General features: G+C 70.7%; 44 protein-coding genes (1 of these 44 running past the window's edge). 29 read left to right on the plus strand and 15 right to left on the minus strand.

From position 1 onward, the window contains the following. Positions 1-52: 52 nt before the first annotated feature. Positions 53-694, minus strand: coding sequence for a C39 family peptidase (locus tag C1A38_RS10180; protein WP_102657595.1), 642 nt, complete (start codon positions 692-694; stop codon positions 53-55). A 430-nt stretch (positions 695-1,124) separates the two neighbouring features. Between C1A38_RS10180 and C1A38_RS10185 the strand changes: the two genes are divergently transcribed. Next, positions 1,125-2,798, plus strand: coding sequence for a right-handed parallel beta-helix repeat-containing protein (locus C1A38_RS10185; RefSeq protein WP_102657596.1), 1,674 nt, complete (start codon positions 1,125-1,127; stop codon positions 2,796-2,798). 19 nt (positions 2,799-2,817) lie between these two features. Here C1A38_RS10185 and C1A38_RS10190 read toward each other — a convergent pair whose 3' ends face one another. Then, positions 2,818-3,006, minus strand: coding sequence for a hypothetical protein (locus C1A38_RS10190; protein ID WP_199180164.1), 189 nt, complete (start codon positions 3,004-3,006; stop codon positions 2,818-2,820). 19 nt (positions 3,007-3,025) lie between these two features. Between C1A38_RS10190 and C1A38_RS10195 the strand changes: the two genes are divergently transcribed. The 5 genes from C1A38_RS10195 (at position 3,026) to pulA (ending at position 11,439) form a co-directional block, all read left to right on the plus strand. After that, entirely contained in the window at positions 3,026-3,700 is a 675-nt protein-coding gene (locus tag C1A38_RS10195; RefSeq protein ID WP_102657598.1) for a hypothetical protein, read from the plus strand. Positions 3,701-3,737: 37 nt separating this feature from the next. Continuing rightward, a complete protein-coding gene (locus C1A38_RS10200; protein ID WP_102657599.1) occupies positions 3,738-4,127 on the plus strand; it encodes a DUF6841 family protein in 390 nt (129 codons plus the stop codon). A gap of 122 nt (positions 4,128-4,249) precedes the next feature. Continuing rightward, a complete protein-coding gene (locus tag C1A38_RS10205) occupies positions 4,250-4,981 on the plus strand; it encodes a cellulose binding domain-containing protein (RefSeq protein ID WP_146017509.1) in 732 nt (243 codons plus the stop codon). A 91-nt stretch (positions 4,982-5,072) separates the two neighbouring features. Beyond that, the gene (locus tag C1A38_RS10210; protein ID WP_233196754.1) at positions 5,073-5,816 is read left to right on the plus strand and encodes a cellulose binding domain-containing protein; all 744 of its coding nucleotides are present in this window, start codon (positions 5,073-5,075) and stop codon (positions 5,814-5,816) included. Positions 5,817-5,952: 136 nt separating this feature from the next. Beyond that, positions 5,953-11,439: a pullulanase-type alpha-1,6-glucosidase gene (gene pulA, locus C1A38_RS10215; RefSeq protein WP_102657601.1), complete on the plus strand. Its 5,487-nt coding sequence runs from the start codon at positions 5,953-5,955 to the stop codon at positions 11,437-11,439. A 107-nt stretch (positions 11,440-11,546) separates the two neighbouring features. Here the strand turns inward: pulA and C1A38_RS10220 are convergent, their stop codons facing one another. From C1A38_RS10220 to C1A38_RS10230, 3 genes are all read right to left on the minus strand, one after another. Beyond that, positions 11,547-13,196: a right-handed parallel beta-helix repeat-containing protein gene (locus C1A38_RS10220; protein ID WP_102657602.1), complete on the minus strand. Its 1,650-nt coding sequence runs from the start codon at positions 13,194-13,196 to the stop codon at positions 11,547-11,549. Between the two features lie 377 nt (positions 13,197-13,573). Next, on the minus strand, positions 13,574-15,307 hold the full coding sequence (locus C1A38_RS10225) for a hypothetical protein (protein ID WP_102657603.1): 1,734 nt from the start codon (positions 15,305-15,307) through the stop codon (positions 13,574-13,576). A gap of 294 nt (positions 15,308-15,601) precedes the next feature. Further along, complete coding sequence (locus tag C1A38_RS10230; RefSeq protein ID WP_102657657.1) at positions 15,602-17,083, minus strand: aminopeptidase P family protein; 1,482 nt, start codon at positions 17,081-17,083, stop codon at positions 15,602-15,604. Between the two features lie 177 nt (positions 17,084-17,260). Between C1A38_RS10230 and asnB the strand changes: the two genes are divergently transcribed. The 4 genes from asnB (at position 17,261) to C1A38_RS10250 (ending at position 27,150) form a co-directional block, all read left to right on the plus strand. Further along, the gene (gene asnB, locus C1A38_RS10235) at positions 17,261-19,222 is read left to right on the plus strand and encodes an asparagine synthase (glutamine-hydrolyzing) (RefSeq protein WP_102657604.1); all 1,962 of its coding nucleotides are present in this window, start codon (positions 17,261-17,263) and stop codon (positions 19,220-19,222) included. A 234-nt stretch (positions 19,223-19,456) separates the two neighbouring features. Then, the gene (locus tag C1A38_RS10240) at positions 19,457-22,417 is read left to right on the plus strand and encodes a helix-turn-helix transcriptional regulator (protein WP_102657605.1); all 2,961 of its coding nucleotides are present in this window, start codon (positions 19,457-19,459) and stop codon (positions 22,415-22,417) included. A gap of 564 nt (positions 22,418-22,981) precedes the next feature. Then, positions 22,982-26,518, plus strand: a complete 3,537-nt coding sequence (locus tag C1A38_RS10245) for a S8 family peptidase (protein WP_158244882.1) — start codon at positions 22,982-22,984, stop codon at positions 26,516-26,518. Between the two features lie 29 nt (positions 26,519-26,547). Then, positions 26,548-27,150, plus strand: a complete 603-nt coding sequence (locus C1A38_RS10250; protein WP_102657607.1) for a hypothetical protein — start codon at positions 26,548-26,550, stop codon at positions 27,148-27,150. A gap of 168 nt (positions 27,151-27,318) precedes the next feature. Here the strand turns inward: C1A38_RS10250 and C1A38_RS10255 are convergent, their stop codons facing one another. After that, complete coding sequence (locus C1A38_RS10255; RefSeq protein WP_102657608.1) at positions 27,319-28,392, minus strand: lytic polysaccharide monooxygenase auxiliary activity family 9 protein; 1,074 nt, start codon at positions 28,390-28,392, stop codon at positions 27,319-27,321. Between the two features lie 400 nt (positions 28,393-28,792). Between C1A38_RS10255 and C1A38_RS10260 the strand changes: the two genes are divergently transcribed. Further along, positions 28,793-29,728, plus strand: a complete 936-nt coding sequence (locus C1A38_RS10260; RefSeq protein ID WP_102657609.1) for a PfkB family carbohydrate kinase — start codon at positions 28,793-28,795, stop codon at positions 29,726-29,728. 97 nt (positions 29,729-29,825) lie between these two features. On the opposite strand, the gene C1A38_RS10265 is transcribed toward C1A38_RS10260, so the two are convergent. The 5 genes from C1A38_RS10265 to C1A38_RS10285 form a co-directional block, all read right to left on the minus strand. Further along, complete coding sequence (locus tag C1A38_RS10265) at positions 29,826-30,656, minus strand: MBL fold metallo-hydrolase (RefSeq protein ID WP_102657610.1); 831 nt, start codon at positions 30,654-30,656, stop codon at positions 29,826-29,828. Continuing rightward, a complete protein-coding gene (locus tag C1A38_RS10270) occupies positions 30,653-31,057 on the minus strand; it encodes a thioesterase family protein (protein ID WP_102657658.1) in 405 nt (134 codons plus the stop codon). Before C1A38_RS10270 ends, C1A38_RS10265 begins: the two co-directional genes overlap by 4 nt. Before the next feature lie 109 nt (positions 31,058-31,166). Continuing rightward, positions 31,167-32,549 carry a PH domain-containing protein gene (locus C1A38_RS10275; RefSeq protein WP_102657611.1) on the minus strand — a complete coding sequence of 461 codons (1,383 nt, stop codon included), beginning with the start codon at positions 32,547-32,549 and terminating at the stop codon, positions 31,167-31,169. Between the two features lie 233 nt (positions 32,550-32,782). Continuing rightward, positions 32,783-33,322 (minus strand): PH domain-containing protein, encoded by a 540-nt coding sequence (locus tag C1A38_RS10280; protein WP_199180165.1) that lies wholly within the window; start codon positions 33,320-33,322, stop codon positions 32,783-32,785. Between the two features lie 52 nt (positions 33,323-33,374). After that, entirely contained in the window at positions 33,375-33,626 is a 252-nt protein-coding gene (locus C1A38_RS10285; protein ID WP_102657612.1) for a hypothetical protein, read from the minus strand. Positions 33,627-33,870: 244 nt separating this feature from the next. Here C1A38_RS10285 and C1A38_RS10290 point away from each other — a divergent pair, with 244 nt between their 5' ends. From C1A38_RS10290 to C1A38_RS10300, 3 genes are read left to right on the plus strand one after another with little or no spacing between them, the layout of a single operon-like run. Further along, positions 33,871-34,980 carry an AAA family ATPase gene (locus C1A38_RS10290; RefSeq protein WP_102657613.1) on the plus strand — a complete coding sequence of 370 codons (1,110 nt, stop codon included), beginning with the start codon at positions 33,871-33,873 and terminating at the stop codon, positions 34,978-34,980. Next, positions 34,959-35,981 carry a DUF58 domain-containing protein gene (locus C1A38_RS10295; protein WP_102657614.1) on the plus strand — a complete coding sequence of 341 codons (1,023 nt, stop codon included), beginning with the start codon at positions 34,959-34,961 and terminating at the stop codon, positions 35,979-35,981. The genes C1A38_RS10290 and C1A38_RS10295 overlap by 22 nt, the downstream gene beginning before the upstream one ends. Further along, positions 35,978-36,928 (plus strand): VWA domain-containing protein, encoded by a 951-nt coding sequence (locus C1A38_RS10300; protein ID WP_102657615.1) that lies wholly within the window; start codon positions 35,978-35,980, stop codon positions 36,926-36,928. The genes C1A38_RS10295 and C1A38_RS10300 overlap by 4 nt, the downstream gene beginning before the upstream one ends. 83 nt (positions 36,929-37,011) lie before the next feature. On the opposite strand, the gene C1A38_RS32185 is transcribed toward C1A38_RS10300, so the two are convergent. Beyond that, complete coding sequence (locus C1A38_RS32185) at positions 37,012-37,137, minus strand: hypothetical protein (RefSeq protein WP_275409918.1); 126 nt, start codon at positions 37,135-37,137, stop codon at positions 37,012-37,014. A 533-nt stretch (positions 37,138-37,670) separates the two neighbouring features. On the opposite strand from C1A38_RS32185, the gene fabG reads away from it, so the two are divergent. From fabG to C1A38_RS10320, 4 genes are all read left to right on the plus strand, one after another. After that, on the plus strand, positions 37,671-38,375 hold the full coding sequence (gene fabG, locus C1A38_RS10305; RefSeq protein ID WP_102657616.1) for a 3-oxoacyl-ACP reductase FabG: 705 nt from the start codon (positions 37,671-37,673) through the stop codon (positions 38,373-38,375). Between the two features lie 42 nt (positions 38,376-38,417). Further along, the gene (gene fabI, locus C1A38_RS10310; protein WP_102657617.1) at positions 38,418-39,185 is read left to right on the plus strand and encodes an enoyl-ACP reductase FabI; all 768 of its coding nucleotides are present in this window, start codon (positions 38,418-38,420) and stop codon (positions 39,183-39,185) included. Positions 39,186-39,297: 112 nt separating this feature from the next. Continuing rightward, positions 39,298-40,329, plus strand: coding sequence for a ferrochelatase (locus tag C1A38_RS10315; protein ID WP_102657618.1), 1,032 nt, complete (start codon positions 39,298-39,300; stop codon positions 40,327-40,329). Beyond that, entirely contained in the window at positions 40,278-41,153 is an 876-nt protein-coding gene (locus C1A38_RS10320; RefSeq protein ID WP_199180166.1) for an HAD-IIA family hydrolase, read from the plus strand. The genes C1A38_RS10315 and C1A38_RS10320 overlap by 52 nt, the downstream gene beginning before the upstream one ends. Positions 41,154-41,248: 95 nt before the next feature. Here C1A38_RS10320 and C1A38_RS10325 read toward each other — a convergent pair whose 3' ends face one another. Then, positions 41,249-42,043 carry an Rv1486c family protein gene (locus tag C1A38_RS10325; RefSeq protein WP_102657619.1) on the minus strand — a complete coding sequence of 265 codons (795 nt, stop codon included), beginning with the start codon at positions 42,041-42,043 and terminating at the stop codon, positions 41,249-41,251. Between the two features lie 256 nt (positions 42,044-42,299). On the opposite strand from C1A38_RS10325, the gene C1A38_RS10330 reads away from it, so the two are divergent. Next, positions 42,300-43,112 carry a DUF3097 domain-containing protein gene (locus C1A38_RS10330; RefSeq protein ID WP_102657661.1) on the plus strand — a complete coding sequence of 271 codons (813 nt, stop codon included), beginning with the start codon at positions 42,300-42,302 and terminating at the stop codon, positions 43,110-43,112. Between the two features lie 147 nt (positions 43,113-43,259). Continuing rightward, the gene (locus C1A38_RS10335; protein ID WP_199180167.1) at positions 43,260-44,540 is read left to right on the plus strand and encodes an AI-2E family transporter; all 1,281 of its coding nucleotides are present in this window, start codon (positions 43,260-43,262) and stop codon (positions 44,538-44,540) included. A gap of 97 nt (positions 44,541-44,637) precedes the next feature. Here the strand turns inward: C1A38_RS10335 and C1A38_RS10340 are convergent, their stop codons facing one another. After that, positions 44,638-45,957 (minus strand): serine hydrolase domain-containing protein, encoded by a 1,320-nt coding sequence (locus tag C1A38_RS10340; protein WP_102657621.1) that lies wholly within the window; start codon positions 45,955-45,957, stop codon positions 44,638-44,640. An 83-nt stretch (positions 45,958-46,040) separates the two neighbouring features. On the opposite strand from C1A38_RS10340, the gene C1A38_RS10345 reads away from it, so the two are divergent. From C1A38_RS10345 to C1A38_RS10360, 4 genes are all read left to right on the plus strand, one after another. Further along, positions 46,041-46,511 carry an NfeD family protein gene (locus C1A38_RS10345; protein ID WP_102657622.1) on the plus strand — a complete coding sequence of 157 codons (471 nt, stop codon included), beginning with the start codon at positions 46,041-46,043 and terminating at the stop codon, positions 46,509-46,511. 4 nt (positions 46,512-46,515) lie between these two features. Further along, entirely contained in the window at positions 46,516-47,625 is a 1,110-nt protein-coding gene (locus C1A38_RS10350; protein WP_013734868.1) for an SPFH domain-containing protein, read from the plus strand. A 175-nt stretch (positions 47,626-47,800) separates the two neighbouring features. After that, positions 47,801-48,610, plus strand: a complete 810-nt coding sequence (locus tag C1A38_RS10355) for a hypothetical protein (RefSeq protein ID WP_102657623.1) — start codon at positions 47,801-47,803, stop codon at positions 48,608-48,610. Positions 48,611-48,880: 270 nt separating this feature from the next. Continuing rightward, positions 48,881-51,073 carry a transglycosylase domain-containing protein gene (locus C1A38_RS10360; protein ID WP_102657662.1) on the plus strand — a complete coding sequence of 731 codons (2,193 nt, stop codon included), beginning with the start codon at positions 48,881-48,883 and terminating at the stop codon, positions 51,071-51,073. Between the two features lie 139 nt (positions 51,074-51,212). Here C1A38_RS10360 and C1A38_RS10365 read toward each other — a convergent pair whose 3' ends face one another. After that, positions 51,213-53,063, minus strand: a complete 1,851-nt coding sequence (locus C1A38_RS10365; RefSeq protein ID WP_233196755.1) for a thiamine pyrophosphate-requiring protein — start codon at positions 53,061-53,063, stop codon at positions 51,213-51,215. 423 nt (positions 53,064-53,486) lie between these two features. Here C1A38_RS10365 and C1A38_RS10375 point away from each other — a divergent pair, with 423 nt between their 5' ends. From C1A38_RS10375 to C1A38_RS10395, 5 genes are all read left to right on the plus strand, one after another. Then, positions 53,487-54,461 carry an ArsR/SmtB family transcription factor gene (locus tag C1A38_RS10375; RefSeq protein WP_102657624.1) on the plus strand — a complete coding sequence of 325 codons (975 nt, stop codon included), beginning with the start codon at positions 53,487-53,489 and terminating at the stop codon, positions 54,459-54,461. 37 nt (positions 54,462-54,498) lie between these two features. Next, on the plus strand, positions 54,499-55,443 hold the full coding sequence (locus tag C1A38_RS10380) for an RNA polymerase sigma-70 factor (protein ID WP_102657625.1): 945 nt from the start codon (positions 54,499-54,501) through the stop codon (positions 55,441-55,443). 115 nt (positions 55,444-55,558) lie between these two features. Continuing rightward, positions 55,559-56,776: an NAD(P)/FAD-dependent oxidoreductase gene (locus C1A38_RS10385; protein WP_102657626.1), complete on the plus strand. Its 1,218-nt coding sequence runs from the start codon at positions 55,559-55,561 to the stop codon at positions 56,774-56,776. Between the two features lie 9 nt (positions 56,777-56,785). Continuing rightward, positions 56,786-57,310 carry a hypothetical protein gene (locus C1A38_RS10390; protein ID WP_102657627.1) on the plus strand — a complete coding sequence of 175 codons (525 nt, stop codon included), beginning with the start codon at positions 56,786-56,788 and terminating at the stop codon, positions 57,308-57,310. 13 nt (positions 57,311-57,323) lie between these two features. Beyond that, positions 57,324-57,671, plus strand: the 5' portion of a protein-coding gene (locus tag C1A38_RS10395) for a dihydrofolate reductase family protein (RefSeq protein WP_102657628.1). It continues 201 nt past the right edge of the window; 348 of the gene's 549 nt are visible here — the first part of the coding sequence; it begins with the start codon at positions 57,324-57,326; its stop codon lies beyond the right edge, outside the window.

The following is a 57,671-nucleotide window of genomic DNA, read 5'->3' on the forward strand; positions in this document are numbered from 1 at the left end:
GGGGAAGGGCCGGCCCCTGGTGGGGGCCGGCCCTTTGGGTGTGTGGGTGGTGTCAGCTGGTGGCGCTGTAGCCGCGGGTGGCGATCCAGTCGGCGAGGTTGTCGGTGGTGAGCCAGTACTCGGCGGTGGCGGGGTTGGCGGAGTCGGCGATCTTGACCTGCTTGCCGGCGTCGCGGTAGCCGGTGACGCTGACGTAGTGGCCGCCTTCGAAGCTGTGGGTGGTGCCGGTGGTGTCAGTGGTGGTGCCGGCGATGTTGGCGACCACGGCACGGCCGTCATCGACAGTGCGCTTGACGTCCTCGCGCAGCTTGTCGGTCTGCTTGTCGTCGGCCTTGGTACCGGGGATCTCCACCGAGCGGTAGACGTCCTTACCGGTTTCCTTGTTCAGCACCGGGGTGATGTCGTTGATGGAGTCGGTGCCGTTCTCGGTGGTGCCCATGCGCTTGGCCATGTCGTGCTGGTCGATGTTCTTGCCCTGCACGGACAGGGCGTTGCGGGTGGCGGCGGGGCCGCAGTAGTAGAAGGTGTCCTGGGCTTCGTAGCGCACGTCGAGCTGTCGTTCGGTCTTGTGGTCGCGAGCAGCGGCGACGCCGGGGGTGGTCTGGGCGGCGATGGCGGGGGCGGCGATGCCACCGGCGGTGGCGGCGGCAGCGGCGATGGTCAGAGCGGTCTTACGCAGCATGGTGGTACGCATGATGGTGTTCCGCCTTTCGATCGGGGGTGCGCGCGGCCAGCGATGGGGTCGCGGGTGCCGCGCGAAAGGGGGAGATGGTGCGAAGTGGATCGGGCCGGCTCAGGCACCGGCCGGGGGCCGTTCGCGATGTCCGGGAGATGTGTAACGCCGGGTGGGGGGCGGCCATTCCGGCCCGGTCCCGGGGGCGTCGCCGAGGGGGCGTCGCGGTTACCCCCTGTACAACGCCCGGGCTGGGGGCATCATTCCGCCGCCACGGTGACCCGACGCACGCCCATCCGGGCACGAACCGGTCAGCCGTCACGATCGTCGGACTCACGCCAAGCCAGGGTGGGGTGTCGGGGCGGCGGGGGAAGTCGCGGTGGGGCGTTTTCGGACACCGGGAGCGGGAAAGCCGGGCCGGCAGGTAGCCGACACGATCGGGGGAGGGCCCGTGGTGCAGCAGGGCCGATCCGTGGCAATCCGTCAGCATCCGGCACCGGTGGCCGGGGCGCCGTTGTGGTGTGATGCGCGGGAGTACGGACTACAGGGCGACGGGACGACGAACGACCAGCCCGCGCTGGCGGCGCTGGTGGACCGCCTCGGCGAGGGGTACGCGGCCGACGGGCGGGCCCGGGTCATCTACTGCCCGCCCGGAATCTACTCGATCCGGGACGCGGGCACCGTGTGGCGCAGTGGGGTGTCCCTGATCGGCGCGGGTTCGGGCGCGACCCGGTTCCTGCTGAGCAACGAGGGTAACCGCGCCGAACCGACACCGTTGGCGTACTGGACGACCGTCCAGCACGGTGCGGACCGCGACCGGCACATCGCCGACTGCACCTTCGCCGACTTCGAGATCGACGGCTCCGGCGTGGCCATGACCCAGTACGACTATCTGGCGAAGGGACTGGGGCTTCAGTACGTGGTGCGAGGTGTGTTCCGCAATCTGTACATCCATCACACCGGGGCCACCGGGCTCGGATGCGACTTCCTCCAGGACTGCCTGATCGACGGGGTGGTCGCGGTGGGCTGCGGCCGGCTGGACAACGGCGAGCAGATGGGCGGCGCAGGGATCGGCGTCGGCATCGGCGGTTGGGGTGACGTGGAACGCTGCACCATCTCCAACTGCACCACCCTCGGCAACGGCACCAACGGCATCTTCCTGGAGTTGCAGAAGCCGTACTGGACGCCGCCGCGGGGGTATCGCATCATCGCCTGCCACAGCCAGGCCAACCGGTTCGGCATCTCCGACTGGGGTGCGGACGGGCTGATCGTGTCGGCCTGCACCATGACCGGCAACCTGGAGGCCGGCTTCGACGTGTCCGCCAACGGCACCGCCGGCATCGCCGGACGGGGCGGCATCCTCACCAGTTGCGTCATCGACCGCAACGTCGGCGACGGGATCAGTGTGGGCAACACCCCCGGGCCGTACACCATCGAGGGCAACCGGATCAGCGGCAACGGGCGTCACGGCTATCACCAGCATGACCTCGGCAATGGCTTCGAAGGCCCGGCCATGGACATCGTCATCGACGGCAACCAGTTCTGGGACAACGGCCTGGACGGAATCCGGATCGACCGACCGACGATCGACACGGTGGTGGTGGACAACCGGATCCGTAACAACGGGCGGCAGTGCGCCCTGGCCGCCACGGGCTCGGGCGAGTCGGTGCACTACGCACGCCGTGCCATGACGGACCGCTCCGCGCACTGGCCGGTCGACGGCCACCGGGGCAAGGTGCTGCGAGTCGGCACCCGTTACGCGGTGGTGGTCGCCAACACCGACACCGACCTGTCCCTGGCCGACCTGCGTCCCGATGCCGAGAACGCGTGGAACGAGGACGTGCCGCCGCCCGGCGCCGCCTACGAACTGCCCAGCTCGGTGCCGGTCCGCGCCGGCATCACCATCAACAGCGAACTGCGCTCGGCGACGGTGCGCGGAAACCGGATCTGGGACAACCGGGAGAACCCGACGCAGGGCTACGGCATGTGGATCACACCGCAGGGCAGCTGCGTGTCCTGCCGGGTCGAGGACAACGACCTGGCGGGCAACGCCGAGGGAGCGCTGCGGCTGGAGAACCTCCCCGAGGGCGGTCGCTGGGAACGCAACCACGTCGAGGTGGACTGAGCCTCCGGTCGGGCGGTGGTCAGTCCTGCTCGCCGGCCGGAAAGAAGGAGTTGGCCTCCGCGTGCCGGTTGCGCAGGCGATCCCGGATCTCCTCCGGGGAGTACGCGCGTCGCCGTCGCTCGGCTCGCGCGATGACCACACCGGACGCCGCCACACCGGCCAGACCAGCGAGACCGAGAACCTTCCACCACCGAACTCGTCGCCGCATCCGCCTAGGGTAGACCCTCATGAGTATCAGCCTGGACGAGGCGGTCGAACTGACCCGTACCGGCGATGTGTGGGTGTTCCGGGGACGCAGCGTGCCCGACCGGGCCATCCAGTGGACCACCAACAGCCCGGTCAACCACGTCGGCATGGCGGTCGTGCTTGACGACATGCCGCCGCTGATGTGGCACGCGGAGCTCGGCCGGTCGCTGCCAGACATGTGGACCGGCACCCACCAACGCGGCGTGCAACTGCACGACCTGCGCGACGCGGTCTGTGTCTGGGCCAACCGGTACGGGCAGCGCGCCTGGCTGCGCCAGCTGGAGCCACCGGCCGACCCGGAGATGGAACGGGCGGTGTTGCGGACCATCGCCCGGCTGGACGGCACCCCCTTCCCGTCCACCGCCCAGTTGGCGTGGCGGTGGCTGCGCGGGCGGGTGCCCACGCCGCAGCTGCCCACGCCGCGCCTGCCCAGGCGGGCCGCCCGGCAGCGTCCCGCACCCTCCGGTGAGTCGACCCTGGAGACCGCGTACTGCGCGGAGGTCGTCGCGGTCACCTACGAGGCAATGGGATTGCTGCCCGCCGGCCGGCGTCCGAACTGGTACGACCCGGGTCGTTTCTGGAGCGGCGACGACCTCGGTCTGCAGGCCGGTGCCCGGCTCGGCAGCGAGATCGAGGTACGGATGCCGGCCCGCTGAGGTTTGCTCGGCCGGCTGACCGGCAACTTCCTGCGGTGTGACTGCCTCCACCGATCTCGATGCCCTGACCGACTTCTTCGACCGGTACGGCGTGGCCCTGACCTCCGGCGATCTGCCGGCGATCGCCGGCTGCTACACCCTGCCGGGGCTGGTGGTCGCCGACACCTACAGCTTCTCGTTCACCTCGACCGCGGCGGTGGCACTGTCCTTCGTGGGGGCCGCGCCGGATTACACCGAGCGGGAACTGGTCGCCGCGCATGCCGACATCGAACAGATTCAGCCCATCTCGGCTCTGCTCACCCTGGTGGCGGTCCGCTGGGAGTTCCTGGACAGCCAGGGGCGGCAGGTGCCGGGCGAGCGGTACCGCTATCTGCTGCGGACGACCGATGACGGGCCGGTGATCTGCACCGTCATGCGGACCGGCTGAGGCCGCCGGCAAGGGCATGACCCAGGCCGGTACGCCGAGCGTCTGGTCCCGCCGCCCCGGTGGTTTTGTCCCCGGTTTCCACGTGGCTAGGCTGTCGCATCGGTGACCGTGAGGGGGCCTGGATGGCAGTGCGTCCGGTGGGCGACGACAGCGGCGAACCGAGCGGCCGGCGGATCGTACCCAACGTGATCGCCTCGGCCCCGTGGGTGGCGACCCTGGTCGGTGTCGCGGTGCTTGCCCTGCTGCTGGTGGTGGCGATGCTGTCGTTCCGCGAGCCGGAGCAGCCGACGGCCTGGTCTCCCGGCCCGCCGCTGGCCCTGCCGGAGCCGGAGTCCACACCCACCACCACGCCTTCCCGTGGCTCCGGTCCGACCGCTACGCCGACGACAGCACCGACCCGCTCGGCACCCACCCGCAGCGCCACGTCGAGCCCATCCGTTCCGTCGTCGCCGAACGCCTCGTCGGCACGGGCGGCCGACGAGCCGTCCGCATCGGCCACCCCGACTGTGAAACCGTCGACGTTCCTCGACCTCGGCGGGGTGGAAGCCACGTACCGGGTGATGAGCAGCGACCCGGGTTCCTTCCAGGCGGAGCTGGTGATCAGCAATGACACCGCCGGGGCGGTGGGTTGGGTGGTGGACCTGCGCTTCACCAGCGAGGTCACCGGCGTCCGCGCTTCCAGCGGCCCGGGCGTCTCGGTGGGCATCAAGGGCGTCGGCTGGTACGTGCTCAGTGGTACCGGTCAGCTTGCCGCCGAGGCACAGCAGACGGTACGGCTACGGGTCAGCCGTACCGGGGGTGGTGAATACCCGGCACAATGCACTGTCAACGGCTCGGTGTGCGCGCTGTCCTGACCGTCCTGTCGGGTCGCTGAGAAGGCGGTCGGGTACTTTCCGAGATCACTAATGATCGTTACCCTTGCCGGGCTGCCCGCTGAGGAGAGACATGTCCGGTATGCGTCGCGCTCCGCGTCCGATGCCGCCCCGTGGTGCCGCCGCCGTGGCGTCCTCCCCCTGGATCCTGGTGTCGATCGGGCTGGGCGCGATGGTGGTTCTGCTCGTCATCGCGGTGGGCGCGTACCGGGGGCCCGGTCCGGACTTCGACCCGGCCCCGCCGTTGGGTGCCGTGCCGGTGCCGGAGCGCGCGACATCGGCCGGACGGGGGGCGTCGGCGCTGCCGTCGCAGGTGGTGCCCGGGCTCACCCCGCGCCGCACCAACCCACCCCGGCCAACCGGTACGACGCTGGACTCACCCAGGCCGTCGGCCTCGGCCGTACGGTCGTCGCAGCCGTCGCGTCCGGCGACGCCGACCGGTAGCGCGCCGACCGGTAGCGCGCCGACCAGTAGCGCGCCGACCCGCGCTCCCGCCGCACCGTCCCCGTTCGAGGCGCGCTACCGGGTGACCGACTCCTTCTCCGGCGGCTTCATCGCCGAGGTGTGGATCCGCAACACCTCTCGCCGTGACCGCGAATGGGTGGCCCGGATCGAGTACCCGGGTGGACGGGTGGTCACGGCCTGGTTGGAGGGGGTGCCACAGGGGACGTTCCGGGGTGCCGGCGGCACGCTCACCTATCGCAGTGGCCCGGATCTACCGGCGGGATCGGCCGTCGCCCTGCGCTTTCACATCGAGTTCGCCTCGCCGCGCCCGGCGAGTTGCACGGTCTCCGGGCGGGCCTGCACCGGCCTCTGAGGACGCATCGGCTCCGCACCCGCTTTCAAGCTTGCGCAAACTGTCGGCAATGTTGCCGGCTGATTTGCAAGGTATTGCAGAATGTTTCGGCAAGGGCTAGCGTGCGGGCCAATCAGCGACCAGAGGAAGGCCGTCGATGAAACCCCCGCCGAAACCGCGCAGCGCCCTGCTCGCCCCCGTCTTCCTGCTCATCCTCACCCTGCTCGGCGCGCCGGTGGTGGTGCACCAGAGCCCCGCCGTGGCCGCGAGCAGCACCGGCCCGCAGAGCCCCACCGGGGCCGCGACCTGGCAGTCCCCGCCCAGCGCCAAGGCTCTGCTCGACGCCGGCAGCAGTCGGGCCCGTGCCGAGCAGTTCTACTTCGTACTGCCCGACCGGTTCGCCAACGGCGACCCGCGCAACGACCGGGGCGGCCTGAGCGGCGACCGGCTGCGCACCGGCTACGATCCCACCGACAAGGGGTTCTACCAGGGCGGCGACCTCAAAGGGCTGATCGACCGACTGGACTACATCCAGGGGCTCGGCACGACCGCGATCTGGCTCGCGCCGGTGTTCAAGAACCGGCCCGTGCAGGGCAAGGGCGACGACGTCTCGGCCGGCTACCACGGCTACTGGATCACCGACTTCACCCAGGTCGACCCGCACTTCGGCAGCGCCGCCGACCTGAAGAAGCTGGTCGCCTCGGCGCACAAGCGCGGCATCAAGGTCTACCTCGACGTGATCGTCAACCACACCGCCGACGTGATCACCTACGCCGAGGACAGGTACAGCTACATCGACAAGACCACCGCGCCGTACCGCGACGCGCAGGGCCGGCCCTTCGAGGACCGCAACTACGCCGACGGCAGCCGTACCTTCCCGCAGGTCGACAACCGGTCCTTCCCGTACACCCCGACCTTCGCGAGCCCGGCGGACGCGAAGGTCAAGGTGCCGGGCTGGCTGAACGACCCGACCATGTACCACAACCGGGGTGACTCGACGTTCGTCGGGGAGAACAGCGAGTACGGCGACTTCTTCGGCCTGGACGACCTGTGGACCGAGCGTCCCGAGGTGGTCCGGGGCATGACGAAGATCTACGCCGACTGGGTGCGGGACACCGGTGTGGACGGGTTCCGCCTGGACACCGTCAAGCACGTCAACATGGACTTCTGGCCGCAGTTCAGCCAGGGCATCGAGCAGGCCGCCGCCCGCGCCGGCAAGAAGGACTTCTTCATGTTCGGCGAGGTCTACAGCGCCGACCAGGAGATCACCTCCAGCTACGTACGCGAAGGCGCTCTGCCCGCCACCCTGGACTTCGCCTTCCAGGAGGCGGCCCGCGGCTACACCGCCAACGACGGCTCCGCCAAGGCGCTGGCCGACGTGTACGCCCGCGACGACCTGTACGCCGCCCGGGACACCCACGCCGGTCGACTGCCGACCTTCCTGGGCAACCACGACATGGGTCGGATCGGCTCCTTCATCGCCACCGGCCCCACCGATCCGGCCACCCACCTGCGCCGCGACCAGTTGGCCCACGAGCTGATGTTCCTCACCCGGGGGCAGCCGGTGGTCTACTCCGGTGACGAGCAGGGCTTCACCGGCGCGGGCGGCGACAAGGACGCCCGACAGCCGATGTTCGCCTCGCAGACCGCCGACTACCTCGACGACGACCTGCTCGGCACCGACCGCACCCACGCCCAGGACCAGTTCGACCGCAGCCACCCGCTGTACCGCACCATCGCCGGGCTGGGCAAGCTGCGCCAGGCACATCCGGCGCTGCGCGACGGGGTGCAGGTGACCCGGCACGCGGACGACGGGCCGGGCGTCTTCGCCTTCTCCCGGTTCGACCCCGACAACCGCACCGAGTACGTGGTGGCGGTCAACAACGCGGCGACCGCGCAGACTGTCACCGTGGACACCTGGTCGGCCGGCGCCACCTTCGCCGGCATCTACGGCACCACCGGCCGGCCCACCGCTGCCGGCGACGGCAAGCTGACCATGACCGTGCCGCCGCTGTCCGCCGTGGTGCACCGGGCCGGCAAGCCCGTCGCGCTGCCCACCGCCAAGCCGGGCCTCACCATCACCGCCCCCGACGCGCCGGCCACCCGGGCCGAGATCACCGCGGAGGTCACCGGGGATCCGCTGGCCACCGTCACGATGGCCGCCCGGGTCGCCGACGGCCGGTGGACGCTGCTCGGCACCGCCCACCGGGCGCCGTACACCGTGCACCACGACCTGACCGGGCTGGCCGCCGGCACGAAGGTCGAGTACCTCGCGGCGGTCCGCGACGGCCGGGGCCGCACCGCCACCACCCGCGCGGCCACCACCGTCGGCACCCCGGAACAGACCGGCTCGTCCCGTGACTGGTTGGTGGTGCACTACCAGCGGCCCGACGGCGACTACACCGACTGGGGCCTCTACACCTGGGGCGACATCGACCCCGAGTACGCCACGGACTGGCCGGAGGGGCAGCCGTTCGCCGGCACCGACGCGTACGGGCGGTTCGCCTGGGTGAAGCTCAAGCCGGGCGCGAAATCGGTCGGTTTCCTGGTGGTCGACGCCGACGGCACCAAGGACGTCGAAAACGACCGGACCGTGGACGTGACCCAGTCCGGCGAGGTCTGGGTCAAGCAGGGCGACCCGGCGACGTACCCGAGCCGGGAGGAGGCGGCCGGTGAGCCGGCGCCGCCGGTCGAGGACGGCACCGCGGTGATCCACTACCGGCGACCCGACGGCAACTACGACGGGTGGGGCCTGCACCTGTGGGACGGCGCCGCCAACCCCACCGACTGGGCGCGGCCGATGCCGCCGACCCGGATCGACTCGTACGGCGCGGAGTTCCGGGTGCCGTTGTCCGAGGGCGCGACCGGGCTGAGCTACATCATCCACCGGGGCGACGAGAAGGATCTGCCGCAGGACCAGCGGCTCGACTTCGCCGACGCCGGACGCGAGGTGTGGCTGCTGGCCGCCACGCCGGGCCGGCTGCTGCCCACCACTGCCACCGGCACCGGTACGGACACCGACATCGGTAAGCAGAAGGCACACTGGATCGACAGGGCCACCGTGGCCTGGCGCACCGGCGCAGGCGATGGGAAGGCGTACGCCCTGGTGACCGCGCCGGCCGGCGGGGTGCGGGTGGTCGACGGCGAGTTGGTCGGGGCGTACACCTCGCTGCCGTTGACCTCGCAGCGCAACGGGCTCACCGAGGCCCAGCGGGCGGCCTTCCCGCACCTGTGGGACCGCCGGACCTTCAGCCTGGACCGGAAGGATCTGTCGAAGGTGCCGGCCGCGCTGCGCGGGCAGGTGCTGGTCACCGAACGGGCCGCCGACGGCACCCTGCTCGGTGCCACCGGCGTGCAGATCCCGGGCGTCCTCGATGACGTGTACGCCCCGGCGACGGCCGCCCGACTGGGCGCCACCTTCACCGGTGGCGTACCGACGCTGGCGGTGTGGGCTCCGACGGCCCGCAACGTGTCGCTGGAGCTGTTCGACTCGCCCACCGCCACACCGCGCCTGGTCGAGATGCGCCGTGACGACCGCACCGGAGTCTGGTCGGTACGCGGGGCCCGGGACTGGACCGGCCGGTACTACCGGTACCGGGTGCAGGCCTGGCAACCGGCGACGCAGCAGGTGGTGACCGCCTCGGTGACCGACCCGTACTCGGTGGCGCTGGCGGCGGACTCCACGCACAGCCAGATCGTCGACCTGGCCGACCCGAAGCTGACCCCGGCCGGCTGGGCGAAGCTGCGCAAACCGGCCGCCCCACCGGCCGCCAAGGTGCAGATCTCCGAACTGTCGGTACGCGACTTCTCCATCGCCGACAGCACCGTTCCGGCCGACCGGCGGGGCACCTACCTGGCCTTCACCGACCCGACCACCGCCGGGATGACGCATCTGCGGGCGATCAGCGACGCGGGCGTCAACCACCTGCACCTGCTGCCCGCCTTCGACTTCGCCACCATCCCGGAGCGGCGCGCCGACCAGCGGCAGCCCGACTGCGACCTGGCCACCCTGCCGTCGGACTCGGAGCGCCAGCAGGAGTGCATCGCCGCGGTCCGCGACACCGACGGCTACAACTGGGGGTACGACCCGCTGCACTACACCGTCCCGGAGGGCGGGTACGCCGTCGACCCGAACGGTGCCCGCCGCACCACCGAGTTCCGGCAGATGGTCGCCGGGATCAACGGTGCCGGTCTGCGGGTGGTGCTCGACGTGGTCTACAACCACACCTCGGCCGCCGGCTCCGATCCCAAGTCGGTGCTCGACCAGATCGTGCCCGGCTACTACCACCGGCTGCTCGACGACGGGACGGTGGCCACCTCCACCTGCTGCGCCAACACCGCCCCCGAACACGCGATGATGGGCAAGCTGGTGGTCGACTCGATGGTCACCTGGGCCACGGCGTACAAGGTCGACGGGTTCCGGTTCGACCTGATGGGTCACCACCCGAAGGCGAACATCCTGGCCGTACGCGCCGCGCTGGACAAGCTGACAGTGGCCCGCGACGGGGTGGACGGTAAGAAGATCCTGCTCTACGGCGAGGGCTGGAACTTCGGCGAGGTCGCCGACGACGCCCGGTTCGTGCAGGCCACCCAGGCCAACATGGCCGGCACCGGCGTCGGCACCTTCAACGACCGGCTGCGCGACGCGGTGCGCGGCGGTGGGCCCTTCGACGACAACCCGCGTCAGCAGGGCTTCGCCTCCGGGCTGTTCAGCGACCCCAACGGTGACCCGGTCAACGGCACCACCGCCGAGCAGCGGGCCCGGCTGCTGCACCAGCATGACCTGATCAAGGTCGGGTTGGTCGGCAACCTGCGCGGCTACCGGTTCACCGACTCGGCGGGCCGGACGGTCACCGGCGACCAGGTCGACTACAACGGCTCACCCGCCGGCTACAACGACGCCCCGGGCGAGGCGATCACCTACGTCGACGCGCACGACAACGAGATCCTGTACGACGCGTTGGCGTACAAGCTGCCGCAGGCCACCTCGGCCACCGACCGGGCCCGGATGCAGGTGCTCGCGTTGAGCACTGTGGTGCTGGGCCAGGGGGCCGGGTTCGTCACCACCGGCACCGAGCGGCTGCGGTCGAAGTCGCTCGATCGAAACTCGTACAATTCGGGTGATTGGTTCAACCAGATCCGTTGGGACTGCGCCCAGGGCAACGGGTTCGGCGCCGGTCTGCCGCCCGCCGAGGACAACCGGGACAAGTGGCCGTACGCGAAGCCGCTGCTGGCCGACCCGAAGCTGGTGCCGGACTGCGGTGCGATCGAGTTGACCGACGCCCGCTATGCCGAGCTGCTGCGGATCCGTAACTCCTCCCCGGTGTTCGGGCTGTCCACGGCCCAGGAGGTGCAGCGGCGGGTCAGCTTCCCGCGCTCCGGTACGGGCGAGACGCCGGGGGTGCTCACCATGACCCTGGACGCGCGGGGTCTCGGCGGGCAGTGGAAGTCGGTGACAGTGGTCTTCAACAGCACGCCTCAGACGGCGACCCAACGGGTCACCGGGCTGCGGGGCGCGGACGTGGCGCTGCACCCGGTGCTGCGTTCCTCGGCCGACCCGGTGCTGCGGACCGCCGGCTTCGCCGCGTCGACCGGCACGTTCACCGTGCCGGCGCGCAGCGTGGCCGTCTTCGTCCAGCGCTGACCCCGCTCCTACGACGCGAACCGGTCGTGAACAGGGACCGGCCCCCTCCCGCTTGCGCGAGAGGGGGCCGGTCACCTGTGTGGCCGTGTTGGCCACGGTGGAGACGATCAGCCGAAGCAGCGGGGGACCGGAGTGAAGGTGCCCTCGCAGTTGGTCGGCTTGTTGGCCGTGATGGCCGACTTGTCGTCGACGTTCACCTCGCCGAGGAAGTTGAACACGCCGCCCGGACGGAAGGTCGCGAAGTTGTGCGCGACCTTCGTCTTGTCCAGGTCGGTCCTGGCGAAGATGTTGAAGATGCCGCCGCCGACGCCCAGCGGGCCAACGGCCCGGTTGCCGCTGATCTCGCTGTTGCGGAAGGTCGACTCGCTGAAGACGGTGAACACGCCGCCGCCGAAGAAGCCGGCCTTGTTGGACACGACCTTGCTCTCCTCGACGGCGGCGATCGCGCCCAGCGCCAGGGCGATGCCGCCACCCACGCCAGCGGTGCTGTTGTTGGCGACCTCGACGTGCCGCAACTCGATGCTGCCCTCACCCGCGGCGGTCACACCGCCACCGGCAAGTACCGCCGTGTTGTCGGTGATCTTCGAGTACTTGATGGTGCTGTTGCCCTCGATGTCGAGGTAGCCACCACCGAAGCCGAGCACCTCGTTGCTGGTGATCTCGGTCTTCTCGATGTGCGTCGTACCACCGTCGATGTCCCGACGGAAGATGAACGCCGCGCCGTTGGAGATGCCTCCACCGCCGATGATGGCGTCGTTGTTGACGACCCGCGACTCGCGGACCTGCAGGACGCCGGCGTTGAAGATACCGCCACCGTAGAAGAAGGCGGTGTTGTCGGCGACCGTGGTGTGGTAGAGGCTGGCCTTACCGAAGTTGGCCAGACCGCCACCGACGCCACCGGCCTGGTTCGCCACGATGTGGGTCTCCTCGAACTGCGCCGTGCCACCGGGCTGGACCAGGACGCCGGCGCCGTCGTTCGGCTCCGGCTGAGCCAGCACCGACACCTCACCCTTGGACTGCGCGGCCTTGAGCGCGGCGCCCTTGGGCTTGGCCTGGAGCAGCGGCAGGTAGTCCTTGCCGGCCTGGGCGGCCTTGGTCGCCTCGACCGAGTTGGAGAACCGCGACCACACCGCTTCCGGGGTGTCGCCGTTCGCCTCGAGTGCCAGGGTCTGGCCACCCTTGATGGTCAGGCCCTTCACGGTCAGGTGCCCGCCCCGGCCGACGTTGAGGATCCGGAAGTAGTCGGCGGTGGCGTCCCGAACGATCTTGGTGTCGTGCCCCTTGAGCACGACGTTCTCCTCGATCACCGGCAGGCCGTTGCCGTACTCGTCGGACCGGGTCAGCTTGTAGGTGCACCCCTTGGCCAGGTTCAGCACTCCGCCGTGGTTCTCGTTGGCGAAGATGATCGACTGGATCAGCTTGTCGGAGTCGCAGGGCACCTCCTTGCCGCGATCCTTGTCGTGACCGCGGTCTTCCTTCTTGCCCTTGTGCCCCTCACGGCCCTCGGCGCCGTCCTTGCCGTCCTTGTGCCCCTCGCGCCCTTCGGCGCCCTGGTCCCCGTCCTTGCTGACCTGCTGGGCGGTGGACCAGCGCAGACCCTCGGAGCTGACCGCGCCGGCGCCGGTGGCAACACCGACGGCGGCCATGCTGACCACGCCGGTGAGCCCGGCGACGCCGCTGACGAGCCAGAGCTTGCGGCGCCGCTTGGGCGCCGCCCCCGACTCGGCGGCGTTGTTCTTAGCTAGAAAGTTGGACATCGGAGCTCTCTGCCCTCTCGTCGTACCAGACAGGGTCGTCGCATCACTGACGCGCGTCCCCTGCTACAAATCGGTTGTAGCTCCCACAAGCACCGTATGAGAAGGTTCTTCGCCTCGGGCGCATATCCGAAACAACCCCACATTCGGTGTGGGGTGGGCGGAGCGCCGCGAGCGGCGCAACCGGGCGCGTGGCACCCGAGCAGGCCGGAGATGGCCACAAGAACGCCTTACCGGACGTCCGCGCCCTCGCTCTGGGTCGGGCCGGCGCCGGGCGTACGCCGCCAACGTGCGGGCACGATCGGGGCTCCTCCGCAGCGCGGAGGAGCCCCTGGTTATGTGGTCGTGCTCTGGGATGTCATGTCCAGGTTTCGACGTGCTCAGCCGAAGCAGCGATCCGGTATGACCGGGCTGCCCACGCAGTTGGTCGGTCGGTTGCCGGTGACGGCCGAGTCCCGGCTGATCGTCACGTCGTCGTTGTTGGTGTAGATGCCGCCGGGTGGCCGGTTGGAGAAGTTGTACGCCACCTTCGACCGCTCCAGCCGCACCTGACCGTCGACGTTGTAGAGGCCGCCGGCCACGGAGTTCAGCGCCACCGCGCGGTTGGCGACGATCTCGCTGTCGCGCAGCACGACCGTGGCACCGAAGACGGACAGCCCGCCGCCGTACTGCTCGGCGACGTTCTCCTTGATGGTGCTCTGCTCGATCACCGCGGTGCTGTCGGCGGCGACCGCCAGGCCGCCGGAGCTGTCGTCGGCGGCGTTGCGGGCCACCAGGACCTTCTCCAGCGCCAGTTGGCTCTCGGAGTAGGCGGCCAGGCCCCCGCCGTCGTTGCCGGCGTGGTTGTCGACGACCTCGCTCTGCGAGAGCGTGCTGGTGCCCCCGTAGTCGAGCAGGCCGCCGCCCCAGCTCAGCGCGCGGTTGCGGTTGATTGTGGACTTCCAGACCCAGACCGTGCCGCCCGACAACGCGTCAGTCATGGCAGGAGCGCCGTTGCCGATGCCGCCACCGTTGTTGGCGCCGTTCGCGGTGATCTTGGAGTTCTCCACCCGGAGCACCCCGACGTTGAACACTCCACCGCCGGTGCCGGCCGAGTTGCTCGCCTCGACCAGGCTGTCCGCGAGCCGGGTGGTTCCGTAGTTCGCGATCGCGCCACCGTTGCCACCGGCGTTGTGCAGGATGAACCGGCTGTGCTCGAGGTCGGCCTGCCCGCCACGGTCGACGAGCAGTCCGGCGCCGTCACCGGGGCCCGGCTGCACCAGCGGTGCCACCTCTGCCACGGTCTTGGCCGCCTTCGGCTTGGCCGCCTTCGGCTTGGCGGCCTTCGCCTCCGGCTTCGCGGGCTTGGCCGCCGCGGCCTTCGTGGGCTTGGCCGCCGTGGTTTCCGGCTTCGCGGCCTTCGGCTTGGCGGCCTTCGGGTTGGCGGCCTTCGGCTGGGCCTTCGTGGTCGCCTGCCCGGTCGGCGAGAGCGCTGGGGCTGGCGGCATGGCCGGCAGCGTGGCCGGTGGACCGCCGACCAGGTCGGGTACGGTCTGTCCACCCTTGATCGTCACGTTCTTGAGGGTGAGGTGACCGTCGCGAGCCACCGCGAGGATCCGGAAGGGATCCGCGTTGGCCGCCCGGGCGATCGTGGTGTCGTGGCCGCGCAACGCGATCGCCTGCCGGATCACCGGTAGGCCGTTGCCGCCGTCGGAGCGGGTCAGCTCGTAGGTGCAGTTGCGGGCCAGGTCGAGTGCGCCGCCGTGATTGGCGTTGGCGTACGTGATGGCCTGGATGAGCTTGTCGGTGTCGCAGGGCACCTGCCGGGCCGACTCCTTGCCGCCCCGCTCGTCGCGCGCCCCGCTCCATTCGCCGCCACGATCACCGGCGTCCTCGCCACCCTTGTCGGCCGGAGCGCCCCCGTCCTGCCGAGGCGCGGCCGCCGGTTGGGTGTCCGAGGTGCGTTCCTGACCGCCGGACTTCTGGTCCCGGGAGGCGACCCCACCCAGTGCGGCCAGGCCGACCACCCCGGTCAGGCCGGCCACACCGGCGGCCACCCAGAGTTTGCGTCGTCGTCGTCGTTCCGGTGGGACCGGAGGCGGCCCACCGTAGGAAGTGGTTACGTCATTGGACATCAGAGCCTTCCGCCCTTTCCTGCTATCAGGGTGACCCCCCTGCCCAAATGGGCGCGAGACACCACAAATAGGGTTCTAGCCTCTGAGACCCACCGTATGAGAAGGTTCCTCATGAGGAGGACGTATCCGAAAAAGCCCCGCATAAGGCATCGGATCGGACGGTACGGCGCATCTGCGCCCTCAGCGACAGGCCGGGGTCAGGCGGCGGTCGGCGGAGGAAACGACGGCGGGCCCCGCACCGGGTGACGTTGTCGTCGTACCCGGGAGGAGCCCGCCGGTTTGTTCGGTCGGTGATCAGCCGGGCAGTCGCGGCCCCGCCTCACGCTGCTCGGCCAACCAGGTCTCCACCTCGTCGGAGTGGCGGGGCAGGCCCGCCGACAGGTTCACCGCACCGGAGGCGGTGACCAGGATGTCGTCCTCGATCCGGATGCCGATGCCGCGCAGTTCCTCGGGGACCAGGTCGTCCTCCGGCTGGAAGTACAGCCCCGGCTCGACGGTGAGCACGTACCCCTCGCCGAGGCTGCCGTCGCGGTAGGCCTCCTTGCGGGCGTTCGAGCAGTCGTGCACGTCGATGCCGAGCATGTGCCCGAAGCCGTGCAGCGTCCAGCGGCGGTAGACGGTGGAGTTCTCGTCCATCGCCTCGTCCACGCTCACCGGCAGCAACCCCAGCTCGGCCAGACCTTCGGCGAGCACCCGCATGCAGGTCAGGTGGACCTCCTTGAAGGCCACGCCCGGCTTGATGACGTCGATGCCGGCCTGCTGCGAGGCGTACACGATGTCGTAGACCTGCCGCTGAAGGGCGGTGAACCGGCCGTTGACCGGCAGCACCCGGGTCACGTCGGCGGTGTAGAGGTTGCGGCCCTCCACACCCATGTCCATCAGCAGCAGCTCGCCCGGCCGGGTGACACCGTGGTTGTGCACCCAGTGCAGGATCGTGGCGTGCTCGCCGGCACCGACGATCGAGCCGTAGCCGACGTCGTTGCCGTCGTGCCGGGCCCGCAGCGCGAAGATCCCCTCCAGCAGCCGCTCCGAGACCCCGCGGTCGGCCGGCAGCGCCCGGGCCACGTCCTCGAAGCCGCGTACGGTGGCGTCGATCGCCTCCTGCAGCTGGCCGATCTCCCACTCGTCCTTGACGAGCTTCTGCTCGGAGATGGCGATGGCCAGCTCCCGGTCCCGGGCCGGCTGGCCCTCCTCGCGTGCCCCGTCGTACGCGCGTACCGCAGCGTCCACCCGAGGATCGAACCCACGCAACACCCGGGTACGCGCCGGGGCCAGGTCGGCCAGCGCCCCGTCCAGCTCGGTCAGGTCGACGGTGGGCAGGCCCAGCTCGGTCGACTTCTCGGTGAGCGTGTGCCGCCGCCCCACCCACAGCTCGCCGTGCCGGCTGCGGAAGAACTCGTCGTTCTCCCGCGAGCTGCGCGGCCGCATGTACAGGATGGCGTCGTGCCCCGAACCGTTGGGCCGCATCACCAGCACGCTGTCCGGGTCCTGGTCACCGGTCAGGTACGCGAAGTCGCTGCCCGGACGGAACCGGTACTCGGTGTCGTTGGCCCGGATCTTCTCCCCGCCGGTGGGGATCACAAGCGTCTCGCCCGGGAAGGCGGCCGACAGGGCGGCCCGGCGCTTGGCGTAGTTCGGCACCTCCGATCGGGGACCGACCGGCAGCGTGGTGTCCCGCCAGCCCTGCCGCATGAACGCCAGGAACGCCGGGGGAAAGTCCGGGTCGTGTGACTCGGTGCCGTCGGCCGGCTTGCCGTCGGTGCGTTCCTCGGTCATGCCCGCTCCCTTCATGTAGTTGCTGGCCCCGACCGTACCGCGAATCCTGCTCGTCCCGGTCAGGGTGATCACCCCGGCCGGCCCGCGTGACCCCACCGGACGGCGCGCGGCGAGGTCGGCCCGCCGAGCCAGCCCGTGCCGCAACGCCCGATTCGTACGCGTGGAAAGATGGCAAACATGTGCGGACTCCTGGCTTTTTTCAGTGCACGCGGCGACGCCGCCGCTCACCGCGACAGCATCGCCGGAGCGTTGGAATGCCTGCACCACCGCGGCCCGGACGAGACCGGTGTCGAGGTGGTCGGGGACGCCACCGGCCGGTACGCGGACGGGGTGTTCGCGCACAAGCGGTTGGCGATCATCGACGTTGCGCTCAGCCACGAGCCGCTGCCCTACGCCGACGGGCGTTACCTGCTGACCTTCAACGGCGAGATCTACAACTACATCGAGTTGCGCGAGGAGTTGATCCGCGAGCACGGGGCCCGGTTCGCCACAAACGGTGACGGCGAGGTGATCGTCGCCGGCTACCACTACTGGGGCGAGCAGGTGCTCACCCGGCTACGGGGCATGTTCGCCTTCGTCATCTGGGACCGGCAGGCCCGCCGCGCGTTCGGCGCCCGCGACTACTACGGCATCAAGCCGCTGCACTACCTGGAGACCGCCGACGGGCTCTACCTCGCCTCGGAGAAGAAGGCCCTGCTGCCCTTCGCGCACTCCGCGCACATCGGCGACGCCGGGGTCGACACGGCGAACCTCAGCCACTACCTGACCCTGCAGTACGTCCCCGAGCCGGGCACCCTGCACAAGCAGATCAGCCGGATCGGGTCGGGGGAGTATCTCACCTGGACCCCGGGCGGGCGGATCGACGTACGCCGCTGGTACCGCCCGGTGTTCCGACCCGCCCCGGTCGCCGACGAGCAGAAGCTCTACCACGAGATCCGGGAGACGCTGCGCGAGAGCGTACGCATGCACATGCGCTCCGACGTGCCGGTCGGCTCGTTCCTGTCCAGCGGGATCGACTCCACCGCGGTGGTGGCCCTGGCGCGGGAGTTCAACCCGAACATCCTCACCTTCACCGTCGGTTACGACGTGCCGGGTTACTCCGAGATCGACGTCGCCCAGGAATCGGCCCGGCACCTCGACGTGACCACCATCCCGACCAAGATCGGGCCGGAGGACATGATCGAGGCGCTGCCGAAGATCGTCTGGCACCTGGACGACCCGGTGGCCGACCCCGCGCTGGTGCCGCTCTACTTCGTCGCCAAGAAGGCCGCCGAGCACGTCACGGTGGTGCTCTCCGGCGAGGGCGCCGACGAGTTCTTCGGCGGGTACACGATCTACCGCGAACCGCTCTCGCTGAGCGGCGTCAACGGCCTGCCCGGCGGGGTGCAGAAGGGCCTGCGGGCGGTGTCCAAGGCGATCCCGCAGGGCGTCAAGGGCAAGAGCTTCCTGGAACGCGGCACCACCCCGATCGAGCAGCGCTACTACGGCAACGCGCGGATGTTCACCGAGGAGGAGAAGCAGCACCTGCTGCGTCGCTACGACCCCTCGGTGCGCTACACCGACGTCACCGCGCCGATCTACGCCGAGTGCACCGAACTCGACGACGTCACCAAGATGCAGTACGTCGACCTCTACACCTGGCTGCGCGGCGACATCCTGGTCAAGGCCGACCGGATCTCGATGGCGCACTCGCTGGAGGTGCGGGTGCCGTTCCTCGACCGCGCGGTCTTCGAGGTCGCGGCCAAGATCCCGGTGGATCTGAAGCTGCCGCCGCGCTCCGACGCCACCAAGTACGCCATGCGTCAGGCGTTGCAGGGCGTGGTGCCACCGGCCATCGTCAACCGCAAGAAGCTCGGCTTCCCGACCCCGACCCGGGTCTGGTTGCGCGGCGAGATGTACGAGTGGGCCCGGCACGTGCTGAGCACCTCGGGCGCCGGTGACCTGCTCGACCTGTCGTACGCGCTGCGGCTGCTGGAGGAGCACAAGCGGGAGGAGGCCGACCACTCCCGCAAGGTGTGGACCGTGCTGATCTTCTGCATCTGGCACGCGATCTTCGTGGCGAAGACCCTGGACCCGGGCATCCAGCGCAACCAGTCCGCCCTGCTCACCAAGCCGGTGGTCGGCTCGATGGTCCGCTGACCTGCCAGAGGGGATCTTCGTGCACCGGAGGGCGGCCGGTGGAACGAAGGGGATGGAGCATGACGGATTCCGGCCATTCCGTCTTGTATGGACATTGGCCTACCGTCATCAGCAAGTGGTCCGTTTCAACGAGAGATAGATCGGTTACTGACGAGTAATATTTGCTAAAGTTTGATCATGGGCTAGCCTCCAGGCCAGAGTCGGCCGACCGGTGATCTGCCGGAGGAGGCGGCCATGAACAGCCGAACTGATGTCGATCGACGGCAACTGCCAACGATCTCCACCCCTCGTTTCGTGGGACGGGGCCGCGAGATGCGGGCGCTGTCCGTCGCCCTCGGACAACCGCCCGCCGTGGTCCTGCTGGAGGGCGAGGCGGGCATCGGCAAGACCCGGCTGTTGCGGGAGTACCTGGCATCTCCATCCGGTCAGGGCCACCGGGCCCTCGTCGGGTCCTGCCCACCCCTTCGTGAGCCCTACACCCTCGGCGCAGTGGTTGACGCGGTGCGCGAAGGCGTGGGCAATGTCGCCGGGCTGCGGCTGAGCGGCCTGGCCGGAGCGCTTCGGCCGTTGTTCCCCGAATGGGCTGCCGACCTGCCGCCCGCACCGGAGCCGATCGAGGATCCGACGGCAGCGCGGCACCGACTCTTCCGCGCCTTCGTCGAGTTGCTCGGCCGCCTCGACGTAGCAGTGCTGGCGATCGAGGACGTGCACTGGGCCGACGACGCCACCCTTGAGTTCCTGCTGTTCCTGGTCTCGCGTCGCCCTCAGCCGGCGAGCATAGTCGTGACCTACCGGCCCGAGGAGCTACCGTCGGACTCGTTGCTCCTGCGGCTGTCCTCTCGGCTGCCCGCTGACGCTCGCCTGTCCAGGATGGAACTCGAGCCGCTGTCGATCGATGACACCGCAGCCTTCGTCTCCTCGATGCTGGCCGACGAGCACGTCTCCGCCGAGTTCGCGGCCTTCCTGCACCAACGCACCGACGGCGTACCCATGGCGATGGAGGAATCCATACGCCTCATGCGGGAACGTGCCGACCTGATCCGCCTTGCCGGCGGCTGGGCGCGCCGTCGGCTGAGCCACATCGAGGTGCCGCCGACGATCCGTGACGCCGTGCTCGAACGTGTCGCACGACTGCGGCCCGACACCGTCGCCATCCTGCGTGCCGCCGCGGTGCTCGCCGCCCCCGCCGATTACGTGACCCTCAACGCGGTCGCCGGTCTGCCGCCGGAGCGGGCCGGCGTCGCCGCAGCGGAGGCGCTCGGCTGCGGCCTGCTCCGCGAGGACCGGCGTGGGAAGGTGTCGTACCGCCACTCCCTGGCCTGCCGCGCGGTGTATGAGGCCGTCGCGGTGCCGGACCGCCACCTCATGCATCTGCGCGCCGGCAGGGCACTGGAAGGATCGGTGCTGCCGCCGGTAGCGCAGCTGGCCCACCATTTCCGGCAGGCCGGCGAGACCGAGGCATGGTGTCGATACGCGGAACAGGCAGCCGACCTCGCTGCGCAGTCCGGTGACGCGGCCACGGCCGCACTCCTGCTGCATCGGCTGGTCACCACCGTTGACCTGCCGGTCGAATCGCTGGTGCGGCTCGTGATGAAGATTCAGTTCCAGCCGTTGCCCGACGCGGACCCGTATTCGGACATCGTCGGTGTCCTGCGGGCCGCGCTGCGCAAGGAAGCGCTGACGTCGCAGCAGGAAGCAGCGGTACGTTTCCAGCTCGGCCGGGTCCTCATGGTGGCGGGCGACTGGGAGGAGGCCCGACTCGAGGTCGAGCAGGCGACGGTCAATCTGGCGCCGGACTCGGAGCAGGCCGCGCGAGCACGGATCTTCCTTGCCCTTTCTCCCGGCACCGCCCGGCTGACCGAGGAGCAGCTGCGTCAGCTACGCGAGGTACCGGCGGCCACGATGTCGATCACGCCGTACGAACGACTACGCCTGCTCCAGGAGCGGACGTTCGCGCTGCTCATGCTCGGTGAGGAGACCGCCTGGGCCGAGGTGCGGCAGCTTCCCGAGGAAAGCTCGGATCCCCGCCAACGTGGGCTGATCGCGGCGAGCCACGCGAATATCGCCGAGATGGCGATTCGGTGGGGGCGATACGACGAGGCCCGCCTGCGACTGGCCAAGGCCAGAGACCTTGCCGACAGGTACCAGCTTGAGATGCTGTTCGGCGCTGTCGCGGTGATCGAGGCACACCTGGACTGGTTCACCGGCGCCTGGGCCGGCCTGGCGGACCGGGTCGCCGCACTGATGGCCGCGCACGACGGCGTGTGGCTGAAGGACCAGCGCGAGGCGGCCCTGGTGGCGGGCCTGCTATGTGCGCTCACCGGAGAGCGGGAACAGGCGGAACGCCATCTGCTCCTTGCCGGCCGGGACGATCAGCAACGCATCGAGTCCACGGCAGCGCTGGCCCGACTGCGACTGCGCGACGGGTGTGTCGAGGAAGCGCTCCGCATGACCGAGGAGCCTGGAGAGGTGACGCTCCGCAACGGGATCTGGCCGCGTGGCGCGGAGATCGCGCCAGTGCGGGTTGAGGCTCTGGTTGCCGCCGGCCGGATCGACCAGGCCGAGGACCTGGTCGTCGCGTTCCAGCGCGCCTTGGGCGACGCGCCCGCCCCGGCACCGCAGGCATCCCTGGCGCTGTGCCGCGCGATCCTCACCGAAGCCCGCGGGCAGGCCGCCCAGGCCGCCGCGCTGTTCGCTGAAGCGGTCGCAGCCTGGCAGGCGCTGCCTCGCCCGTACGATGCGCTACTCACCCGCGAGCGCCACGCCCGCTGCCTGCTCACCGTCGGCCAACCCGACGTCGCCCTGCCGATGCTCGCCGAGACAGCACGGACCCTGACGGAACTGGGCGCCGGCGTCGACGCCGACCGGATCGTGCAGGTTCTGCGGGAGTACGGGTGGAGAGGCGGCATGACGCGGGGCCGCGGCCGGCCGAGCTACGGCAACCAACTGTCGCCGCGCGAGCGCGAAGTTGCCCGCCTGCTGGTCGGTGGGTGGACGAACCGCCAGATCGCCGACGAGCTGATGGTGTCCACGCAGACCGTCTCCAGCCAGATCAAGTCGGCCATGCGCAAGTTGCAGGTGGCCTCTCGTACGGGACTCGCACTCAAGATCCTGGAACTTGGCCTCGTCGAGCAAGAGACACTCCCACCGGCGCAGGACGAAAAAATTCAGCCGCCGTCAGGTGGCACGAAGTAATTCCGTGGGTGGGCGGACGGTTTAAATCCTGCACTTGGCCAATCGATCTACGGCCAACGTGATCCCACACTGTCCTCATGGAGCCAGGACAGCCGTCTATGCCTGAGTCATCAGACAGCTCGCCGGAGTCGTCGAGCGGGTCGAAGGGCCAGGCAGAGCTGGCAGGATCGCCGATCGACTCGGCCAGCACACCGATAAATATCGATGCGAGTGGACTCGATGTAGATGGCGAGTACGAGCCGCTCTAGTGAGGAGGTCGAGGGTCGGAGTGGGGTTTCTTCATTCGGCTGCCCGACCATTTTTCGATACGTCGGCGGAACAGGTACCAGTCAGCAGGAGGAATTCATTGCGTTCCACAAGCCACCACCAAGGCGAGTCACAAACCGTACCTCGGCAGGAGGCCGACAGATGAGGCCAAGTCCGGCGATGAAGCCTATCGGGCGACGCTTGGGCGCCCTGACCGTCGGTCTGACCATCTTCGGGATGGTCGTGTCAACCTCGCCGGCGAACGCCAACACGCCAACCCAGCAGGATCCGCGACCGGATGTCACGACGCCCCGGAGCTTGCCGCTGACCATTGGCGAAGACGCCCTGCGGGTCGCTGCCGGCTCCGGCGCAAGCCTGCCGCTGACACTGATCACCGGTGACAAGGTGCATGTCGGTATCGGCGCGGACGCGAAGCCGGTCGTACGGGAGATCGAAGCCGCCCCCAGACCCGACGGCGAAACTGTCACCTTCCACACCGTCACCAAAAAGGGCAGCGTCTACGTCGTACCGAACGACGCCCTGTCGCTGATCGAGCAGGGATTGCTGGACTGGGGTCTGTTCGACCTTGCCAAGCTGGCCGCGCATGTGGCGGAGGGCACGGTCGGCCGGGTGCCGGTGCTGATCACCTACCACCAGAACCTCCCGATGCGGGCCGCACCGAAGGTGGCCGGTGCACGAGCGGGGTCCACTCTGGCCAGTATCAATGCCCAGTCGATGGACATCCACGGTGACGGCCAGTGGTGGCAGGAGGTACGCGGCAAGGACGACATCGGCATGGCGGCCGCCAGGACGGCCGGTGCACTGTCCGGAGTCAAGAAGGTATGGCTCAACGAACTGGCTCGCATCAACCTTGACACCTCCGTAGCGCAGATCAACGCGCCGATCGTGTGGGACCGCGGTTACGACGGATCGGGTGTGACCGTCGCGGTACTCGACAGCGGTATCGACCCCAACCACCCGGATGTGGCTGGCAAGATCGTCGAGCAGGTCGACTTCACTGGTGACGCGAGCGGCCCGAAGGACGGGCATGGGCATGGGACGCACGTGGCGGCTACCGTCGCCGGCAGCGGTGCCGCCTCCGACGGACTGCGCAAGGGAGTGGCGCCGGCGGCGAAACTCATGGTCGGCAAGGTCTGCAACGACGGCGGCTCCTGCCCCACCGATGCCGTCATCGCCGGTATGGAGTGGGCTGCCCACTCCGACGCCAAGGTCGTGAACATGAGCCTCGGCAGCGGGGCCACCGACGGCACCGACCCGTTGAGCGAGGCGCTCAACAACCTGAGCCGCGACACGGGAACCCTCTTCGTCGTCTCGGCGGGCAACTCCGGGCCAGGCGACAGCACCGTCGGAGCCCCGGGAGCCGCCGACGAGGCGCTGACCGTGGCGGCCGTGAACAAGGAAGACGCCATGGCCGACTTCTCCAGCCGCGGACCGCGACTAGGAGACGGCGCGGCGAAGCCGGACATCGCCGCTCCCGGCGTCGACATCGTCGCTGCGCGCGCCGCCGGTACGGCGATGGGTACCGTGGCGGGCGAGCACTACACCAGCGCCAGCGGCACCTCGATGGCCGCCCCGCACGTTGCCGGAGCCGCGGCCATCATCGCGGAGAAGTACCCGGAGCTGACCGGGCAAGAGATCAAGGGGCACCTGATGTCCACCGCCGTGGACCTCGGGCACGGCGTGTACGCCCAGGGTGTCGGCCGGGTCGACCTGGCCCGAGCCGTCGACCCGACCATCACCACTACCGGAAACCTGCACTTCGGCCGGGACACCTACCCCCACTCACCGGTGGTCAGGACGCTCACCTACACCAACCACACCGACCAGCCGATCACGCTGAATCTCTCGGCCTCGGTCGCCTCCAACGGCCAGTCCCCTCCCGCAGGGCTGTTCAGCTTCGACACCGACCAGGTGACCGTGCCCGCGCAAGGGACCACGGAGGTGACCGCCACCGTGGACGGCAGGGTGCTGGAGCGCGGTGGGCAGTACGGCAGCTACACCGGTGTGCTGACAGCTCGGGATGCCGACGGCGTCGTGCAGGCGTCCAATCGGATCAGCGCCTTCCTCGAGCCGGAGCGCATCGAGCTGACCATCGACGTCATCCCACCGACCGGTGCCACCTCCGTCAGGTACGGCAACGCACTGATCGTTCCCGTGGATGACAAGGTGCACCTGCACGACGACGCGGTGAGCGTGCCCGGCGGTAACCGGATGACCGCACGCCTGTTCGAGGGCACCTTCGCCGCCGCCCTCTCGGTCACCTGGCAGGACGCGCGCGGCGAGCAGCGCAGCGCACTCCCGATGGCCGCCGAGGTGAAGCTGAGCAGGCCCACCAGCGTCACCCTCGACCTGCGCAAGGCGAAGCCGGTCAGGGCGAAGACCCCGAAGCCGACGGAAACCTACTTCGCGGCCCAGGTCATCCAACGGACGTCCGCCACCGGTGACTGGGGCATGACGGCGCAGCAGACCGCATCGAACTACGGCGCGTACGACCCGAACTGGTGGGCCCTGCCCACCGACAAGGTGCGTACCGGCACCCTGACCCACAGCACCTACCTGGTGCAGACCACACCTCTGATCACCATGAAGGTCACCGGTGTGGGCAGCTCCTTCGACCTGTCCGCCCGCTACAGCACCCCCGACAGCTCCGTGTATCGCAACGACCTGCAGTGGACGGAGGGGGAGCAGACTCTCTACCAGCCGCTGCGGCTGCGGGTTCCCCGGCTGCCGAACAGCGGGACGAAGACTGTCGTCTACGGCGGCACGGGATTGCCGGACGACCTGGCGAAGATCGACGCCAGGGGCAAGCTGGTCCTGCTGACACCTACCGACATCTGCCCGGCGACGACCTGTCAGGTCACCTCGCTGCGCGAACGGGTTGCGGCGGTGGCTGCCGCGGGGGGTGTCGGCGTGCTGGTGGCCGGCCCGCCGGGTCTGCAAAGACTGACGTTCGTCGAGCCCGTCATCAGCTGCCCGGACGGGCCGGAGAGCTGCCCGGCAATTGAACCGTACGCCGCGCTGCCGATCCTGACCGTGCCGGCGGATGAGGCCAACCAGCTGATCGCGCGGCTCGAGGCCAAGCCGAAGAAGGCCTCGTCCGTCCGAATCAAGCTCGGCGGCAGCCCTGACCCGCAGGTCTACACCCTCGCGTTCCACGACTCGGGTCGGGTGCCCAACAAGCTGCCGTACCAGGTGCGACACAACGACCTTGACCGGGTCGACCACCGTTTCCACGCCAACCGGCCGGGAGAGGTCTCCAGCCTGACGTGGGGGCAGTGGACCGAAACCGGCCCGGACCCGGTGTCCGCCAGCCTGCCGCTCACGAGCACGCAAGACATGCTCACCACGTTCGTCACCCGGCAGAAGAACGCCATCAACAAGTTCGCCTTCACGTGGGTCGACCACACCGAAACGCCTATGCCATCGTCGAATCAGCAGGAAGACCAGGAGTTGCTGGCCGGTGTGGCGCAGACGGTCTACTGGAACACCGGTCCGACCCTGCCCGGTGCGGTGCCGCAGGTCCGTACCAGGTCGGGCTTCACCCTCGACACGGGAACGCTCTGCGCAGGGTGCCGGCAGGCTGACACCTTCTACCCGAACATGTATCTGACCACCAGCACCGGCAGCCGCCAGGCGATGATCGGCATCGTCAACAACGCGGGGCTCGCCGAGGGCTACTTCGGAATCAACAACTGCGAGTCGTCCGCGTGTGACTTCAGGCTCTCCGATGAGTCCGGTAACGAATTCGAACGCCGGCTCGCGCCCGTCTCCGCCGTGATCGGCAGCGATGCGGCCGGCGACCCGGTGTCCCGGACCTCTGGTGGCCAGCGATGAGGGCCGAATCGAAAAGGGAGGCCGAGGCAATGAACACGACGTCGCCGTGGTTGCGGCGAAAGGCAACACTCGCGGGGCTGGTAGCCGCGGGGATCGTCGCGCTGGGATGCGCGGCGGCTGGTGACATCGTCGCCTATGATCTGCCGCCGGAATCGGCCCGCTACACCTTCGAGGCGGAGACCAACGGCGTCAAGACCGTGTGGGAGTACACCTCGGGCAAGCCGACCGAGGCGGACGTCTCGGAGTTGCAACCCTGCATGGGCGACGTCGTCGGGGGCGTGGGCGAGTGCCGCCCGGAACCGCTGATCTTCCTCCGCTACGACCTGGGTCTTGACCTGGACAACACGGTCAAGGCCGGGAGCGTGCACCAGGTCACGATCATCGGCTACTACCAGGAGGGCCTCAGCACGCCGCCGAAGGTGACTGATCTGCGCGTGGAGGTCAGCTTCGACGGTGGCCGAAGCTGGCAGTCGGCGCCGACGAAGGCCGCCGGGAAGAACACCTACACCGCGACGGTCAAGCACCCGAAGCGGGGCCAGGCCGCCGAAGGGGTCGGGTTGCGGATCAGCGCGGCCGACAGCGGTGGCAATACCGTGAAGCAAACCATCCCCACCGCGTACCGGCTGCGCTGAGCGGTACCGCGGACGGGGTGACCCGGTCCGGGGCGCGGCCGGGGCGAGAGTGTCTCGCCCCGGCCGCGCCCTTGTCAGTGGCGGCCGGTGTGCCGAGACCGGCGCTGAGGCGCAAGCGGACAAGTGGAAGGGGGCCCCGACCGGGGCCCCCTTCGTGGTGCTTGATGGTCAGCTGGCGCTGCAGGTGACCGTCGGAGTCGAGCTGCTTCCACTGGCAAGGAAGCCGAAGCTCGTGGTGCCGTTGGCCCCCAGGGAGCCGTTGTACGACACGTTGCGGGCCGTCACGGTCGATCCGGACGTGGTGTGCGTCGCGTTCCAGACCTGGCTGATCTGCTGGCCACTGGACAACGTCCAGCTCGCAGCCCAGCCGTTCAACGGCGAGGTGCCGGTGTTCTTGATCTCCACCTCGCCCTGGAATCCACCGGACCAGCTGTTGGTCACCTTGAAGGTGGCCGAGCAGCCACCGTTACCCGCCGGCGGCGGAGTGGTGGGCGGCGGGGTGGTCGGCGGCGGCGTGGTGGGCGGCGGCGTGGTGGGCGGCGGGTTCGTGCCACCGTTGCCGATGCCGGTCACTTCACCGTTACCGCCGTCGAAGACCACGTCGGAGCAGCCGAAGAAGTTCTCCTGGCTGTCCGAACGGACCCAGCGGGAGTAGATGATGTGCCGGCCACTCTTGTTCGCCGGCAGGGTGCCGGTGAAGTAGTAGTGACCGTCGTTGGTGCCGACCGCGCCGCGCTGCGGCGGGTTGGTCACCGTCAGGAACGGCTGCGCCTCCAGGTCGTCCCAGGCAAGGGCCCGGGTCGGGCTCCAGCTGTCCTTGGTCACGTAGAAGTAGAACGTGCCCGGGTGGTGGGCCCAGTTGCTGTACCGGAACTCCATGGAGCGACCGGCGGTCAGGTGGGTCAACGGCCAGTCGTTGCGGGCCAGGTCGAAGCCGCGGAAACCGGTCGCGCCGCCGCTGCACAGCTGCCCGTCCGGAATGAAGCCGGTGGTGCGACCGCCGGCGTCCGAACGCAGCACGCTGAACCAGTTGTAGAGGGAGTTCGTACCGCTCTGCGCGACAGCCGCCGCACAGGCCGGGTTCTGCGGACGGATCTCGCCGGTGGGGGAGAGCCCGTCACGCCAACAGAGGTAGGTACGGGCGCCCGGCGTCATCGCCGCGCCGTGCGCGGCGGCCGGGTCGGGGCTGGCGGTCACGGCGACGACCGCGCTCGCAGCGAGGGTGACGGCCGCGAAGAACATCGCGGCCAGACGAGGACGGTGCACAGGTTCTCCTGACTCGCGGGGACACCGGTTTGGTGGCCCCGCCGGAACGCGCGGGGTGACGAGGTACGTCTGACCCGCTGCTGTGGCGGATGCGATCGATGCGGCTACCTGCGCCCAGGGCGGATGGCCCAACAGGCGGGTGCCGTCAGCATTCGGTCGACGCGTAAATGCCCTCGCGTGCGATGAACCCGGCGCCGGTGACGCGCAGCCCCGCGTCACCCGGCACTACCTATCCCAGCATGCCGGGCGCAACGGCGCAATAGTCATTTCTCGATGTCCGATTTCCACCCACGTCCAATACCGCGGCTTGCGCGCCCGACCCGCCCACACTGTGCCAGCCTGAGCCGTACGACTGCCGACGGGAGGGACCGGCTCGATGGGATACGCGGTGGTGCTCGGCGAGGCCCTCGTCGACCTGCTCGACATGGAATGCGACGGCGTGCCGGTCTACCGGCAGGCCATCGGCGGTGCCCCGCTGAACGTCGCGGTGGGCATCGCCCGGCTCGGCGGTGCGGCGCAGTTCGTCGGCTCGCTCGGCGACGACGCCCTGGCCGAGCGGATCCGCACCTTCCTCACCGCCACCGGGGTCGGCCTGGCCGGCACGGTCACCGCCGCCGTACCGACCACGTTGGCCGTGGCCACCTTCACCGGCGCCGAGCCGGACTTCCGCTTCTACGGCGATCCGCCGTCGTACGCCCTGTTGAAGCCGGACGATCTCGACGTCGCGCTGATCGAGGGCGCGGACGTGCTCTCCTGCGGCTCGATCGTGCTGTTGTCGCCGGGGCCGCTGGCCGCCGCGCGGCGGGCCTGGTCGCTGGCGACCGGCCTGCGGGTGTTCGACCCCAACGTCCGGCCACGGCTGCTGTCCGGCCCGGCGGCCCTGGTCGCCCTGCGCGAGGTGGTCGCCGAGTTCGCCGCCGGGGCACACCTGGTCAAGCTGAGCAGCGCCGACGCGGAGGCGCTCTATCCGGGCGAGCCGGTCGAGGGTGTGGCCGCCTACCTGCGGGAGTTGGGGGCGGGCACCGTCGTGGTCACCCTCGGTGCCGCCGGCGCGGTGCTCGCCGCCGCCGGTGCCGATCCGGTACGGGTGCCAGCGCCGAGCGTGACAGCCGTCGACGCCACCGGAGCCGGTGACTCGGTGCTGGCCGCCCTCGTCGCCGACCTACTGGTCGCCGGTGAGCCGACCGACCCGACGGGGTGGACCGAGCGGGTCGCCTTCGCGCTGCGTGTCGCCGGGCTGGTCTGCGAGCGTGCCGGCGGCGCCGTTGCCATGCCCACCCGAGCCGAGGTTGCCGACCGCTTCCCCACCTGACCGGGCCAGGCACGCCCCGCATCAGGCCAAGCGGGCCCTGTACCAGGTCGGCACCACAGGTGCGGCCCGCATCAGGTCACGCGCGCCCGGCGTCAGGTCAGGCGGTGCCGTCCAGTTCGGCGTAGCCGCGGCGGGCGGCCAGCAGCGCGGGGCGGGCCGGGAACGGTGCATCGGCGGCGACCCGTTCCGGTGGCGTCGAACCGGTGTGCCCGGCCCGGATCAGCCAGGCCAACTCGACCAACTGGGCGTGCTGTGCCCGGACGAAGTCGGCGTCCACCGGCGTACCGTGCCCCGGCACCACCACCGTCGAGTCGGTCGTCCAGCGCAGCAGTTCGGCCAGCGCGTCGGGCCACTGCAACGGGTAGGAATCCTCGAATGCGGGCGGCCCGGACTGCTCGACCAGATCACCGGCGACCAGCACGTCGGCGTCGGGTACGTGCACCACGAGATCGGCGTCGGTGTGCCCCCGACCGGGATGGCGTAACACCACCTGCCGGCCCCCGATGTCGAGGGTGGCCTCCGTGTGGACGGTGTGGGTGGGTGCCAGCACGGTGACCTCGGCCAGTTCGTCGGCCAGCCCGGGGTGCTCGTCGCGCAGTTCCGCGTACGCCTCGCGGCGGAGCCGTTGCGGGTCGTCGCGCAACGCCGCCGCGGCCAGTTCGTGCGCCCAGATCGGGCGCGGCGGGTCGCCGGCGAGGGTGGCGTTGCCGAAGCAGTGGTCGAAGTGGTGATGGGTGTTGACCAGGGTCAACGGATCACCGGTGACCGCGCGTACGGCGGCGCAGAGCTCGACCGCCTGCCCGACGGTGGACAGGGTGTCGACAAGCAGCGCCTCCCCGTCGCCCAGCACCAGCGTGACGTTTACCGCGAGCAACGGCTCCCGCAGCACCAGCACCCGGTCGGCGACCTCGACGAAACCGCCGGTCATGACGACCGTCCCGCCCGCTCGATGAAGCGCTGCCGGTCGACCACCACCCGCTCCACCCGTCCCTGCGCGATCGTCTGCTCGCCCTCCACGACTGTCACCTCGAAGGTCAGCCGCCGCTTGTCGACAGCCGTCAGCCGGGCCTGCGCCGCCACCGTACGGCCCACCGGCGTCGCGGCCAGGTGCTCCAGTTCGACGCGGGTGCCGACGGTGGTCGTCCCGGCGGGCAGGTGACGGGCGGTCGCCGCCACGGTCGCCGCCTCGGCCAGCGCGAGCACCCGTGGGGTGCCGAGCACAGGCACGTCACCGGAGCCGACGGCCTGGGCGGTGTCGTTGTCGGTGACGGTCAACTCGACCCGGGCCGCCAGGCCCGGCGTCAGGACACGATCCAGCTGCTCCTGCATGGCCACAGCGTAGGTGCTCGCCCCGACCCCGGGCGCGCAGACGGCCACCATCACGCTCGATCAGGGCCCGAACAACCGCGACCCGCCGCTGCCGGCCGGCGCTGCATGATCACTCCTGTTGGCGGGCGGCGTGACCGCGTGCGGACAACTCCGCCGCCAGCGCCCACGCCTCGGCGAGATCCCGGTCCACCGCCGCGGCCCCGGCTCCGCCCGCCGTGTCGGCGTGCACCGTGGCCAGGCGCAGCCGGCGCTGCAACGGCCCCTGCACCACCCGGACGCTCTGCAACCGGGCGTACGGCACGACTGTCACCTGGCGGGTGAGCAGGCCGGAACGCACCGCGAAGACCTGCCCGGTGAGGCCTGCGCCGAGCACCTGACGGCTGAGCGGGTTGAGCCAGCGGGCCCGTACCGGCGGCGGCGTCAGCGGCAGCGCCGACAGGTCGACCCCCGGCAGCACCTCGGCCACGATCGCCTCGGCGGTGGGCAGGTCACCGACCGGCAGCAGACGATCCGGCCGACTGCGCTGGTCCGGCTCGCCGGCGGTGTAGCCGGCCACCTCCAGGCGCAGCCGCAACCAGCCCTTGAACCGCCAGAGCAGCGGCCAGGTCACCCCGATGGTCTGCACCCGGTGCAGCGGTACGGTCTGCACCCTGGTCTCCAGCAGGCCGTTGCGGATGCGCAGGCGGTCGTCGTCGCGAGCCAGTTGGAACTGCCAGTCGTCGAGGACCCGGCGTACCGGTTGCAACACGATGCCCGCCATCGCGGTCAACGTGCTCGCCACCGCGATGAACGACCAGGTGCCCTCGGACAGGAACTGCGCGGCCACGAAGACCACACCGAACGGCAGCAGGAACGCCTGCGGGGTCAGCAACTGGCTGACCAGCAGATCCTGGTTGCGTACGGAGTGCAGTGGCCGGCCGGTCGACGGCTCGGCACTGGCCGGCGTGGCCGTCGGTGCGTACGGTGGCGCGCCCCCCGGCACCCCGGCAGCCGGTGCCCCGGCAGACGGTCGGCCCGCCAGCGACAGCAGGCGTTGCCGCAACGCGGACGCCTCGGTGACGCTGAGGAAGGCCAACGGCGCCTCGGTCTTACCTCCGCCGACCACCTCCAGCCGCAGCTCGGCCAGCCCGGTGAGCTGGGCGAGCAGCGGTCGGACGACCTCGACGGCCTGGAGGCGCTCCAGTGGGATCGCACGGGTCCGCCGCCAGAGCAGCCCCTCGTGGATCCGCAGCTCGCGGCCCACCACCTGATAGCCGGTGTTGTACCAACTCACCACGGCCAGCACCGCAGCGCCCAGGACGATCACGGTCACCATCGCCGCGAACCAGCCGAAGCCGACCCGGGACAACGTCGACCAGGACAGCCCGGCGATGACCACCACCAGCGACCTCGCGCTGTGCAGCACCGGGCTCAACGGATGCAGCCGCTGCCGGGCCTGTTGTGCCGCGCCCGGCTGCCCCGACCACCCGTCGGGTGGATACTGCGGCGGCACCGCACCTGGTAGATACCCGAGCGGATACCCCGCCGGCGGCGGCCCGACCGGCGGCCCGGCGGGTGGTTGCCAGCCCGGCGATTGCCAACCCGGCGGTGACCAGCCCCCTGGCGCTCCTGCCGGTGGTGGTCCGACCGGTGGCCCGGCCGGGGGGAGACCCGTCGGCGATTCGGATGGCGGTGTGGTGCCGGGTGATGGCGTGGCGCGCTCCGAGTCCCAGCCGGTGTGGTCGCTCACAGCCCTTCCGCCCGGTCCTCGCCGAGCGCCGTGAGCCGGTCGCGCAACCGGGACGCCTCCGCGGGCCGAAGACCCGGCACCCGGGCGTCGCTGGCCGCCGCGGCGGTGTGCAGCTGCACGGTGGCCAGGTCGAAGGCCCGCTCCAGCGGACCCGCGCTGACATCGACGAACTGCATCCGGGAGTACGGCACGATGGAGAGCCGGCGGACCAGCAGCCCGTGCCGCACCAGCAGGTCGTTCTCCCGTTCGGCGTAGCCCCAGGCACGCACCGCCCGGACGATTGTCACCGCCCGCCAGACGGCGAACACCAGGACCACGCCGAGTGCCAGGCCGAAGGGCCAGGCACCGGTGAACCCCCAGGCGACCCCGATCATGATCGACAGTACGACCACCACGCCGGACAGCCGCAGCAACTCCACCCAGATCAGATCGGACGAGATCGACTGCCACCGGACGGTGTTCGGCCACGGTTCGAGCGGGCCGGGCTGCCCGACAGCCGACGCCGGCACCTGGCCACCCACCTGCTCACCGCTCACGGGACGGGCCTTTCGTTCGCGACTGCGGGGCTCGCAAGCTCACTCCTCGCGCTCACGGGACGGGCCTTTCGTTCCACTCTTGAAGCGTAGGCGATTCGGTCAGCGGGGCGACCTCGCGCAGGAAGCCCCGCGCGGTGAGGAAGTCACCGAGATGACCACGGTGCGCGTCGCAGGCGAGCCAGGTCTTGCGTCGCTCGGGCTGGTGCAGGCGCGGATTGTTCCACCGAAGTGACCAGTCGGCCGGGGCGTGACACCCACGGGCCGAACAGACCAGGGTCGTGGTGGGGGGATCGGGCTCGCTCATCCCGGCCAGTCTAGGGCGGCGGACGAGGAGAAGAATTGAGCGCCGGGCGACCACGGGGGAAGCCGCCCGGCGACGGATGAATGGTACACACGCCGGGGCGTCATCTGTCCACTGGTGATCGGCGATTGGCGTGGCGACGGACGGCGTGGCGAAAATCGGTCGCTCCCGCCGTCCGTACCGAGCCGGGCATGCGAGGCTTGGTAGCGCACACGCCGCGACGACCGATTCATGCTGTGGAGGACCGGTGGCCCAGCCGACCACGCCCGACGCCCCGACGCCGAGCGGGACCCCGCCGCAGACGCCCGGCGCACCGACCACCCCGGCGCAGGACGCGGGCCTGCTGGAGCGGGCCCTGTTCGAGATCAAACGGGTGATCGTCGGGCAGGACCGGATGGTGGAGCGGATGTTCGTGGCCCTGCTCGCCCGGGGGCACTGCCTGCTGGAGGGCGTGCCGGGAGTGGCCAAGACGCTGGCGGTGGAAACCCTGGCCAAGGTCGTCGGTGGCTCGTTCGCCCGGGTGCAGTTCACCCCGGACCTGGTGCCGGCCGACATCATGGGTACCCGGATCTACCGGCAGTCCAGCGAGAAGTTCGACGTCGAGTTGGGGCCGGTCTTCGTCAACTTCCTGCTCGCCGACGAGATCAACCGGGCGCCGGCCAAGGTGCAGTCGGCGCTGCTGGAGGTGATGAGCGAGCGGCAGGTCTCCATCGGCGGGGAGAGTCACCGGGTGCCGAACCCGTTCCTGGTGATGGCGACGCAGAACCCGATCGAGCAGGAGGGGGTCTACCCGCTGCCGGAGGCGCAGCGGGACCGCTTCCTCATGAAGATCGTCGTGGGTTATCCGACCGACGCCGAGGAGCGGGAGATCGTCTACCGGATGGGTGTGGCGCCACCCGAGCCCACCGCCGTGTTCGACACCGACGACCTGATCGCCCTGCAGAACAAGGCCGACCAGGTGTTCGTACACAACGCGCTCGTCGACTACGCGGTACGGCTGGTGCTGGCCACGCGTACGCCTGCGGAGCACGGCATGCCCGACGTGGCGCAACTGATCCAGTACGGTGCCAGCCCACGGGCCTCGCTCGGGCTGGTCCGGGCGACCCGGGCGCTGGCCCTGCTGCGCGGCCGCGACTACGCCCTGCCGCAGGACGTGCAGGACATCGCGCCGGACATCCTGCGGCACCGGTTGGTGCTCAGCTACGACGCGCTCGCCGACGACGTGCCGGCCGACCACGTGGTGCACCGGGTGATGTCGACCATCCCGATGCCGTCCGTGGCGCCCCGGCAGCAGGCGACCCCGACACCACCGGCCGCGGTGGCACCGACCTCGGGGTGGCCCGGGCAGCGGCCGTGACCTCCACCACCCCTCCCGCCGGCCACCGGCAACGCGCACCCGACGCGACGGACAACCGCTCCGGCGCGGTGCTGTCCCGGCTGCAACTGCTTGTCACCCGCAAGCTCGACGGCCTGTTGCAGGGCGACTACGCCGGCCTGCTGCCCGGGCCGGGCAGCGAGGCGGGGGAGTCGCGGGAGTACCGCCCCGGCGACGACGTACGCCGGATGGACTGGCCGGTCACCGCCCGCACCACCACGCCGCACGTGCGGCGTACGGTGGCCGACCGGGAACTGGAGACCTGGCTGGCGGTGGACCTGTCGGCGAGCCTGGACTTCGGCACCGGCCGGTGGCTCAAACGGGACGTGGTGATCGCCGCGGCGGCGGCCATCACCCACCTGACCGTACGCGGCGGCAACCGCATCGGCGCGGTGGTCGGCAGCGGCGACGAGGTGCCCGCGCCGCGCCGGGGTCGCCGGTCGCCACCCGCGCCGGTCGGGCCGGGGCGACTGGTCCGGATGCCGGCCCGCTCCGGGCGCAAGGAGGCGCAGGGCATGCTGCGCGCCATCGCCGCCACCGAGAGCCGGCCCGGCCGCAGCGACCTCGGCGCCCTGGTGGACATGCTCAACCGCCCGCCCCGACGGCGTGGCGTCGCGGTGGTCATCTCCGACTTCCTCGCCCCGCCCACCCAGTGGGCCCGCCCGCTGCGCAAACTGCGGGTACGCCACGACGTGCTGGCGATCGAGGTGGTCGACCCGCGTGAACTGGAGCTGCCCGATGTAGGGGTGCTTCCGGTCGTCGACCCGGAGACCGGGGAACTGCACGAGGTGCAGACCGCCGACCCGAGCCTGCGGCACCGGTACGCGGCTGCGGCAGCCGCCCAACGGGCGGAGATCTCCGCCGCGATGCGGGCCGCCGGTGCCGCACACCTACGACTGCGTACGGACCGAGACTGGCTGCTGGACATGGTGCGCTTCGTCGCCGCGCAACGGCACGCGCGTACCCGGGGGACGACACGATGATCCGACTGCTCCAACCGTGGTGGCTGCTGGCCGTACTGCCGGTGCTCGCCCTGGCCGCGCTCTACGTCTGGCGTCAGCTGCGTCGCCGGGACTACGCGATGCGGTTCACCAACGTGGACCTGCTGCGTACCGTGGCCCCGAAGGGGTTGGGCTGGCGGCGGCACGTGCCGGCGACCGCGTTCCTGCTCGCCCTGCTGGTGCTGGCCGGCGCCCTGGCCCGCCCGGCGATGGACACCCGGGAACCGCTCGAACGCGCCACCATCATGCTGGCCATCGACGTGTCACTGTCGATGCAGGCCGACGACGTGTCGCCGACCCGGCTGGAAGGGGCCCAGGAGGCGGCCAAACAGTTCGTCCGGGAACTGCCCGAGACGTACAACGTGGGCCTGGTCTCCTTCGCCAAGTCGGCGAACGTGCTGGTGCCGCCGACCAAGGACCGCCCGGCGGTGACCAACGCGATCGACGGCCTGGTGCTGGCCGAGGCGACGGCGACCGGGGAAGCGGTCTTCACCTGCCTGGAGGCGATCCGGTCGGTCCCGGCCGACGGTGCGGCCGGCATCCCGCCGGCCCGGATCGTGCTGCTCTCCGACGGCTTCCGCACGGCCGGCCGATCGGTGGAGGAGGCCGCTGCCGCCGCGCAGGCGGCGAACGTGCCGGTCTCCACCATCGCGTTCGGCACCGACGCCGGCCACGTCGCCATCGGCGGACAACTGCAACGGGTACCGGTGGACCGGATGGCGCTGGCCGCGCTGGCCGAGACGACCGAGGGCTACTTCTACGAGGCCGCTTCGGTGAGTGAGTTGAAGCAGGTGTACCAGGACATGGGCAGCTCGATCGGCTTCCGCACCGAAGCCCGCGAGATCACCCAGTGGTACGCGGGCATCGCACTGCTGCTCGCCCTCTGCGCCGGCGCCACCAGCCTCCTCTGGTCCTCGCGCATGCTCTGACCCCGCACCCCCCGCCCCGGCGGCGTCAGCGCGCGGGTTGGTGCGATGGTGCGGGACTCGGGGCTGTTGAGGGGCGTGGGTGGTCAGTGGTTGCCGCTGGCGAGGACGAACAGGACGGCAACCCAGACGGCGGCGAGGGTGAAACCCAGCGGGGCGACGTAGCGGCTCATGACAGGCTCCGGGGTGAGCGGTTCGTCGGCCCGGGACACGGGTGGACCGGCGAGGAGTGAATCGGGGACGCACACACACGAAGTCGTGACCGGGGGGCTTCCGGGTGGCACCCGCAGGCTCGACCGGCTTGTGGGCCGGACGGCGGTGGCGGGGTGCGCGGGGAGCGGGCCAGCTCAGGCGGAGGGATACTCAGCGTGACTGGCGGTCGGCCCGGCCACGACTGGGAGGATCGCTATCTGGCACAGCGATCACCTCCTGAAGTCGGGTCGGTCCGGGCGGTACGGGCCGCCGTGCGACCCGCAAGCGGGAGTCAGCGTACACCCGCGATCGAAGCGGGCGCATCCGGCCGACCCACCGCCGGACCCCGGGATACGACTGCCCGCCTCCGGCCGGTGGCGGAGACCGGAAAGGCTGGCCGCGACCGGTCGACGGCGGGATGAACTGCCGTCGACGCCGTCCGTCATCCGAGGTGGAAGTGATCACCGTACGTGCGGTGACGTGGGTCGGGTTAGCGATTACTGTGCGGTAGCGCCTAGTCTCCAACCCGCAGCGATCTTTGGAGGGGACGTACGTGTCTCGAACTGTCTTGGTCACCGGCGGCAACCGCGGCATCGGGCTGGCCATCGCGCAGGCCTTTGCCAAGCAGGGTGACCGGGTGGCGATCACGCACCGGGGCAGCGGAGCGCCCGACGGGATCTTCGGCGTGCGGTGCGACGTCACCGACAGCGAGTCGGTCGACGCGGCCTTCGCTGCCGTGGAGGCGGAGTTCGGCCCGGTGGAGGTGCTTGTCGCCAACGCCGGCATCACCGACGACACGCTGCTGCTGCGGATGTCCGAGGAGCAGTTCACCCGGGTGCTGGACACCAACCTGACCGGGGCGTACCGCTGCGCCAAGCGGGCGTCGTCGAAGATGCTGCGGGCCAGGTGGGGCCGCATGATCTTCATCTCCTCGGTGGTCGGCCTCTCCGGCGGCCCCGGCCAGGTCAACTACGCGGCCAGCAAGGCCGGCCTGGTCGGAGTTGCCCGCTCGATCACCCGCGAGCTGGGCACCCGCAACATCACCGCCAACGTCGTCGCGCCCGGCTTCATCGAGACCGACATGACCGCCGACCTCTCCGCCGAGCGCAAGGCGGAGATCCTCAGTTCCATCCCGGCGGGCCGGATGGCCAGCCCGGAGGAGGTCGCCGCGGCCGTCACCTGGCTGGCCGGCGACAGCGCCGGTTACATCTCCGGCGCGGTCATCCCGGTCGACGGCGGCATGGGCATGGGTCACTGAGCCGAGCCGGCCACTGAACGTGAGTACGGAGGAATGAGCATAATGTCCGGACTGCTGGCCGGTAAGCGGCTGCTCGTCAGCGGCGTCATCACCGACGCCTCCATCGCCTTCTCGGTGGCCAAGCTCGCCCAGGAGAACGGCGCCCAGGTCCTGCTGACCGGGTACGGCCGGCTTTCGCTTGTGGAGCGGATCGCCAGGCGGCTGCCCGAGACGGCACCCGTGATCGAGCTGGACGTGACCAACTCCGAACACCTCGCCGGGCTCGCCGACAAGGTGCGTGAGCACGTCGACGGCCTCGACGGGGTGGTGCACTCGATCGGCTTCGCCCCGCAGAGCTGCCTCGGCGGCGGGTTCCTCGACGCCTCCTGGGAGGACGTGGCCACCGCACTGCACGTCTCCACGTACTCCTACAAGTCGCTGGCCACCGCGGCGCTGCCGCTGATGTCGCCGGGCGGTGCGGTGGTCGGGTTGACCTTCGACGCCACCCAGGCCTGGCCGGTGTACGACTGGATGGGTGTGGCCAAGGCCGGCCTGGAGTCCACCTCCCGCTACCTCGCCCTGCACCTGGGCAAGCAGGGCATCCGCAGCAACCTGGTCGCCGCCGGGCCGCTGCGGACGATGGCCGCCAAGTCGATCCCCGGCTTCGAGCAGTTCGAGGACGCCTGGTCCGAGCGGGCCCCGCTGGGCTGGAACCTCACCGACCAGGAGCCGGCCGCCCGGGCCTGCCTGGCGCTGCTGTCGGACTGGTTCCCCGCCACCACCGGCGAGATCGTCCACGTCGACGGCGGCTACCACGCCATCGGCGCGTAGGTGCAAGGAAGGGCCCCCTGTTAACGCCTGCGGTAGAGCAGGGGGCCCCTCTTAACGGCCGGGACCCGGGGGCGTTGCCCGATCGCCGCCTGGCAGGGGCAAGAATGGGACCATGGCGTACGACGCGGTGGTGCTGGTGTCCTTCGGCGGCCCGGAAGGGCCCGACGACGTGCTGCCCTTCCTGCAGAACGTGACCCGGGGGCGGGGCATCCCGCCGCAACGCCTGGCCGAGGTCGCCGAGCACTACCAGCACTTCGGCGGCGTCTCCCCGATCAACCAGCAGTGCCGGGACCTGCTCGCCGCGGTCCGCGCCGACTTCGCCGCCCACGGTCTCGACCTGCCGGTGTACTGGGGCAACCGGAACTGGCACCCGATGCTCGCCGACACCTTCGCGCAGATGCGCGACGACGGCGTACGGCGGGCGTTGGCCTTCGTCACCAGCGCCTTCGGCGGGTACTCCTCGTGCCGGCAGTACCAGGAGGACATCACCGCCGCCCGAGCCGCGGTCGGTCCGGACGCGCCGGTGATCGAGAAGATCCGCCAGTTCTGGGACCATCCCGGCTTCGTCGAGCCGCACGTCGACGCGGTACGGGCAGCGCTGAGCCGGCTCGACCCGGCCCGTCGGGACCACACCCGACTGGTCTTCACCGCACACTCCGTACCCGTGTCGATGGCGGACAGTGCCGGCCCGCACGGCGGCCGGTACACCGCGCAGCTCACCGAGACGGCCCGGCTGGTGCACACGGCCGCCGCCCCCGACCTGCCCTACGACCTGGTGTGGCAGAGCCGCTCCGGTCCGCCGCACGTGCCGTGGCTGGAGCCGGACATCAACGATCACCTGACCGCCCTCGCCGCGAAGGGCGTCACCGCCGTGGTGGTCAGCCCGATCGGTTTCGTCTCCGACCACCTCGAGGTGATCTGGGACCTCGACACCGAGGCGCGGGACACGGCCACCCGGCTCGGCCTGGAGTACGTCCGCGCGGAAACCCCGGGCACCGACCCCCGCTTCGTGACAATGGTGCGGGAGTTGGTGCAGGAACGCATCGACCCGGCCGGGGCCGACAGGCGTCGCCGTCTCGGCGAGCTGCCGATGTGGGACACCTGCCCCTCGGTCTGTTGCGTCCCGCCCCGCCGTCCGTCCTGACCGGCCCTGGCGACCACCCCCCCGACACCCCTGCGGAGACGAGCATGCAAGACCGTAAACCCGTCGAGAGTTGGCTCACCGACATGGACGGTGTGCTGGTGCACGAGGGCCAGCCGGTGCCGGGCGCCCCGGAGTTCATCAAGCGGATGCGGGCCTCCGGCAAGCCGTTCCTGGTGCTGACCAACAACTCCATCTACACCCCGCGTGACCTCCGGGCCCGCCTCGCCCGGATGGGTCTGGACGTGCCGGAGCAGGCGATCTGGTCCTCCGCGCTGGCCACGGCCCAGTTCCTGGCCGATCAGCGGCCGGGCGGCACCGCGTACGTGATCGGGGAGGCCGGGCTGACCACGGCGCTGCACGCGGTCGGCTACGTGCTCAGCGACTTCGCGCCCGACTACGTGGTGCTGGGGGAGACCCGCACCTACAGCTTCGAGGCGATCACCAAGGCGATTCGGCTGATCAACGACGGGGCGCGGTTCATCTGCACCAACCCCGACGCCACCGGCCCGTCGGTCGAGGGGGCCCTGCCGGCCGCCGGCTCGGTGGCGGCGATGATCTCGAAGGCGACCGGGGTGGAGCCGTACTTCGTCGGCAAGCCCAACCCGATGATGATGCGCTCGGCGTTGAACACCATCGACGCGCACTCGGAGAGCACCGCGATGATCGGCGACCGGATGGACACCGACATCCTCTGCGGGCTGGAGGCCGGGTTGGAGACCATCCTGGTGCTGACCGGCATCAGCACCCGCACGGAGGCGGAACGCTACCCGTACCGGCCGTCGCGCATCGTCAACTCGGTGGCCGACCTGATCGACGAGATCTGACGCGACGGGAATCAGGTAGCGACGGGCGTCATGCGTTCACCTTGTGCCCGACGCGTCGCAGACCATCGACCCTTCCTGAACCGCTGACACCCGCGCTACGGGCGTAGTGGGGCGTTGCAGGCGGCGACGAGCGCCTGGCGGCAGGCGGTGGTCAGCGGGCGCAGGGCGGCATCGCGCTGCTGGGCCTCGTGGTTGTTGACCGCGCCGCCGGGTGCGGCGTGCCCGGCCAGGGCGAGCACCCGGTCGAGTACGGCGGCCCGGGCGAACAGCCGGCGGGCCCGTGGGTCGAATCCGGGCGGCAGGTCGGTGGTGCCGTCCGGGCGGCGCAACGCCTCCAGAGCACCGGCCAGCTCGGGACGCCACTGGGCGACGTCGAGTCGGGTCAGCGCCGCCGTCGTGTCGGCCAGCGCGGCGGCCAGCTCCGCCTCCGCCTCGGCGGCGCCGGGCAGGGTGAGCGAGGCGGCCGGGGCGTTCGCCGGCAGCGGGTAGACCCGCCAGAGCACCGTCTCGAAGGTGTCCCCGGAGCCGGAGGTGTGCACCCGTACCTCGGGGATCAGGCCCATCGCGCCGGCGACGACCGCCTCACCGGCGAGCAGCGCGGCCCCGGCGAAGTCACCCGGGCCGGGCAGGCCACGAGGGTCGCCCGGTGCCGGCAGCACCAGCCGGATCTCGTCCGGCGAGAGCTTGGCCAGGGTGGGCAGGGCCTCCCGCAACGGCACGTCCGTCCAGGTGCCGGGCGCGTCGGCGACGTGGTGCTCCTCGTCGCCGGCGACCTCGTCGGCGACCTCGTCAAAGGGCACCAGCCCGGCGCGCCATGCGCGCACCCAGGCAACGAACCGGCTCGACCGGCGCGGCGCGAGGATGGCCGCACCCGCAGCGGGGGTGGACATGCCGAAAGAGTACGTGCTCACGCCCGCCCCTGTCTCGGCTGCCGCGCCCCACCCCCACCCACCTGCCCCCTCTCCGCCCTCCCACGCCGTCGATCTTGCAGTTTTGGTCGCCGTTACGTCTGCTATGCGCCTTTCTCGGCGACAACTTCTGCAAGATCGACGGTCCCGGGCGGGTCGCGGCGGGGACCGGGGTGCGTCCTGGGGTGGGCGGCGGGTCGAGGTGTGGGGTGGGGGTGAGGGGACTAGCGTGCGTGGGATGGGGCGGCGGTATGGCGAGGACGTGTTGGCGGGGAACTGGCGGCGTCGGACGGTGATTCCGGAGGTCGACGCCGAGACCGACCTGGTGGTCGAGGACGCCGATTCGGGCTTCTGTGGCGCGGTGGTGGGTTTCGAGTCCGGTGCGGTCGTGCTGGAGGACCGGCACGGTAAGCGGCGCAACTTCCCGCTGCGTCCGGCCGCGTTCCTGCTCGACGGCCGGCCGGTCACCCTGCGCCGGCCCGTCCGGGCACCGGTGCCGGCCGCGCGTCGGCGTACCGCCTCCGGTTCGATCGCGGTGGACGGGGTCCGTGCCCGCGTCGCCCGGGCCAGCCGGATCTGGGTGGAGGGTGTGCACGACGCCGCCCTGGTCGAGCGGATCTGGGGCGACGATCTGCGCATCGAGGGTGTGGTGGTGGAGCCGCTGGAGGGTATCGACGACCTGGACGCCGCGGTACGCGACTTCGGGCCGGCCCCGCACCGGCGGCTAGGTGTTCTGGTCGACCATCTGGTGCCCGGTTCGAAGGAGAGCCGGATCGTGGCCCGGGTGACCTCGCCGCACGTGCTCGTCACCGGGCACCCGTACGTCGACGTGTGGCAGGCGGTGAAGCCGGCGGCCCTGGGCATCCGGGCGTGGCCGGTGGTGCCGCCGGGGCGGCCGTGGAAGGAAGGCGTCTGCGCGGCGCTGGGCGTCGCCGAGCCCGCCGACATGTGGCGGCACATCCTGTCCCGGGTGAACACCTACGCCGAGGTGGAAACCCCCCTGATCAACGCCATGGAACGATTGATCGACTTCGTGACCGAGCCGGCCTGATCCCGGCCGCTCGCGGTCTGCTTCTCCGTCGACCGCCCGTCGTCGTCGACGTACTGCGGCACGCCGCCCGGGGCACGCGTGTCCCGGTTCTGGCAGCAGAGCGCTACGGTGTACCGCCTGATCCCTACCATTCCCCGGGGGTGCCGGTTGAGTCGGTTCGAGCAGCCGCGACGGCGGGTGCGTCAGGCGTTCCAGGCGGGACGTGAGTCGGTCCGCGCCGCCCGCGAGCGACAGCGCGAACGGGCCGCGATCCGGGCGGAGGAAGCCCGGCCCGAACCGCTGCCCTGGCGACCGGAACCGCCCGTCGACGGTGGCGGCTCGACGACCAGCCGCGACGACTCCGACGTGCCGAAGGCGCTCCGGATCGCCGCCGCCTGGTCGTGGCGTCTGATCGTGATCGGGGTCGTCGGCTGGGCGCTGCTGCGCTTCATGGGTGCCATTCGCATCGTCATCGTTCCGCTGCTGGTCGCCCTGCTGCTCACCGCGTTGTTGGCACCGGCCGTGGGTTGGCTGCTGCGCCTGCGCGTTCCCCGGTCCCTGGCCACCGCCGTGGTGCTGATCAGCGGGCTCGGCGCGGTGGTCGGCACGCTGACGCTTGTGGTCAACCAGTTCATCGTCGGTCTGCCGGATCTGAGCGTGCGGGCCGCGGCCGGCATCGGGCAGATCCAGGACTGGCTGCGCGACGGCCCGCTCGGGCTCTCCGACGGTCAGCTCAACGGGTACGTCGAGGCCGGGCAGAAGTGGATCAACGAGAACAGTCAGTCGCTGACCAGCGGAGCGATCAACACCGCCGGCACGGTGGTCGAGGTGTTCACCGGCACCCTGCTGGTGCTCTTCGCCATGTTCTTCTTCCTGCGCGACGGTGACCGGATCTGGCGGTTCCTGGTCGGGATGCTCCCGGTCGCCGCCCGCTGGCGGACCGACGACGCCGGTCGGGCCTCCTGGCTGACCCTGGTGGCGTACGTCCGGGCCACGGTGCTGGTGGCCTTCATCGACGCGCTGGGCATCGGCATCGCGCTCGTACTGTTCGACGTGCCGTTCGCCTTCCCGCTGGCCGCGTTGGTGTTCCTCGGCGCGTTCATCCCGATCGTCGGTGCCACCCTGTCCGGCGCGGTGGCAGTGCTGGTCGCCCTGGTCGACAGCGGCTGGGTCACCGCGCTGGCCATTCTCGGCGCGGTGATCGTGGTGCAGCAGCTGGAGGGCAACGTCCTGCAACCCTGGATCATGGGCAAGGCGGTGGCCCTGCACCCGCTGCCGGTGGTGTTGGCGGTGACCGCCGGTGTGGTGCTCGACGGCATCGTCGGCGCGCTGGTGGCCGTACCGTTGATCGCCGTGCTCAACACGGCCGTGCGCCGCCTGGCCCGCCGCCCACCGGAACCGGCCCCGCCGATCCCCGACGCGGTGGTAGTCCGCTCCACCGCCCCCTGAGCCATCCGACCCGACCGGCCGGCCCCGACCTGCGTGCCGTGCCGGCCCCGGTCGCCGGGTCGGAACCGGTCGTGGCGCGTCGTCGGGTCGGGACCGGTTACGGCGCGTCGTCGGGGGAGCGGGTGAAGACGAAGGTGGCGATGTCCAGCGCCACCGGGGTGCCGTTGTCGTCGCGGAGCACGGCCAGCACCTCGCCGTTCTCCTCGCCGCTGACGGCCCGCCACCGGTCCGGGCCTTGCGGGACGAAGCGGCTGACCGGGTCGCCCGGCATGGTCCCGAGCAGGTCGCCGGTCGAGGCGTCCCAGGTGACGTCGAGCGGGAGGCCCATCCACCACCAGCGGCCGGTGAGGGCGGCCACGTCGGCCGGGGGCGGTGCGTCGACCGGGCGCCACGGCCGGGCCGGCGTCGGTTCGGCGTCCAGGACCTGGGTGAGCAGCTGCCGGCCGAGCGTGCCGAGACCGCCGCTGCGGAAGGAGTACGCGTTGGTGAAGCCGACGACCCCGGTACGACTGGGCCGGTGCACCTCCAGCACGGCGAGGTAGCCGGGCATCGAGCCGCCGTGTCCGGTGTACACCCGCTCGCCCTCGCGGTGCAGCGCCAGGCCCAGTCCGGGTCCGGCCCGCCAGGAATCAGGGTCGATCATCGCCATCGGGACGCACATCTCGTCGACGGTCTCCGGGGCGAGCACGGCCGGATCGGGCTCGGCGAGGAAGGCCGCCCAGCGGGCCAGGTCCGCGACGGTGGACCAGAGCTGCCCGGCCGGCGCCATGGCGCCGGTGTCCGCACGCGGTTCCTCGCGCAGCGTGTCGTGCCACGGGTGCACCACGTAGCCGGGGGCGAACGGTGCGGTGGGCGCGTACGTGGTGCGGTCCATGCCCAGCGGGTCGAGGATCCGCTCGGACAACAGCTGCGCCCACGGCGTCTTCGTGATCCGTTCGAGCGCCGCGCCCAGCAACGCGTACGCCAGGTTGGAGTAGTGGAACGTGCGGTGCGGCGGGTGGGCGATCTTCGCGGCGGAGAACCCGGCCAGCAGAGTGGGCAGGTCGACGCCGTCGCTGCGTTCCCACCACGGCCCGTCCGGCTCCCGCTGGAGACCGCTGATGTGCCCGAGCATCTGTCGCAGGGTGACCGGCCCGGCCGCGTCGGCCTCCGGCAGATGCCGCCGCAACGGGTCGTCCAGGGCCAGCCGACCGGCGTCGCGTTCCTGCATGATCAGCACCGCGGTCATCGTCTTGGTGATCGAACCGATCCGGAACTGGAGATCGGCGTCGGGTGCTGGATGGCTGCCGGCGGTGGCCACGTGGGCCAGCGTGCCGTCGCGCACCACACCGAGAATCAACGACGGAACGTGACCGGCCACCTGGGCGTCGGCCACCAGAGCGTCGACCTGTCGGGTGGTTTCGGGACGCAGAGACATCTTTCTCCCTCGGATAGTGGTGACCGGGAGCTTACGATCATGTCAATTCGATGACACGTGCATTGTCATGTCACGATCGTGTTATGGATGCCGTGTTCTGGATCGTGCTGGGCGTGGTGCTGGCGGTCGCTGAGATCTTCACGGCGACCCTGTTTCTGATCATGTTCGCGGTCGGTGCGTTCGCCGCTGCCGGCGCCGCCGCGCTCGGTGCTCCGGTGGCGGTGCAGGCGGTGGTCTTCGCCGCCGTGTCGGCGCTGACCGTGCTCGCCGCGCGGCCGGTCATCCAGCGGCACAAACAGTCGGCGATGGAGAGCGGCGACACCGCGTTCGGCATCGAGGCGATCGAGGGCTCCACCGCCCTGGTGTTGGAGCAGGTCGACTCCGACAAGGGCATGGTGAAGATCGACGGCGAGGTGTGGAGCGCCCGAGCCTACGACGCCACCCAGGTTTTGGCCCCCGGCGAACGGGTGCAGGTTATTCAGGTCAAGGGAGCGGTAGCCCTGGTCTGGCGGGATGTTGCGACGCCCGCTGAGCTACCCGAAGCGGAGAGGTGAACGGATGGAATTCGTATTCCCCGTCCTGTTGATAGGTATCGCGCTGATTTCGGTGATCACCCTGGCGAAGGCGCTGCGGATCGTTCCGCAGCAGCGCCAGGACGTGGTCGAGCGGCTGGGTCGCTACAAGCGCACGCTGAACCCGGGTCTGAACCTGCTCGTGCCGTTCATCGACTCGGTGCGTACCAAGGTCGACATGCGGGAGCAGGTGGTCAGCTTCCCGCCCCAGCCGGTGATCACCTCGGACAACCTGGTCGTGTCGATCGACACCGTCCTCTACTTCAAGGTGGTCGACTCGGTCCGGGCCACCTACGAGATCTCCAACTTCCTCCAGGCCATCGAGCAGCTCACCGTCACCACGCTGCGTAACGTGATCGGCTCGCTGGACCTGGAGCGCGCGCTCACCAGCCGCGAGGAGATCAACCGGCACCTGTCCGGCGTACTGGACGAGACCACCGGCCGGTGGGGCATCAAGGTGACCCGGGTGGAGATCAAGGCGATCGAGCCGCCGCCGAGCATCCGCGACTCGATGGAGAAGCAGATGCGCGCCGAGCGGGACCGCCGTGCCGCGATCCTCAACGCCGAGGGGCACAAGCAGTCGCAGATCCTCACCGCCGAGGGTGAGAAGCAGGCCGCGGTGCTGCGCGCCGACGGTGACCGCCAGGCCCGGATCCTCCAGGCCGAGGGTCAGGCCAAGGCGATCCGGACCGTGTTCGACGCGATCCACACCGCCAACCCGAGCCAGAAGGTGCTCGCCTACCAGTACCTCCAGGCCCTGCCGCAGATCGCCAACGGCACCGCCAACAAGGTGTGGATCGTGCCGGCCGAGCTGACCAAGGCCCTGGAGGGCATGGGCGGCGCACTCGGCGGGCTGAGCCAGATGGTCGGCGACGCGCCGAGCCCGAAGGCCTCCGACGACGCCAGCGCGGTCGAGCGCGAGGCCGCCGAGGCGGCGCAGGCCGCCGCCGCTGCCGCCCAGGAGATCCACAACGAGGTACGGGTGGCCGAGGCGCAGGCCACCGGCGGCAAGGCCCCGCAGGGGCTGCCCGCGCCGGAGCCGGTCTCGCCGACGAGCCTGCTCAACGACCCGGCCGACCAGCGCGAGCGCGGCTGATCCGTCCGCCGGCGGGCGCGCCCACCCTCACGGGCGCGCCCGCCGGGCAGTAATGCGAGAAAGCCTCATGAGGCGCTTCGGTGTTTGCCACCATCGGTCCTAGGGCCGGTCTGGTCAGGCACCGGGGCGCTTTTCCTACGCCCCAGGGGATGCCCGTGGATGAGCGAGGTGAGGCATGGAACCGCTGCGCCGTTTGTGGTCCGCGCCGGAGGTGCCGGGCAAGCACGACCCTCAGGGCCCGTTGGGCACCCGGCGGACCGGCGGCGGCTTCGGCGTACTGCCCTTCATCGACGAACCCGCTCCACCCGGACCCGCCACCAACGCCAGTTGGGCGTGGTCACTGCGCCGGCTGGCCCGCGCCGCGGTCTGGCTGCTGCCGGCGTACGCGATCCTCTACGGCCTGGTCGCGATGGCCAGCGACGGTGGCGTCGGCAACGACCCGTACCCGGCCGACGGTCGGGCGCTCTACCTGATCGGCTGGGTGGCTGCGGTCTGGCTCGGCCTGCTGGCCCTGCTCGGTCTGACCGGCCTGCTCGCCGCCACCCGCAGCCGCCATCCCGCCGTGGCCGGGCTGCTGGTCAGCATCGCCGGCACGGTGTTGATGCTGCCGTTCGCCGGGCTGGCCGAACAGACACCCGTCTTCGGCACCACCGCACGGACCCTGGTGCTGGTCGGCGCGACCTGCTACAGCCTGGGCTGGCTGCTCACCGGCTGGGCGGTGGCCCGTTCGGGCATGTTCAGCATCGGCGACGGCACCATGCTGATGATCGCCAGTCCGCTGCTGGGCCTCGGCGGTGCGTTGATCGGCTCCCTGCAGACCTTCGGCGCGATCTTCGTACTGATCGCCGGCATCGGGATCGCGTACCGTTCCGGCCGGCTGATGCCCCGGGAGATCCTCAACGACGCGGCCAGCGCCAGCGTGGCCACGGCCGGACCACCCGGCCCGCTCGGTCCCGGCGGCGCCGGCCCACTCGGCGCGGCCTGATCCACCCCGCTTGCCCGTGGGGCGCGGCCGGACCACCCTTCCGGCCGCGCCGTCCTTGGCGTCCCCTGTGCCGCTCGGCGTTCCCTGCGTCGCTCGGGGTTCCCTGCGTCGGTCGGCGTTCCCGGCGTGCCGGGTCGTGCGGTGGTGTCCGTATTGCCGGCCGCAACCAGGCTGACCAGCGCACAAGCTGCTGGCAAGTAGCGGTGAATTGGCTGACAACCAGCGCGTCCGGGTGGTCGGAAGGTGGCATTCGCGGCAATCCTGGTGACCATGGCCACCCCTACGCCGCTGTCGCGGCTGTTCACCGTGCTGCTGACCGGCGTGCTCGCCGGACTCGTGCTGGCGGTCGCCGTACTGCCGGTCAACCTGGTGTTCGGCTTCGCCGCCCGGGCCGCACTCGGTAACTACGCCGCGCTGCCGGACGCGCTGCGGACCCCGGCCACCCCGCAACGTTCCTACCTCTACGCCAACGACGGCAAGACGTTGATCACCACGTTCTACGACGTCAACCGCACCGACGTGACGCTTGCCGAGATCGCGCCGGTGATGCGCCAGGCGATCGTGGCCGCCGAGGACCGCCGCTTCTACGACCACGGTGGCGTCGACCTGCGCGGCATGTTCCGGGCCCTGGTCCGCAACGTCACCTCCGGCACCGAGCAGGGTGGTTCGACGCTGACCATGCAGTACGTGCGCAACGTGCTCAAGACCGACCCGAACCGCACCGCCGAGGAACGGGCCGCGGCCACCGAGCAGACCGTCGGGCGCAAGATCCAGGAGATCCGGTACGCCAACGCCCTGGAACAGCGCCTCGGCAAGGACGAGATCCTCAACCGCTACCTCAACATCGCGTACTTCGGTTCCGGGGCGTACGGCATCGCTGCCGCCAGCCAGCGCTACTTCTCCAAGGCGCCGGCCGACCTGACCCTCGCCGAGGCGGCGTTGCTCGCCGGCCTGGTGCAGGCGCCGGAGGCGTACAGCCCGATCGACGGTGACGCCGACGCGGCGCTGACCCGGCGGGCGTACGTCCTGGATTCCATGGTCGCGACCGGGGCGATCACCGCCGAGCAGGCGAGAAGCGCGAAGGCCGAGAAGGTGAAGCTGGACCCCAGCGACCAGGCAAACGGCTGCGCAGCCACGGTCAGCTCCCGCGACGGGTGGGGCTTCTTCTGCGACTACCTGCGCCGTTGGTGGATGGAGCAGCCCGCGTTCGGCGACACCGTCGCCGAGCGGGAGCAGGCGCTGCGCCGGGGCGGCTACAGCGTGGTCACCACCCTCGACCCGAAGGTCCAGAAGACCGCGCAGCAGCAGGCCACAAGCATCTACGGGTACGACAACAAGCGTGCGGTGCCGATCGCCGCGGTCGAACCGGGCACCGGTCGGGTCCTCGCCATGGCGGTCAACCGGCACTACAGCCTCGACGACAACCCGGACGGGCAGCTCAACTACCCGAACACTGTCAACCCGCTGATCTCCGGTGGGGGCAGCGTCGCCGGATACCAGGCCGGCTCGACGTTCAAGCTGTTCACCATGCTCGCCGCGCTGGAGTCCGGCCGTACCCTGGCGACCGGTTTCGACGCGCCCAGCAGGCTGCCCACCCGGTACGCCGCCGGCACCGACGACAGCAGCTGCAACGGCCAGTGGTGCCCGGCGAACGCCAACCCGCAGTGGATGAACGGCTACCGGATGATGTGGGACGGCTTCGGCCGCTCGGTCAACACGTACTTCGTCTGGCTGGCCGAGCAGGTCGGCCAGGACAAGGTGGTCGAGATGGCCCAGCGGCTGGGCATCACCTTCCGCGCCGAGGCCGACGCGCGCTTTGCCGAGGACAACGCGTCCAACTGGGGGGCCTTCACCCTCGGCGTGTCCGCCACCACCCCGCTGGACCTGGCCAACGCGTACGCCACCGTGGCGGCCGAGGGCACGTACTGCGCGCCGTTGCCCGTGGTGTCGGTGACCGCGCCGGACGGGCAGCGGCTGCCGGTCGGTGACCCCTCCTGCCGCCAGGTGCTCGACCCGGACGTGGCGCGGGCCGCCACCGACGCGGCACGCTGCCCGGTGGGTCAGCAGTCGGCGTTCGGGCAGTGCAACGGCGGTACGGCCACTGCGGTGAACCGCATCCTCGACGGCCGCCCGGTGGCCGGCAAGACCGGCAGCTCCGAGCAGGCCGCCACGGAGACCTTCGTCGGCTTCACCCCGCAGGTCGCGGTCGCCGGCATCGCCGCCAACCCGGACGACCCCACCGACCTGGTCGGCTCCGCCGTGCAGGCGCGGGTGATCGAGGCCGTCGCCCGGATCATCGCCACGGCGGTCGACGGCGAACCGGCCGAGTCCTTCACTGCCCCCAGCCGCGCTCTGGTCGGCGACCCCCGCCGTCCGGTCGAGCGCAGCCCGCTCGACGAGCGACGCCCGACCACCGAGCGAGGTCAGTCCGACCTGCCCCGCTGGCTGCAGAACCGGGGCTGACGGCCGCAGCGCCGGGCGCTCTGTGGGGCGACGAGCATGCTCTGGTGGGGCGACGGGCGTGCTCTGGTGGGGCGACGGGCGTGCTCTGTTAAGAAGGGGCCCTTCCTATACACGAGGCGTTAATAAGGTGCCCTTCCTTTCATGCTCGGCGGGGGCGGTAGGTGGTGACCATGGTGGGGAGGCCGCGGCGGACGATGCCGGCCCAGTCGGTGTCGCCGCGCAGCATGGCGGCGGCGGTCTTGCGGACCTGGTCGGCGGTGAAGTGCGGGGGCATCATCAGCTCGGCCGGGTCGACCAGGGCGTTGATGACGGTGGGGCGGTCCGCCTGGAGGGCTCGGTCCCAGGCGTCGTTCACCTGATCCGGGCGGTCGACCAGGTCGCCGCGGAGCCCGAGCACCTCGGCCCAGCGGTGGTACGCGATGTCGGGTAGCTGCTGGCTGTCCGGGAACATCGGGGTGCCCTCGGTGGAGCGCTGTTCCCAGCTGACGAACGCCAGATCCCGGTTGTTGAGCACCAGCACCACGAAGCGGGGGTCGGCCCAGTCGCGCCAGTACTTCGCCACCGTGATCAGTTCGTTGACCCCGTTCATCTGCATCGCCCCGTCACCGATCAGGGCTATCAGCGGCCGGTCCGGGTGGGCGAGCTTGGCGGCCAGGGCGTACGGCATACCGCCGCCCATGGACAGCAGGGTGCCGGAGAGGCTGGCCAGCATCCCGGGGCGGACCTTGACGTGGCGGGCGTACCAGGCGGTGGTGGTGCCGCAGTCCACGGCCAGCATCACGTTGTCGGGCAGCCGTTCGCTGAGGCTGGCGAAGAGGCGTTGCGGGTTGACCGGGTCGGCGTCCTGCTCGGCGAGTTGACGCTGTGCCTGCCGCCAGGCGGCGGTGGCCCCGGCGATGGTCTGCCGCCAGCGGGTCGGTCCGGGGCCGGGCCCCAACTCACTCAGCAGGGCCCGCAGGGTGGGCGCGGCGTCACCGGTCAGGTTCACCTCGGTCGGGTACCGCAGGCCCAGTTGGGTGCCGTCGTGGTCGATCTGCACGGCCCGGGCCTGGCCGGGTGGTGGATAGAACTCCGAGTACGGCATGTTGCTGCCGACGATCAGCAGCCGGTCGCACTCCCTCATCAGCTGCCAACTGGGGCGGGTGCCGAGCAGTCCGATGGCACCGGTCACCCAGGGTTCCCGGTGGTCCACGACGGTGAACCCGAGCAGGGCGGTGGCCACCCCCGCGCCGAGCCGGTGGGCGATCTCGCGCACCTCGTTCTCGGCGCCGATCGCGCCCTGACCGACAAGCATGGCCACCCGTTCGCCACCGCGCAGCACCTCGGCGGCGTGCCGGACGTCGGCCTCCGGCGGCACGGTCGGTCCGCTGCTGGGCACGCTGCTGGTGTGGTAGAAGCCGTGCGCGTGCGGCGGATCGGGCACGGCGTCCTCGTCCTGCACGTCGAGGGGGAGGACCAGCGCGGTGACGGTACGCCGGGCCAACGCGGTCCGGCAGGCCCGGTCGACCAGGTGCCGTACCTGGGAGGGGTGGTCCAGTTGGGCCAGGAACGCCGACGCGACGTCCTTGTAGAGGGCGAGCAGGTCCACCTCCTGGTAGTAGCCGCCGCCCTCGGCGGTGAGTGCGGTGTGCCCGACCAGCGCCACCACCGGCTGGTGGTCCAGTTTGGCGTCGTAGAGGCCGTTGAGCGCGTGGATGGCCCCCGGCCCGCTTGTGACGAGTACGGCGCCGAGTGGCCCGCCGCCGTACTTGACGTGGGCGGAGGCGGCGAAGCCGGCGGTCTCCTCGTGCCGTACCTGGATGAACTGCGTCTGCTGGTGGGTGCGTTGCAGGGCGGAGGTCATGCCGTTGATGCCGTCACCGGGGTAGCCGAAGTACCGGCGTACGCCCCAGCAGGCGAGTCGCTGCACGATGTGGTCCGCCACTGTGGGGTTGCGGGGCAGGGGCCACGGGTCGGCCGGCACCAGACTGTCGACGTTCGCTGCGCTCACCTGGGTCGCCTCTCGGGTAGTACGGGCGAACGCGCATTCCCGTTACTATCCGGACAAAACCCTCGGGCTGTGGCGATTCCCGGCCGTGCCGTCAGTCGTCGGCACGAGCGGCACCGGCCGCGCCGGGGCGTATCCGGGTGGTGCGTGCAGCCGGTAGCTGCGATTCAGCCCGCCATGGTCCAGGGTCAACGCATGTTGCCCCGGACCAGGCGACACGGCGGGAGCCGCCCCCGACGTCGTGGGCGGCGCTGCTCCGCCACCACCACACGCCGCGGCCCCCGCCAGCAGGTAAGCCGACACGCACCACCCGAGCATCCGACGCACGCCGCCCCCTCCCGGCCGTTGGTCCACACCACGGTCGCCGCTGGGCAGTCGCCGCAACAACCCTTTCGGCGTACGCCGAAAAGCTGGCACCCTTGAGTAGTGATCAGCTTGCGGCTCGGTGCGGCGGACCTGACCCGGATCAGGTTCGGTAGCCGTCCCCACCCGGTCGGCACCGCGATCCTGGCCAGCCAGGCGCTGCGGGATCCCGTGGTGGCCGCGCGGATGCCGGTCCTGGCGGCCCGCGCGCAGGCGGCCTCGGCGAGCACCGCCGCGCTGCGGCACCTGCTGCCGGCGCGGGGCCTGCTGCCCGACTTCCTGACCCCGCTGCACGGGATCGAATCGGTGGCCGCCGGCATCGAGTCGATCATGGCCACTCCGCGTCGCCGGATCACGGCCGAGCTCACCGAGACGTACGCCAAGCTGCCGCCCAGCCTCTGGCGGCGGCGTTTCGTGGCGGCCGACCCGCAGATCCTGGAACTGCTGACCAGGGCGGTGGACCGCTACTTCGAAGCGGTGCTCGCCCCGTCCTGGTCACAACTGACGGCCGCACACCGGGGCCACGTCGAGCACCGCTCCCGCACGTACGCCCGGTCCGGAGTGGACGGTCTGCTCAACGAGCTGCACCCGTCGATCCGGTGGCGCCCGCCGATCCTGGAGATCGACAGTTGGTGGAGCGCGGAGCTGACCGGCACCGGCGAGGGCGTCCTGCTCATCCCCGGCCCGCTGGCCGGTCTGCGTCCCCGCGTGCTGGTCCGACCGGGCCAGCCGGTGCTGCTGGTGTACCCGGTCGATCCTCCGCCCGAATCGCCTCCGACCAGGCACGATCCGCTCGCCCAGCTCCTCGGCGCGACCCGTGCGGCGGTGTTGCGGCACCTCGGCGAACCCGGCCGGCACACCACCACGACGGTGAGCCGGCTCGCCGGAATCAGCGTGTCGTCGGCCTCCGAGCACACCGCCGCGCTGCGCGGCGCCGGCCTGGTCGACAGCGAGCGTGTCGGCGGCGCCAAGGTGCACCGGCTCACCCCGCTCGGCATCCACCTGCTCGCCGGCGACGCCAGCCCGACGAGGGGGTGACGGGCGGTGCCTCGACCGGGTGGGTGACACTCGAACCATGTCGCTCAGCGCGCACGACCTCGACCTGTTCGAGCAGTCGAGGGCTCGACTGGAGGCGGTGGCCTATCGCCTGCTCGGTTCGGCCGGCGATGCCGAGGACATGGTCCAGGAGACGTTCCTGCGCTGGCAGGCCGCCGACCGGGCGGGGGTCGAGCAGCCCGCGGCGTGGCTGACGAAGGTGCTCACCAACCTGTGCCTCAACCAGCTCACCTCGGCCCGGGCCCGGCGGGAGAGCTACGTGGGCATGTGGTTGCCGGAGCCACTGCTGGCCGGGGACCGGATGCTCGGCCCGGTCGACACCGTCGAGCAGCGCGAATCGGTGTCGCTGGCGGTGCTGACCCTGATGGAACGGCTCTCGCCCAACGAGCGTGCCGTGTACGTCCTGCGTACGGCGTTCGGCTACCCGCACGCGGAGATCGCCGAGATCCTCGACCTCACCGAGTCGAACTGTCAGCAGCTCTATCGGCGGGCCCGGCAGCACGTCGCCGCCGGCCGGGCCCGGGTCGAGGTCGACGAGGCCGCCGCCCGGACCATCGTGGCGGAGTTCCTCGCCGCGGCCCGCAGCGGCGAGACCGCACGGCTTGTCGAGTTGTTGACCGATGACGTGATGAGCACCGGTGACGGTGGAGGCAAGATCCCCGCCCGGGGCACGCCGATCGTCGGTGCGCTGGCCGTGGCCAGGTTCCTGCGCGGCGTCTTCCGGGCCACGGATCTGCGCCGGCAGGTGCTCGGCGGGGCGGCGGCACTGTACGCCGAGATCGTCAACGGTGTGCCCGCGGTGCTCGTCGTCGTCGGGGACCGGGTCGTCGGGGTGCTGACGCTGGAGATGACCGCCGAGGGCGTGTCGGACATCCACGCCCAGGCCAATCCCGACAAGCTCGACCGGGTCACCCGGCTCTGGTCTGCCTCCGCGCGCTCCGAGCCCGTCGTCGACGGCTGGTGACCCAGGCCACAGCCGAATCCTGTCAGCAATCGCGGCGCTGCCCGGTTCAGGAAGCGTACGCCGCCGACCGGCCCGTTCCGGTCGACGGCACCGCACGCAGACAGGGAGTGGGAGCATGACGCATCGCATCGTCGTCCTCGGTGCCGGATACGCCGGAGCGACCGTCGCCGGTCGCCTCGCCCGGCGACTGCACCCCGACCAGACCGAGATCACCGTCGTCGACGCGTCCGCCGATTTCGTCGAGCGGGTCCGCCTGCACGAGTTCGCCGCCGGGTCGGAACTCAAGCGTCGTGCGCTGCGCGACGTCTACGCGGGCACCGGCGTGCAGGTACGACTGGCGCGGGTGACCGGCGTCGACGTCGAGGCCAGGACCGTCGCGCTGACCGGTGCCGATGGGCCCGACGAGATCGGCTACGACACGCTCGTGTACGCCCTCGGCAGCGCCTCCGCCGATCACGGTGTCCCCGGCGTCGCCGAGCACGCGTACGACGTCGGCAGCGCCCGGTCCGCGTTGCGGTTGCGCGAACGCCTGACCGACCTCGGCGCGGGCGGCAGCGTCCTGGTCGTCGGCGGGGGACTCACCGGCCTCGAAGCGGCCACCGAGATCGCCGAGGCCCGACCCGACCTCGTGGTCGCGATCGCCACCCGTGGCGGCCTCGGCGACTGGCTCGACGCGCGGGCCGGCCAGTACCTGCGGGAGGTGTGCGACCGGCTCGGCATCACCGTCCACGAGCACACCGACGTCAGCCGCGTCGAGACGACCGGCGTCGTCACCGGCACCGGCGAGGTCATCGGGGCCGAGGTGACCGTCTGGTCCGCCGGCTTCGCCGTGTCGTCCCTCGCTGCAACGACGGGCTTGCAGGTCGCAGCGACCGGGCAGATCGTCGTGGACGCCACGATGCGCTCGGTGTCGCACCCCGACGTGTACGCGGTCGGCGACGCCGCCCTCGCCGAGGGACCGGGCGGCAAGCCGTTGCGGATGTCCTGCGCCACCGGAATCCCGACGGGCTGGCAGGCGGCCGACGCCATCGTCGCCCGACTGACCGGGCGACCGGTGCGCAGGATCCCGATCCGCTACTTCAACCAGTGCATCAGCCTCGGCCGACGCGACGGCATCATCCAGACGGTGACCGCCGACGACCGGGCCAAAGCGACGCACCTGCGGGGCCGGCTGGCGGCCCGCTACAAGGAGATCGTCTGCCGGGGCGCTGCCTGGGCGGTGTTCCACCCGACGCTGCTGGTGCCCTTCCGGCGTCGCCGCATCACCAGCCCGGCGACCACCGTCGAGCGCCACGCGCGTTCGGTCAGGTCCGATGTCGGGGGCGGCCACTAGAGTCCCCGTATGGCCGATGGTGAGCTGCCGGAGCACGCGCGGCGCCGGCAGCTGATCCACCGGTACGTCGACCGGAAGGTGGTCTGGCGAGCCCGGATCTACGCTGCGGTGTTCGTGGTGACGCTTGTCGTCACCCTCGTCGACGCGGTGATCGCCGGCGGCTGGACGTGGCTTCGGGCGCTGGTCGGGATCGTTGCCGGAGTCTTCGTCGGCGTCGCGGCGAGCCGGATGACGCGCCTGCGGTGGGACGGCTTCGAGAAGCGGGTGGTCGGCAGGATCGACGCGATCGGCATCGTCGTACTGGCCTGCTATATCGCGTTCAGCTTCCTGCGGGCCCGCATCGTCGGCCTGTGGGTGCCGGCCTCGCAGGTGGCGGCGACGAGCATGGGCCTGCTGAGCGGGGCGATGCTCGGGCAGATCCTCGGCATCCGCCGAGGGCTGCGCCTGCTGGGCCGCCGCCTGCTCGCCCAGCCCACTGGTACGACGGCGACCGGGCCACCGGCCGACGGAGATCATGACCGTGACCACACGTGATGAGGCGGGCTGAATGGCACCTCTGCGGTACTCCATAAACATCACAGTGGACGGCTGCTGCGATCACCTCACGGTCACACCGGACGAGGACCTGCATCGGCACCACATCGGGAACCTCGCCCGGGCCGATGCGCTCCTCTTCGGCCGGGTGTTGTACGAGATGATGGAGGAGGCGTGGCGGCCGTCCGCGTCGGAGGTGTCGAGACCCGACTGGATGGAACCCTTCGCCCGGACGATCGACGCGGCGAAGAAGTACGTCGTGTCGAGCACCCTGGAGCAGGTCGACTGGAACGCCGAACTGGTGCAGGGCGACCTGGGCAAGGCCGTCGAGCAGATCAAGCGCGAGTCGCGCACCGGTGTG

It is taken from the genome of Verrucosispora sp. ts21 (assembly GCF_002879555.1).
Classification (GTDB): Bacteria; Actinomycetota; Actinomycetes; order Mycobacteriales; family Micromonosporaceae; genus Micromonospora; species Micromonospora gifhornensis.

Excerpts from the sequence above, each read along its gene's own strand:
- asnB (WP_102657604.1), top strand. The coding sequence starts at position 17,261 with ATGTGCGGACTCCTGGCTTTTTTCAGTGCACGCGGCGACGCCGCCGCT.
- fabI (WP_102657617.1), top strand. The coding sequence starts at position 38,418 with ATGTCCGGACTGCTGGCCGGTAAGCGGCTGCTCGTCAGCGGCGTCATC.
- C1A38_RS10195 (WP_102657598.1), top strand. The coding sequence starts at position 3,026 with ATGAGTATCAGCCTGGACGAGGCGGTCGAACTGACCCGTACCGGCGAT.
- C1A38_RS10255 (WP_102657608.1), bottom strand. The coding sequence starts at position 28,392 with ATGTTCTTCGCGGCCGTCACCCTCGCTGCGAGCGCGGTCGTCGCCGTG.
- C1A38_RS10390 (WP_102657627.1), top strand. The coding sequence starts at position 56,786 with ATGGCCGATGGTGAGCTGCCGGAGCACGCGCGGCGCCGGCAGCTGATC.
- C1A38_RS10225 (WP_102657603.1), bottom strand. The coding sequence starts at position 15,307 with ATGTCCAATGACGTAACCACTTCCTACGGTGGGCCGCCTCCGGTCCCA.
- C1A38_RS10345 (WP_102657622.1), top strand. The coding sequence starts at position 46,041 with ATGGATGCCGTGTTCTGGATCGTGCTGGGCGTGGTGCTGGCGGTCGCT.
- C1A38_RS10250 (WP_102657607.1), top strand. The coding sequence starts at position 26,548 with ATGAACACGACGTCGCCGTGGTTGCGGCGAAAGGCAACACTCGCGGGG.
- C1A38_RS10270 (WP_102657658.1), bottom strand. The coding sequence starts at position 31,057 with ATGCAGGAGCAGCTGGATCGTGTCCTGACGCCGGGCCTGGCGGCCCGG.
- C1A38_RS10210 (WP_233196754.1), top strand. The coding sequence starts at position 5,073 with ATGTCCGGTATGCGTCGCGCTCCGCGTCCGATGCCGCCCCGTGGTGCC.
- C1A38_RS10355 (WP_102657623.1), top strand. The coding sequence starts at position 47,801 with ATGGAACCGCTGCGCCGTTTGTGGTCCGCGCCGGAGGTGCCGGGCAAG.
- C1A38_RS10265 (WP_102657610.1), bottom strand. The coding sequence starts at position 30,656 with ATGACCGGCGGTTTCGTCGAGGTCGCCGACCGGGTGCTGGTGCTGCGG.
- C1A38_RS10230 (WP_102657657.1), bottom strand. The coding sequence starts at position 17,083 with ATGACCGAGGAACGCACCGACGGCAAGCCGGCCGACGGCACCGAGTCA.
- C1A38_RS10385 (WP_102657626.1), top strand. The coding sequence starts at position 55,559 with ATGACGCATCGCATCGTCGTCCTCGGTGCCGGATACGCCGGAGCGACC.
- C1A38_RS10180 (WP_102657595.1), bottom strand. The coding sequence starts at position 694 with ATGCGTACCACCATGCTGCGTAAGACCGCTCTGACCATCGCCGCTGCC.
- C1A38_RS10285 (WP_102657612.1), bottom strand. The coding sequence starts at position 33,626 with ATGAGCGAGCCCGATCCCCCCACCACGACCCTGGTCTGTTCGGCCCGT.
- C1A38_RS10220 (WP_102657602.1), bottom strand. The coding sequence starts at position 13,196 with ATGTCCAACTTTCTAGCTAAGAACAACGCCGCCGAGTCGGGGGCGGCG.
- pulA (WP_102657601.1), top strand. The coding sequence starts at position 5,953 with ATGAAACCCCCGCCGAAACCGCGCAGCGCCCTGCTCGCCCCCGTCTTC.
- C1A38_RS10350 (WP_013734868.1), top strand. The coding sequence starts at position 46,516 with ATGGAATTCGTATTCCCCGTCCTGTTGATAGGTATCGCGCTGATTTCG.
- C1A38_RS10190 (WP_199180164.1), bottom strand. The coding sequence starts at position 3,006 with ATGCGGCGACGAGTTCGGTGGTGGAAGGTTCTCGGTCTCGCTGGTCTG.
- C1A38_RS10260 (WP_102657609.1), top strand. The coding sequence starts at position 28,793 with ATGGGATACGCGGTGGTGCTCGGCGAGGCCCTCGTCGACCTGCTCGAC.
- C1A38_RS10340 (WP_102657621.1), bottom strand. The coding sequence starts at position 45,957 with ATGTCTCTGCGTCCCGAAACCACCCGACAGGTCGACGCTCTGGTGGCC.
- C1A38_RS10330 (WP_102657661.1), top strand. The coding sequence starts at position 42,300 with ATGGGGCGGCGGTATGGCGAGGACGTGTTGGCGGGGAACTGGCGGCGT.
- C1A38_RS10325 (WP_102657619.1), bottom strand. The coding sequence starts at position 42,043 with ATGTCCACCCCCGCTGCGGGTGCGGCCATCCTCGCGCCGCGCCGGTCG.
- C1A38_RS10205 (WP_146017509.1), top strand. The coding sequence starts at position 4,250 with ATGGCAGTGCGTCCGGTGGGCGACGACAGCGGCGAACCGAGCGGCCGG.
- C1A38_RS10300 (WP_102657615.1), top strand. The coding sequence starts at position 35,978 with ATGATCCGACTGCTCCAACCGTGGTGGCTGCTGGCCGTACTGCCGGTG.
- C1A38_RS10315 (WP_102657618.1), top strand. The coding sequence starts at position 39,298 with ATGGCGTACGACGCGGTGGTGCTGGTGTCCTTCGGCGGCCCGGAAGGG.
- C1A38_RS10240 (WP_102657605.1), top strand. The coding sequence starts at position 19,457 with ATGAACAGCCGAACTGATGTCGATCGACGGCAACTGCCAACGATCTCC.
- C1A38_RS10360 (WP_102657662.1), top strand. The coding sequence starts at position 48,881 with ATGGCCACCCCTACGCCGCTGTCGCGGCTGTTCACCGTGCTGCTGACC.
- C1A38_RS10380 (WP_102657625.1), top strand. The coding sequence starts at position 54,499 with ATGTCGCTCAGCGCGCACGACCTCGACCTGTTCGAGCAGTCGAGGGCT.